Raw genomic sequence first — 56,753 nt, 5'->3', positions numbered from 1 at the left:
AGCAAGTCCGCGAGCAGCAGGAGCTCCAGCGGCAAGCCCAGATGCAGCAGCAACAGCAGCGTGCCCAGGAGAAGGCTCAACGCCAACAGCAAATGCAGCAAGCCCGTGATCAGCAAGAGCATCGGCAACAGGCACAGCTGCAGCAGATGCAACAGCAGCGCGCCCAGGAGCAGGCTCAGCGCCAGCAACAAATGCAGCAACAAGCCCTTGAACAGCAAGAGCGTCGGCAACAGGCACAGATGCAGCAGATGCAACAGCAGCGCGCCCAGGAACAGGCTCAGCGCCAGCAACAAATGCAGCAGCAACAAGCCCGTGAACAACAGCAGCGCCAGCAGCAGGCCCAGATGCAGCAGATGCAACAGCAGCACGCCCAGGAGCAAGCTCAGCGCCAGCAGCAAATGCAGCAACAACAGGCTCGTGAACAACAGCAGCGCCAGCAGCAGGCCCAGATGCAGCAACAACGGGCACAGGAACAGGCCCAACGCCAGCAGCAGGCTCAGCAGCACCAGGCCGAGCAACAGGCTCGCATGCAAGCGACGCGCTCAGAGGGCCGCTCGCGCGGGGATCGCGAGCACCGTTGAAACGCCACTCGCCTTCGTACCAAGCCGCCTGCCATGCAGGCGGCTTGTCAGCGCGCAACCTGCATGACGGTATAAACAAGCTCATAAAAGCTCATTCGTTTTGCTCCACTCATTGCCGCAGCCTTCATGTACAACCCCAGCCATTTCAAGATCGATGATCCGGCCTCCCTGCATGCCCTGATCCAGGCTCACCCGCTGGGTTGTCTGGTCACCCAGTCCGACGCGGGACTGGACGCCAATCACCTGCCGTTCGAGTTGCTGCAGGACGAGGATGGCATGCTGCGACTGATCGCCCATGTGGCGCGCGCCAATCCTGTGTGGCAGCAGATCCGGGACGACAGCCCCGTGCTGGTGATCTTCCGTGCCGAGCAGGCCTATATCTCTCCCAGCTGGTATCCCAGCAAGCACGAGACCCACGAGCAGGTGCCGACCTGGAACTACCGTGTGGTCCACGCGCACGGCCGCATCAGCGTGCGCGACGATGAAAAGTTCGTGCGCGGCGTGGTGGGCCGACTCACCCGCCGCCACGAGGCCAGCAACAATGCCGAGGCCCCATGGAAGATGAGCGACGCTCCGCCCGACTACCTGCAGCGCATGCTCGGCGCCATTGTGGGCCTGGAAATTACTGTCGACCGCCTGGAAGCCAAGTTCAAGCTGAGCCAGAACAAGCAGCAGCGCGACCGGCTTGGTGCAGTCCAGGCCCTGGAGCAGCGGGGACAGCTGGACCTGGCCCGGAGCATGCGCCAGCCCTGATCCCGCAGCCGGTCTTCAAGGCATGACCAGCGTAAAGCTCACATGTCTGTATCGCCTTTAGCTCCGCTATCGATAGCAATGCAGCACAATGCCTGCACAATCCGATAAGCACCATGCCGACCGAAAAACTTACCAGCCCCTCTTTCCCGCCCGCACGCCGTCACCTGCTGCAATGGATGGCGCAAACAGCGCTGTTTGCCGCAGCACCGGCCTGGGCGGCACGCAGCGCCAACTCGGACAGCGCGCTCTGGCCGCAGGACAGCAGGGTTCCCGGCGGCGTCGCACGCCTGTCGCTGGGCCCGGCTTCCGCACGCCCCCTGGTCACGGCAGCGGAGGCCGAGGTTCTGGTGGTGGGCGACATGATCGAATGGACCGCACTCGTGGGCATACCGCTTGCCAGCACACCGGGTGAGCAAAGCGTTGAAGTGAAGACCGACGGCCGTTTGCGCACCATGAGCTATACGGTGCACGACAAACAGTATGTGGAGCAGCGCCTCAAGGTCTCGCCCAAGACGGTGGACCTGTCTGCCGAAGACAATGCCCGCTACGAACGCGAGGCCGCCCACCTGAAGACCGTGATGGCCACCTTCACCGAGCCGCTGCCTTCCGGCAGCCTGCACATGCGCGTGCCGGTGCCGGGCCGTCGCTCCAGCAGCTTCGGCCTGCGCCGTGTCTTCAACGGCCAGTCGCGCAATCCGCACAGCGGCATGGACATTGCCGCCCCCACCGGAACGCCTGTGCGTGCACCGCTGCCCGGCAAGGTGATCGATGTGGGTGACTATTTCTTCAACGGTGGCACGGTCTGGCTGGACCATGGCGGCGGCCTGCTCACCATGTACTGCCACCTGAGCCAGGTGGACTGCAAGCCCGGCGACCAGTTGCAGACGGGCGATGCCTTTTGCAAGGTCGGAGCCACAGGCCGCGTGACCGGTCCCCACCTGCACTGGAGCGTGATGCTGAACCGCGCCATGGTGGACCCGGCGCTGTTCATCTGAACGGATCTCGCAGACTAAAAAGCGGCTCCGCGAGCCGCTTTTTAGTTCTTGCTACCAGATCAGAATCACAAGCTCCCGACCTACCAAGCGCTGCAGACCGGTTTGCTCGAAACTATGGCGCATCCTGATCCTGCTTCAGATAGTTCTCCACCAGTTCGAAAAAACTGTCGTAGAAGCTGCGTTTGGAAATGGTCTCGCTGCCCACCTTGACCAGCGAATCGTTGCTGGAAGAAAACGGCAGAGACAGCGAACCCAGAGCGCTCACGCCCACGCTGGCCGAGGTTGCACTTTTCTTGAGCGAATAGCGATCCTGCAACGCTGTCGCAAAACCCAGACTGACCAGGCCGTCGCTGGTCTGCGGCACGCAGACCACACGGAAATTGATTTCCAGATTGGTCTCCGTATTGGGCTGGAAGTTCTTGCGCCCTTCTATCAGCTCCTGCGTCCTGGCCGTGGCGATATAACCCTGGCTCAACAAGGCACGGCGCGCGGCCTCGCAAGTTTGTGCCGGTGTCGCATCAAAGCCGCGGGAAAACGTGGAACTGGAGTCGAAAGTCTCCTGTACCGGCATATGCTGAGGTGCGGTTGCCGAGCATGCCCCCAGCAAACCTGCCAATATGCCCACAGAACCCAGCCGCCCCCAATTCAGCCCAAACAAAGCAACACCACCTAAGCGCACAGAAACTCCTTGATGCCTGGGCCGTAGTTTCTTCATAGCCCGAACCTTTGAAGCGTAGCAGCTTGGCAAAGACTAATTTGACGAAGCGCTGTCTAGACGTACGGATTTTTTCGCTCTTTACAGGGGCTTCACGCCCGAGCGGCACATCTGATTTCTCCGCCCGTCAGCGTGCAGCATTTGTTGACACTCTGAGGTTGTCGAAGCGCAAAACAACAGCAACGTTGGGTTAAGGTCAGATAAAACCCGCAGGGAACTGATATGGTCAACAGAGACTCTGTTTCTGCTGACACGGTTTGCCGTATTCCTCTATTCGACCTTAAGGAAACCCTATGAAATTTCGCTGGACCTGGTGCCTTCCCCTTGTTGCTTCCATGACGCTTGCCGCCTGCGGTACGACAGGCGGCGGCGGTGCAAGCAAGCCCGGCCCTACAGGCCCCGCAGGCGATGCCACGTCGCTGACTGCCTACCACTGGAAATTGCAAGAGGCCTTCACGCCGGCGGGCAATGAGGACCAGAGCTGGTTCCTGGGCTCCAGCCAGGCACCTATCGAGCTGGACTTCGTGGACCAGCGCGTCGTCGTCAAGAATCTGTGCAACGTCATCTCGTCGGCTTACACCGTTGAAGGCCAGCGCATCAATCTGCAGCGAGGCATGAGCACCCTGCGTGCCTGCAATGACAACCAACTGATGATGCTGGAGCAGAAGGTTGCGCGCATTCTGCCTACGGCCAAGCAGTGGAACGTGCAGCTCGGCGGCGCCACTACTGAACAGCCTCGCCTGACGCTGCAGTTCATTGATGGCACGCGCTGGCAGCTCAACGGCAAGCCCACCGCCCAGACCCAATACGGCAGCGCGCCCGAGCGCATATTTCTCGAGGTCGGTCCCGAGCGTAAGGCCTGCAGTGCAGGCGCAGGCCGCCATCAGTGTCTGCAGGTGCGCGAGATCCGCTACGGCGACAACGGCGTCAAGACCTATACCGGCCAGTGGGAAAACTTCTACAGCGAGATTGAAGGCTACAAGCACGAAGCCGGTGTGAGCAACGTGCTGCGCATCAACCGCTTCAAGCGCCAAAATGTTCCCGCCGATGCTTCAAGCTATGTCTATGTGCTGGACATGGTGGTGTCCTCGGCCATCGCCGACAAGCGCAAGTAAGCCACGTTCAGGCATTGAAAAAGCCGGCCCAGGTGCCGGCTTTTCTATTTTCATGCGTACATTCAACGCCGATGTTTCACGCACCACACTCCATCAATCGAAGCCGGTGTCAGAGGACGATTTTCTTTTGGCAATAACTACTTAGGGAATGTTTTCTGAACGTAGCAGTTCGGAAAACAGGATTGCAGGTTATGCCCAGCGTCTGTGGAGCCGCCTGTGGACAAGCCTCGGAAAAACAGGGCGAGGCCGCACAGGCATTGACTTCGGGCACTGCGATCAAAAAATACGCAGGGATGGTTGGGCCTGCGATGTTTCACGGAGAAAAAAGCCGACACCTTTCGGATGTCGGCAAGAGAGGAAAGTCACTGACCTCACACACACAAATCATTGAACTGGCTTCTGCCTCGGCTCCATGCCCCGGACAAGAGCCGACAGATTCAACGCAGACGGAAACGGCCTTCCACAAACATGGAGGAACGATGGCCGCTTTCGCACTGGTTGTCAGCGTAGGACCAGAAAGCCTGCACCGTGCCCTTGGCTGAGTCTATGACCTGGCTGACCGTGAAGCCGGTCTTCTCGATCCAGTTCAAAAAATGCAGGTGGTCGCTCAGTTGCAGATAGCTGAGGTTCTCGCAGCCCTCGGAAATATGCCCTTGCGAGTCCACCACGCGCCAGCGCATCTGACCGCTGGCGGTGTAGCGGACTTGGGCCTGGCTGTCCGGGAATTCAATGACTGCTTCGCGGCCCAGAAGAGTTCCTGCGTATTGCATCGAAAGCATGGACATGATGTGACTCCTTGAGAGAAAGCTTCGCTATTCATAACGCCAAACCATTTGTGTGAAGCTATGATGAATCGCCGCCGTTTCCTTGCGTGTGGGAAAGTGACTCATGCCTTCGTCGGTAAACATTTTTTGACAAACAAGGCTTCTCTCCTGCATGGCATGAAGGTCAATCCGCAGCCTGCTTGCCGGATATGAACCGCAGCAGAAGTGAATGCTCATAACGGCCACAGGCACTGCAGAGAACAAGGCGATCGCGCATACTCGGCCCTCTGACATTTCAGGTCGCCAAGGCAGGAAGTCGGCCCAGGCCCACTCCCGCCTCCCCAGCCGCACTCACGGATCTCACCTTGTCCACCCCCGTCACCTCTACAGCGCCTCAGGCCCCCTCCATCCCGCCATTGCGCGATCCCGCTTTTGTCAATTTCGTGCTGGCACGCATGCTTGCCATGTTTGCCCAGCAGATGCAGGCCGTGGTGGTGGCCTGGCAGGTATACGACATCACGCGCGAGCCTCTGTCTCTGGCCTATGTCGGGCTGGCGCAGTTCCTGCCCATGGCGGGTCTGCTGATTCCCGCTGGCGATCTCAGCGACCGCATGAGCCGCAAGCGCCTGCTTGGCATCAGCTGGCTGGTGGCCGCGGTCTGCTCGGGCCTGCTCTGGCTGCTGGCCGAGAGCGGTGCTCACAATGTGCACTGGATTTATGCAGTGCTGGTGCTGTTTGGCTGCAGTCGCGCCTTCAGCGGTCCGGCGCTGCAAAGCCTGTTGCCGCAGATCGTTGCCCGCGAGCAGCTGGCCCAGGCACTGGCCACCAACAGCATGCTGATGCGTATCTCGGCGATTGCCGCTCCCGTGCTGGGCGGCCTGCTGTACGCGCTCGGCGGCGGCGTGCTGACCTATGCAGTCTGTGGCGTCGCTCTGCTTCTGGGCGCAGGCCTGCTGAGCCAGGTCCCCGTGCACTTTGCCAGCCCCAGGATCGTCACTGACGTTCAAACCACCATGTGGCAACGCTTTGCCGAAGGCCTGCATTTCATGCGCACCCGCCCCATCATCCTTGGCACCATCTCGCTCGATCTGTTTGCTGTGCTGCTGGGCGGCGTTGTGGCCCTGCTGCCCGTCTATGCGCATGAGGTGCTGCAGGTCGGTCCGCAAGGCCTGGGCCTGCTGCGCTCCTCCATGGCCGCAGGCGAGGTCTGCATGGGCCTGTGGCTGGCCTCGCGCCCCATCAACCGCCGCGTGGGCAAGGTGATGTTTGCCGCCGTAGCAGTGTTCGGACTGGCCAATCTGGTGTTTGCGCTCTCGCACTGGTTTGTACTGTCCATGCTGGCACTGGCCGTGGCCGGTGCGGCCGATATGGTTAGCGTCTATATTCGCGGCGCATTGGTGCAGTTTTCCACGCCCGACCATATGCGCGGCCGCGTGAATGCGGTGAACATGCTGTTCATCGGCTCCTCCAACGAGCTGGGCGAGTTCCGCGCAGGCAGCAGCGCGTCCTGGTTTGGCGCAGTTCCCGCCGCCATTCTGGGCAGCCTGTGCACGCTGGGCGTGGTGGGTGGCTGGATGACACTGTTCAAGCCGCTGCGCGATGTGGACAGGCTCGAAGATGCGGCGCGCGTAAGCGGCCTCGAGCCCCCCGCAAGCACTTGAAAATCAATAGCTGCCAACCATCGGGCAATTGGCGCTGCAACCCGTTTCGACACAAAAAAGCCTCGCAGACCCTGCGAGGCTTTTTGCTGATCGCGGCGGCTGATTTACAGCAGCTCGGCACGCAGTTGTGCGGCGCTCTTGGGCGACAACAGGCCAGGGGCCACGTCAAATACGGTCTTGCAGCCATGTTGGCCAGCCTGGGCCAGGCGATGCACGGCGCGGGCATAGGCCACAAGCACACTGGAGGTGAACTCGGGGTTGCTGTCCAGTTGCAGGCGGTATTCGATGACCTGCTTGTTTTCGGCACTGGTGTTGCCGCTGCGGATCACAAAGCCGCCATGGGGCATGGAAGAGTGATCGCGAGCCAGCTCTTCGGCACTGATGAAGTGGACCGTGGTGTCGTACTGGTCGAAGTAGTGAGGCATTTCCACAATGGTCTTGCGCACGGCTTCGGCGTCGGCGCCATCCTTGAGCACCACATGGCATTCACGCTGGTGCTTCTCGCGGGTGGACAGCTCGGGGCGCACGCCGGAACGCACCTTGTTGACGGCCTCTTCCACAGGAATGGTGTACTGCACGCCGCCGGCCACGCCTTCCACGCTGCGGATGGCGTCGGAATGGCCCTGGCTCAGGCCCTTGCCCCAGAAGGTGTAGGTAGCGCCGTCAGGCAGCAGGGCTTCACCCAGCACGCGGTTGATGGAGAACATGCCGGGGTCCCAGCCGGCCGAGATCAGGGCCGTGCACTGCCCCCCCTGAGCGGCCTTGTCCACATTGGCAAAGTGTTCGGGGATGCGGGCATGGGTGTCAAAGCTGTCGACCAGATTGAAATGGGCCGCCAGCTCGGGCGCCTGCCTGGGCAAATCGTCCTTGGAGCCGCCGCAGAGAATCAGCACATCGACCTGACCTTTGTGCGACAGCAAAACATCCATGGAATGCACAGGCGTACCTGCATTCAGGGGCTGGAGCTGGGAAGGGTCGCGACGGGTGTAAATCCCCTTGAGCTGCATATCGGGGTTCTTGGCGACAGCAGCTTCCACGCCGCGGCCCAGATTGCCGTAACCGACGATAGCAACGCGGATAGGGGATGGGGTCGATGCCATGACGAGCTATTCCTTCAAACAAAACAAAACTTCAATTATTGCCCTGTGATGCACCAACTTGGGGCTGGAACTGCTGCAATCTCAGTCCGATGTGTGTGAACGCCCACGCCATGAATGCCGCAAGCCATCGCCGATCAGCAGGCCCACGGCGGCGAAGATCAGCGCATAGCTCAGTTGCTGCTGCGGCTCCATGCTCTCGCCCAGCAGCCAGGCCACCACGACCAGCAGAGCCGGCTCCACGTAGGACAGCAGACCGAACAGACCCAGCGGCAGCCAGCGACTGGCAATCATGTACAGCGCCAGCGCCACTGCGCTGACGATGCCCAGCAAGGGCAGCAGGCCCCATAACGTCGGATGACCCGCGACCAGCGGCCAACTGTCGGGCGTGCGCAGCGTGAAGGCAATGGCCACCGGAACCAGCAGCGCCATGTCTATCCAGTGACCGGCCAGGGTATCGGTCTGCAGCCAGCGGCGCAGCGAGAAATACACCGTGTAGCCCAGCGCCACCACCCAGGTCTCCCAGGACATGCCGCCGGCCTGCCAGAACTCATGTGCCACGCCCGCAGCCGCCAGGAGCGTAGCCAGGCTCTGGCCCAGAGTCAGACGCTCGGCAAACAGCACACGCCCAGCCACGACCATCACCAGCGGCAGCAGAAAATAGCCCAGCGACACTGGCAACGCACGCCCGTTCATGGGTGCCCACATGAAAATCCATAGCTGCACGCCCAGCAGCGCCGCGCTCAGCACCAGCAGCATTCCAAACCGGGGCTGGGCCAGAGCTCGCGCCAGCAAGTCGCGTACCGCCGCCACCTCCTTGAGAGCGAACAGCAGGGCAGTGGTAAAGGGCAACGTCACCAGCACGCGCCAGCCAAAGATCTGCTCGCCATCGAGCGGGGCAAGAAAAGGCGAGAGGTAATACAGCGAGGCGAACAGCACGGACGCCAGGACCGAAACCACCACCCCCTTGAACATCACAGACACAAGATCAAGCCTCCAAATGGCGGCCAGCATTGATCCGTCAAGCGCTGGCAGCTACTTCAAAAAATGAGCCGACGTCGAGCCCGCACCGATTCTCGGCCACGAAGCGGCCTGTCGGCAGGCAGACCCTGGTCAGCAAAGCTTTGCACTGTGCGCTAGAGTGCGGCTCGCCCTCTTCTGTCTGCCTTCCACATGCCCGATACCGCCCTGCCCGACGGCTCTGCCAATCCGCCTTTGCACATACTCTGGCAGGACGAGCATATGGTCGTGGTCTACAAACCCGCCGGCTGGCTGGTGCATCGCACGGGCCTGGATGCTCACGAGACCCGCTTTGTCATGCAGACGCTGCGCGACCAGCTGGGCCACCATGTCTGGCCCGTGCACCGGCTGGACAAGGGCACTTGCGGCGTGCTGCTCATGGCACTGCACAAGCAAGCGGCCCAGGCTCTGGCTGCCAGCTTTGCAGCCCATGAAACCCGCAAGGAATATCGGGCCCTGGTGCGCGGCTGGCTGCCCGAAACGTTGGAAGTCGATCATCCCCTCAAGCCCGACGATGCACCCGAGGATGCCCCGGTGCAGGACGCGCACACGCACTTGCGCTGTCTGGCGCGCCTGTCCTGGCCCGAAAGCTATGACGGCCGACACCCCGAAACCCGCATCAGCCTGGTCGAAGCCCTGCCGACCACGGGCCGCAGACACCAGATACGCCGCCATCTCAAGCATGTGGCCCACCCCATCATCGGCGACGCCACCCATGGCAAGGGGCCGCTGAATCGCTGGTGGGCCGAGCGCCTGGGTCAACAGCGGCTATGGCTGCATGCCAGGGCACTGGAGATTGCCCACCCCGTGAGCGGGCAGCTCATGCGCTTCGAGGCCGACTGGTCCAGCCTGACTCAGCTGCAGGAAGCGCGGGACTGGCAAAAGCTGCTGGCACTGCCGGGCTGGCAATCCATAGCATAAGAAACAGCTGTCAGCGCTTGTATCTCAAGCGTTGGCAGCTATGATTTTCTGCAACTACGCAGACTTGGGCGTTGCGCGAATCCACTTGCCCTCTTCGTCGAACTGCAGGCCTGGTGCGGCCGCAAACTCGTATTGTGCTTCGGGTTCGGCCTTGAGCTCACCCTGCAGCAACTCCACCAGACGCTCGTTGCCCATCTTGAAGCCACAGGCCTGGGCATGGCCGCCGCCGCCAAAGCTCTCCGCCAGAGGAATGCAGTTGAACTCCGAGCGCGAGCGCAGGCCCACCTTGGTGCCCTTGTGATTGGCATGCCACATCAGGGCAAAGCTGCCGCTCTGGCGCGCCAGCAAATCGCCCACCTGGCTGTGGAACATGCCCGGGCAGTTGACCATCAGGCCCTGCCTGCCGTTGAAGACCAGCACCTGGGCGCCGTCGGCAATATCGGCACAAAGCTTCTGGAATTTCTCGTCCATGGCGCCGCCACGCGCCATGTAGACGGTTTCCTGCTCGGGCGTGAAGGCCGCAATCTCGGCCCAGCGCTCAAAGCTGCGCACGGGCTCCATGTCCAGAGCCGCGAGAAACGCCGCACTTTCGGGGAATTCCCATTTCCAGATATCGCGGTCCTCGATGTAGCGAATCAGACCAGGCACTGGCTTGTCGGCCTGGAAAAACTCCCAGGCCAGACGCGCGCCGGACTTGCTCATATCGAAATGCACCACGCCGCATTGGCATTGGTAGCCGCTGAGTTTCTCGGCCGCACTCTTGTGATGGTCCAGCACCACGAGCTTGGCCACGCGCGACTCGATCTCGGCCATCAACGTGGGCTCGAAGGCAAAGTCCAGCACATAGACGGCGCGACCGGCCAGATCGCCCAGGTCGTCGGCCGTCTGAATCTCGCCGTGATCCAGACCGCGAAACTCGGCCTGGCCTTCATAGAACAGCCAGGCCGCCAGCGCCGCGCCAAAGCCGTCGGGGCAGCGACGGCCATGATAGAGGATGAGGGGCTTGGGATCGTTGCGATCGGGGCGTACCAGCAACTGCTGGAACAGGGAAATTTTGGCGTTCTGTGCGGTCATAACCGGGCATTTTCGCCGTTTGCGCCGAAACGAGGCGACGCACGGGCATTGCGGGTTCACGGCTGACGGCTTCGTCGGGTGCTTCGCCCTGCCAGACACGACCGGCAGGGCTCATCCGGCTACCCACAAGAGGCTTCACGCCTGGTAAGTCACCGCTTGCTTTTTCCTCGGTTAGCACAAGCGCTGAAATCCCTGATTTCGGTATCTACCTAAGCCCCCACTCTTCGCATACGCCTATGATGGGGGTCTTGCTATTGAAATGCTGCGGTCACCGGCAGGCCCGCAACGCTTGCCTGCCACGACAGTTACAGCGCTGGGTGCTCCGCGGCCCCTGTATGCGATCTACACCCGATATCACTCCTCACCTCGGTACGCTGCTCAGTTTTCGCCGCGACCTGCACGCCAATCCTGAGCTCAAATACGAAGAGCACCGCACCGGCGACAAGGTCGCCGCATACCTCACGGCCCTGGGCCTGACCGTGCATCGTGGCCTGGGCCAGACTGGCATCGTCGCCAGCATCTACGGCAAGGGCCGCAGCAAGGACAACCCCGGCCGCAGCATCGGCATCCGCGCCGACATGGATGCCCTGCCCGTCACGGAAATCAACACCTTCGGGCACATCAGCCAGAACAAGGGCCGCATGCATGCCTGCGGCCACGACGGCCACACCACCATGCTGCTGGGCGCTGCCACCACCCTGGCTCAGCAACCCGACTTTGACGGCACGGTGCACCTGATCTTCCAGCCAGCCGAAGAAGGAGGCGCTGGCGCCAAGGCCATGATGGATGACGGCCTGTTCGAGAAATTCCCCTGCGAAGCCGTGTTTGCGCTGCACAACTGGCCATCGCTGCCGGCCGGCCAGATGGCCGTGCGCGTTGGCCCCATCATGGCCTCCACCCTGCGCTTTCAGATCAGGGTCCACGGCAAGGGTGGCCATGCGGCCATGCCCCACACCACGCTGGACCCTATTCCCGTGGCCTGCGCCATCGTCAGCCAGTTGCAGACCCTGGTCTCGCGCAGCACCGATCCGCTGGACTCGGCCGTGCTCACCGTGGGCAAGATCACCAGCGGCACCGTGGAGAACATCATTCCCGATGACGCCATCATCGCCGGCACCGTGCGCACCCTGAAGAAGGAAACGCGCGAGATGTTTGTCGAAGGCCTCAAACGCATCAGCAGCCACGTGGCAGCCGCCCATCTGTGCACGGCCGAGTTCACGCTGCGCCCCGGCGCCTACCCCAACACCACCAACCACGCCCGCGAAGCTAAGTTCATGGCCGCAGTGATGCGTGAAGTGGTCGGTGACGACAACGCCTTTGACGATGTGCTGCCCGCCATGACCTCCGAAGACTTCGGCTTCATGCTGGAGGCCGTCCCCGGAGCCTATGGCTGGATTGGCAATGCCAAGGGCGACCAGCCCGGCGTGAGCCTGCACAATCCGGCCTACGACTTCAACGATGACAACATCGGTCGCGGCTCCAGATTCTGGGATCTGCTGGCACGTCGCTATTTTGAGCAGCCGGCCGCCTGACGACAGCCAAGAACTACGCTATTCATAGCTGATAGCCCTCAACCAGCAACGGTTGTGGGCTTTTTATATCTTGGCAGCGGCATCGGGCTCGCCCAACACCTCGACCAGCCAACGCTGCTGCGGCATGGGCATGCCGAGCAGCATGCCCTGAAGCACGATGTCCGGGTTCCACTGCGTCAACTGCAGCGCCTGCTCGGACAGTTCCACGCCTTCGGCCACCACGCGCAGTTGCAAGCGGCGCGCCACCAGCAACATCGCCTCCACCAGAGCTGCATCTTTTTCGGAGCGATGGCTGCCGCTGACAAAGCTTCTGTCGATCTTGAGCTCCTGAATCGGCAGGTGCTGCAGGCTGTACATACTGGAATAGCCGGTCCCGAAGTCATCGAGAGAAATCTCTATGCCCAGGCCACGCAGTGCCAGCATGCGCCGACGTGCCTGATCCAGATCCCGCAGCAAGGTGCCTTCGGTGATCTCCAGTGTCAGCTGGCGAGCATTGGCACCGGTTTCCCTCAAGACCTTGTCCAGCGTCGCCATGAAGTCGTCATGCGCAAATTGCTGAGCGCTGACGTTGACCGACAGACGCAGTCCACGCTCTGCCATGACCGGCCTGGCCAGCAGCATGCAAGCCTGACGCAGCACCCAGTCGCCCAGACGCACGATGAGCTCGGACTCCTCGGCCACCGGAATGAACTCTCCCGGGCTTACCAGCCCCCATTCGGGATGCTGCCAGCGTACCAGCGCCTCGGCACCCACGCAGCGACCGCGCGCATCGGTCTGGCTCTGCAGATACAGACGCAACTCCCCGTCGGAGATGCCGTGGTACAAATCCCGGGCAATGCGCACGCGCCGATATACATCCTGGGCCATGCGCGGCTCGAACAGCACCACGCTGCCCGGGCCGCCCAGCTTGGCCTCATGCAAGGCCACGCTGGCAAAGCGCAGCACGTCATGGCTGTTGCCGCCTTTGATGGCCGGCTCCAGCACGGCACCGCCAATGCAGCAGCTGACAAACTCGGTTTCGACCCAGCTGTTGAGAGAAAACGGCTTTTGCAAGGCCTTCTTCAAGGTCTGCGCATACAGCAGCAGTTGCTCCTCCACACCTTCGGCATGCTTGTGCAGGCCATCAAAAACAATAGCAAACTCCGCAGCCGCAACACGCGCAATCCAGGCATCGTCAGGCAGCACCTCGACCAGCCTGGCCCCCATGGCCTGCACCAGCTCGTCGCTGTGCTGCATGCCATGCACATCGTTGAAGACGGAAAAGCGATCTACGTCCAGCAGCAGCAAGCCATGGCTGGCATCCTGCCGAACCAGGGCCAGCTCGCGCAGATGCAAGGTCAGCGAATGGCGGTTGGGCAGCCCTGTGAGCGAGTCCAGGTAGACCAGGTCGTGGATACGGCGCTCGGCCAGAACGCGCTCGGAGAGATCGCGCTTGAGCTCCACATAATTGACGACCTCTCCCTGAGGCGTGCGAATCGGCGTCACCAGCACCGACTCCCGCAAGGCCTCACCCTTGCTCGTGCGATTGGTCATCTCGCCACGCCATAGCGTGCCCTTGGCCAGTTGCTTGAGCGCGCGCTGACGGTGACTGCGATCCATGCCCATGGTGGATACCAGCTCGGTAGACTGGCCGATCACCTGCTCGCGCGCATAGCCCGAGCGCAGCAGAAAGGCCTCGTTGACATAGATGACCTTCAGCTCGGGATCGGTGATGACGATACTCTCGGGGTTCTGCTCGACCGCCCGATAGAACTTGCGCAGCTCGTTCTGGCTGACCTCCAGTGCGGCCAGCATCTCCTGGCTTTTCTGCACGCGCCGCCCCAGGCTGGCTCTTGCCTGCAAGCAAATGATGAGCACCAGCATCATCATCCCCAGCAAATGAACCATCGCCAGCATATGCTCGGCTGCCGATAGAGCTGCAAATGGCGTGCCGATATGTGGCGCCAGCCACCATAGAGCGGCAACGACGATGGAGGACAGCCCCAGCATCGTCAGGGCGGCACGCGTGCCCTGCACCCAGAGCGCAACAGCCAGCCAGGCAGGAAATGCCATCACGGCCGGCCCATAAAGCCCTCCCATGTGCCAAACCCAGAGCAAGCTCAACAGCCAGTTGCCCCAGACAAAGCAGGACACGGCCCAGACCCACTGCCTGGCCTTGGCCAGGCCCATGCACAACAGCGACAGCAGCATGACGCCGCCGGACAGCGCCAGATCCATGTCGTCCATCGCCGGCATCAGCAACCAGACCAGACTCATTGCAGCGCCCAGGACCCACATCCAGAGACAGCCCAGCCACACCATGCGGCGCATGGGCAACCGGTATCTGGCCTCAACGAAGTGACGCTGCATGCAAGCCCTTTGGCATTCAGACTGAATGATGAATGCTAGGGGCAGTTGCCAATTAGTTCAATCGTCCGGCGAGCCAGGTCTTGAAGCCCAGACGCGCGGCCTGCCCGGCTTGAGTGCATGCAAGCCCTGGCCGCATCGGGCTTGTCGCCTGCAGCCTAACGCTGCTGCTGCCGCCGCGCGCTTCGGCGTGCCTTGGTCTGCGCATCTTTCCTGGCCTGGCGCTCCGCATCTTTTTGCTGGCCCTCGGCAAGCCAGACCTCGAATTCGGCCGGAGTCTCCAGCGTGATGCGGCCAATGCTCACATCACGGAAGTCGGTCAGCACCAGCTCGGCCGCCTTTTGCAAGTTCACGCGGCCGCCGCTCATCACGGCGCCACGCTTTTTGCCGATCATTGTCAGCAACTCGTCGTCGTGCAACGCCGCAATTTCATCGGCCGAAATGCCCAGCTTGTAGCGCGCCTCCAGCATGGAGGCATAGTGCTTTTGCAGATACAAAAGCAACTCCAGCGCCACCAAGTCTTCGTCGTAGGCATTGCGTCCCACGGCGCCGCTGGCCGCCAGGTTGTAGCCGCTTTTCTCCACGATGATGCGCGGCCACAGCATGCCGGGCGTGTCCCAGAGGTAGAAGTCATCGGCCAGCACGATGCGCTGCTCCAGCTTGGTCACACCGGCCTCATTACCGGTCTTGGCCTGGGTCTTGCCGCTCATGGAGTTGATCAGCGTGGACTTGCCCACATTGGGCACGCCGCAGATCAGCACGCGCATGGGCTTGGCCAGACCGCCGCGCGAGGGCGCCAGCAGCTTGCACTGCTCGATCAGACGCTTGGTGGGAGCAGGTTCCGAGGCGTCCAGCGCAATGGCGCGCGTCTCGCTCTGGGCGTTGTACCAGTCCATCCATGCCTTGGTCTGGACCGGATCGGCCATATCCTGCTTGTTGAGTATCTTCAGGCGCGGCTTGTGGCCCGTCATCTCCTGCAGCAAGGGGTTGGCGCTGGAGCCGGGCAAGCGCGCATCCAGAACCTCGATGACCACATCGATTTCCTTGACGCGCTCCGTGATGGCCTGACGCGTCAGATGCATGTGACCGGGAAACCATTGGATGGCCATAAGCGGAGATCTTTCTTTTTTGCAGGGTGCGAGCACGCAATGGGCGCAAACACCCTTTTATGTCAGTGAATTCAGGCGCGCAAGGATAATCTCCCTCTGCTTTTCTGACCTGCCAGCTCGCTTATGCCCTTGCCCTCCGCCCCCCAAAAGTCCAAAGCCCGCAACGAAATTCTGATCAAGGGCCTGACGATTGCACTGATCGGCATCATCATCTTGCTGGCCCCTGTGTTCAAGCCTGAAAGCGGTATTGCCCAGCTGTTTGCCCAGTCCCATATCGTGGGCTGGTTTGCTCTGGTGCTGGGTCTGGCCTTCATCGCCCAGTTTCTCTGGGTTCGCTTCAAGAAATGAGCGACACAGCCCTGCTGCAGCCGCTGACACAGGCGCGCAGCCAGATTGCGCTATGGCAGCAGCGCGCCGCAGCAGCGGCGGTGACGCTGCGCCAGCCGCCGCCCGAGCCCACGAGTTGTTGCGGGCGCGGCTGCAACGGCTGCGTCTGGGAAGGTTATTACGATGCGCTGGCTTTCTGGCTGGAGGATGCAGCCCAAGCCATGACCGAGGCCTGACCGAGACCCGAAACCCGCTACTCGGGACTCATGCCATTTCGGCTTCCAGCGCAGCCAGGCGGGGCACATGGACTTCTCTTTCCATGACGTCCACCTCGATATCGGCGATCTCGTTATCCAGCGCTTGATAGTCGATACGGAAGCGCCCCGCCCCTGCCTCCAGCCTTTGCGCCTGATGAAATAGCTCGCGCGCTGCTGCACTGGATTCGGCCACCAGACCAGCGTTCTGGCTGGTCATGTGGTCAAGCGCCTGCACCGCCTCGCTGATCTGGGCGATACCCTGGTTCTGCGCCTGGGCAGCCTCGGTGATCGAGGCGATCAGACCGCTGACCGTGCGCACATCGCGCACGATATGCTCCATGCGCTGGCCGGCCTGCAGCGCCAATGTCTGTCCCGACTTCATCTGTTTGGTGGAGTGCTCCATGAGCTGGCGGATCTGCTTGGCCGCTTCGGCACTGCGCTGGGCCAGCTCGCGTACCTCGGCCGCCACCACGGCAAAGCCACGGCCCTGAGTGCCTGCCCGCGCCGCTTCCACGGCGGCATTCAGCGCCAGGATATTGGTCTGAAAGGCAATGCCGTCAATCACCCCCACAATGGCAGCCACCTGCTGGCTGCTTTGCGCCATGTGCTCCATATTGCGAACCACCTCCTGCACCACGCTGCCTCCGCTGGCCGCCGCCTCGGCGGCGCTGCGCGCGCTCTGGTCGGCATGGCGCGCACTGTCGGCCGAATGGGTGACCAGGGTGACCATGTTTTCTATGCTGCTGACCGTGGCCTTGAGTTGCTCTGCAGCATGGGCCGTGCGATCGGAGAGATCGCTGTTGTCCTGCGCCATCTGGCTGGATGCGGCAGCCACGGCCTCCACACCACCCTGCACCTCGCCTACCAGGCCGCGCAACTGCCTAGTCATCAGCGCCAGCGACTGCATGAGCCGACCCAGCTCGTCGCCGCGCTCCGCCGCCGGCGGTGCATAGCTGAGATCGCCCGCCGCAATGGTCTGCGCCAGCTGCACCGCCTCGCTCAAGGGCGTGGTGATGGAGCGAATCGTCGTCAACGACAGCAACGCCCCCACCAGGCCCATGAACAGGCCCACACCCATGGCCATGCGCTTGGCGATGGCGGTTTGCTCGCGCCCATGCTGCTCGGCGTCCAGACGCTGCTGCTGCTGAGCCTCGATAAAGGCATCCTGCGCCTGGACATAGCGCCTGGAGGCGGGAATCAGTTGTTCGTCCACCAGCTTCTGCGCCTCCCAGGCCTTGCCCAGATCACGCGCCTGATAGGCCTGCTCGTAGATATCGAGCACTGCCTTGCGTTCCTGCTCCACCCTGGCCAGGCCGCTTCGATCGACTTCGCTCTGAGCATCGGCCTGCACCTGTTGCTGCAGACCACCGGCCTGTTGCATCAGCCCGCGAGCTTTCTGAGAGAGCTGAGCAATCAGATGCTCTTCCGAAGAGAGCACGCTGGCCAGCGCAGCCTCCACGCTTTGCAGCGTCAGCGCCTGCCAGCGCAGCGCAAGATTGATGCGCTTGTCCGTGGCCTGAACAGCGGCGCTGACCCGCTGCTCCACATTCTGCAGATAGCTGAACAGGCCGCCTGCCACCAGCACATTGCACAGCAACAGCCCCAGGAACAAGGCCCACATCTTGCGAGCCACCGAAAGGTTCTGGAATTTCTTCAACAACATGAGCACACCGCCGATCAAGCGCGGAGCGCAGTGCTCCGCTGATCGTTACGATATGAAACACAGATGACAATGACGTGACAGCCGCAGCACCGAATGCAAAAAAAAAGCGCCTGCAACCCAGAGATTGCAAGCGCTCCCAGCTATCAAATTCCAAGAATTACAGCAGGCTGGCCGGATCCATATAACGCTGGCGCCACTCTTCGAACGTCATGGTGTCGGCAGCCTCGATGGCTTGCTGTGCGGTCACCGACTCCTGGCTCATCCGCTCGTAGCGCGTCTGCTGCTCGGCCGTCCAGGGCATGGCCAGCAAGGCATCGCGCGCCTTGGCGGACTGCATGGTCATGAAGTCGATGAAACGGTTGTCATAGGCGCCGGTGAGTTCCTGCAGCACATGGGCCGAGGGCGTGGACTGCGCGTCCTGCACGCGGGCCAGGGCCTGATCCAGCGCAGCGCTGTAGTCGCTTGTGCCATGAGCAGCATCCAGCGCCTGGGCATAGGGACGACATTGCTCGAGCACTTCCTGTGCCCAGTCGGTCAGCAGCACCTGCTGGCCGTTGCGCACCAGCTTCAGGCCCGGCTCGCGGCCCTGTTCCGCAGCCAGATGCTGGTTGTGCTTGAGGTCGGCAATTTCCTGGGGCGTGTCGTCGGGGCTGTCGCTGTGCAGGCAGTGCAGCAGGAAGACGTCGATCATGCGCATGGTGGCCGGCGCAATGCCCACGGTTTCATAGGGATCGATATCCATGAGCCGCACTTCCACATATTCCACACCGCGCTCGCGCAGCGCGTGCAGCGGGCGCTCGCCGCTCTTGACGGTGCGCTTGGGGCGGATGGTGCCGTAGAACTCGTTCTCAATCTGCAGCAGGCCCGTGCCCAGCTGGTTGTAGTCGCCACCGGGGTTGCGCACGCCCAGTTGCTCGTAGGCCGGATAGGGACGGGTCAGCGCCTCGTGCAGCGAGTCCGCATAGCCGTCGAGTCCGTTGTAGCTGACATTGATGCTGGACTGCGCGTCGCTCTGATACCCCAGGCGCCCCATGCGCAGCGATGTGGCATAAGGCAGGTACAGCGCATGCCTGCCGTCGCCCAGCGGCTGCAGGCGATGCTCGCGCCCTTCCACAAAGCAGGGGCACAGCGCGGGAGAGGCGCCATACAGATACAGCAGCACAAAGGCGTTGCGGCGAAAGTTGCGGATCAGCGCAAAGTACTGGTCGCTGCTCACTCCGGGCAGCGACCAGTTGTAATGAATCCCCGAGATGGTCTGCATGCGGCGGCCATAGCGGTGGCCCAGACCCATGCGGTACACACTCTTGGAACGGCCCGAGTGCGAGCTGCCATAGCGGCCCAGCGGAATCGTCTCGTCGGTGGGTAGGCGGCAGGGCATGCTGGAATTCCACATCAGCTCGCCGCTTTCGCTGAGGTTGCGCAGCACGAACTGATGGACTTCGGTCAGCTCGTCCAGGCATTCCTCGACACCCAGGCGTGCGCCGGTGATGAGTTCCAGCTGGGACTCGCTGTAATCGGTGGTGATGTGCGGGTGCGTGAGAGCCGAGCCCAGTTCCGCCGGGTGCGGCGTCAGGGCCAGCGAGCCCGTGGCCAATGCCCGCAGTCCCTCTTTCTCGATGCCGCGACGAATGCCCAGCAGCCTTTCGGCGGTGGGCATGTTCACGGCGGCCTGCGATGTCTTCATTGTTCTTACCTTCTTAGTGAAGACGCTGACGACAAACTTCGTCTGCCCAATCGCGCCCAGACGGCGAATGATAGAGAAACAAGACGCAACGCGATGGCGGCTGGCCGCTTAACCACGTTTTTCGGCCTGTTGAGCCGCCAAGAGCCAGGGCCTCTGCCAGAAATTTGTCAGGTTAACAGCAACCCAAACATGAGCACATGCTCACTCCAAAATAGAAAAAGCCCTCGCGAGAGGGCTTTTTTCAGCTGTGCTAATCGCAATCGCCTGCCGCTCTTGCCGCTCTCGCAGGGCAGAAAATTCAGCGACTTTGGCCTTGATCAATGTCCATGCGCTTTCATGGCCTTGCCCACTTCCACCTGTCCCTGGACGGCGCCACTGGCCGGCACCTGCTGGCCTTCGCTGGCCGTGACTTCAGCCAGACGCGCGGCCAACTCTTCGGGAACGGTCTCACCCATGCCCAGATAAACGCCTTCGGTCATGGTGATATGAGCGGCCTCGAAACCGCCGGCGCCGGCGCAGACAATGGTGCGCGTGGGCGCGCTCTCGTGCGCCAGCACCAGCATGGCAGGCACCACGGCCTCCGGCTTCAAGGCTTCCAGCACCGGCTCGGGCAGCAGACCCGCCGTCATGCGTGTGGCCGCCGTGGGGGCCAGCGCGTTGACCCGGATATTGTGTTTGGCCCCTTCGATGGCCAGCGTCTGCATCAGACCCACCTGGGCCAGCTTGGCCGCGCCATAGTTGGCCTGGCCGAAATTGCCGTAGAGGCCCGTGGACGAAGTCGTCATCACGATGCGGCCATAGTTCTGCTCCTGCATATAGGGCCAGACCGCCTTGCAGCAATTGGCCGCGCCCATCAGGTGCACATCGACGACCAGGCGGAAGTCCGCCATGTCCATCTTGGCAAAGCTCTTGTCGCGCAGAATGCCTGCGTTATTGACCAGAATGTCCACGCGCCCCCAGGCCGTGATGGCCTGCTTGACCATGGCCTGCACGGCGTCGAAGTCGGTCACGGAGGCCGCGTTGGCAATCGCCTCGCCGCCCGCCGCGCGGATTTCATCCACTACCTGCTGCGCCGCCGTGGCCGAACCGCCCGAGCCGTCCACCGCGCCGCCCAGATCGTTGACCACCACCTTGGCACCGCGCCTGGCCAGGGCCAGCGCATGCAGACGCCCCAGACCGCCGCCCGCTCCCGTCACGATGGCCACACGACCTTGAAAATCCATTGCCATGATGTGCTGCTCCTTGCTTGTGCATTGATGCAGCCACTTTAAGCGCCCATGCTGCAGCGCAGCGTAGCGTTTGCGACTGCCTGCGGGTAAGTCTGGAGAATGCTATCAATCCGGGAGCATTTACCGTAAAAAATCACTTGGTTTCAATATTAAATTTATTCAAATTTCAATATCTGTATTCGCTACAAGCTCTTCTTTCAATAGCAAAAATCAGTCATCCACAAGCGACGGGCTTTTCCCCAATTTTTCTCAACAAGCCTGTGGACAAGCCTGAATAGCTTTTGCAGCAATGGCTCAAGCACTTGATTTATATTGAATTTTTCAAACTGCCTGTTTTTTGATCAGATCCTATCCGACAACCAGCCACTTATCCCGTCCTACGCTGGACATCCTTGTGAACAACTGCACTCGCCCCATGAATAAGTCAGGCAAGTCATTGATTTCAAAAGGTTCATTTTTCAACGCTGAAAAAACAGGCAATCCGCACCGGGCCCACGGCCTTGGCAAACCGGCTAAAACAACGGGTTTTGCAAAGAATCACTACAGCGCCTCATGTCCAACGACTCTGCTTTTGCCCCTCCCTTCTTCATCGCCAAGTGCGAGCCCAGCGGCCAGCAGGTCGACGCCTGGGCCGACCAGTCCCTGCTGGACTCGCTGGAGAGCGGCGGCGTGAACTGGCCCAGCTCCTGCCGCAACGGCACCTGCCGCACCTGCATGGGGCAGCTGGTGTCGGGCAGCGTGCACTACAACATCGAGTGGCCGGGTGTGACTACCGAAGAGCAGGCCGAAGGCTATGTGCTGCCCTGCTGTGCCTATCCCGACAGCGATGTGGTGCTCAAGGATCATGAGTATTTGTAAGCCCCCTGAGCGGCGGGGCGGCTCTTGCCGGATGCCGTGCATTGGAACAGCATCCGGTTCTTGCACTGCATCATGGTTTCAGGGTCGGCTTGCGCGCTCAAAGCCCGCTCTGCAATAGAATGAGCGCTTTCCGCAAGGCCTTGTCCTGCAGAAAGCGGCTCCGCCCAGGCGGCCCCCCGCCTCACACGTTCTTTGGAAGTCCTGCCTGCGCCCATGGCGGCGTCGGCAATGCCTCACTGGTGCGTGTCATGCGCCAGCCGCCGACTGCAGTGCATCGCATCCAGTTCACGTCCAAAAAGGCATTCCATGAACAGCTCCCTCCAACCTGTGCCCATCTCGCCCGTCGAAGAAATCGTGGCGGAAATGCGTGCCGGCCGCATGGTCGTTCTCGTTGACGAAGAAGACCGTGAGAACGAAGGCGATCTGGTTCTGGCATCCGACCATGTCACAGCGGAGGCCATCAACTTCATGGCCCGCTTCGGCCGTGGCCTGATCTGCCTGACGCTGACCCGCGAGCGCTGCGAATTCCTCAAGCTGCCGCCCATGGCCGCGCGCAACGGCACCGTGTACAGCACGGCCTTCACCATTTCCATCGAAGCCGCCGAAGGCGTGACCACCGGCATCTCGGCCGCCGACCGTGCACGCACCATCCAGGTGGCCGTGAACAAGAACAGCCAGCCCAGCGATCTGGTACAGCCCGGCCATATCTTCCCGCTGCAGGCCGTGGACGGCGGCGTGCTCATGCGCGCCGGCCATACCGAGGCTGGTTGCGATCTGGCCGCGCTGGCAGGCTGCACGCCCTCGGCCGTGATCTGCGAGATCATGAAGGACGACGGCACCATGGCCCGCCTGCCCGATCTGCAGCTGTTCTGCGCCGAGCATGGCATCAAGATCGGCACGATTGCCGACCTCATCGAATACCGCAGCCGCAACGAATCCCTGCTGCAGAAAGTGGGCAGCCGCCCCATGCAGACGGCCCATGGCGAATTCATCGCCCATGCCTTCCGCGACGTGCCCAGCGGCTCCGTGCATCTGGCACTGGTCAAGGGCGAATGGCAGCCCGACACCACCGTGCCCGTGCGCGTGCACGAGCCGCTATCGGTGCTCGATGCGCTCGAAACCGGCCGCAACCAGCATTCCTGGTGCCTGGACGAAAGCCTCAAGTACATCAACGGCAATGGCCAGGGCGTGGCCGTGCTGCTCAACTGCAGCGAGTCCGGCGAGCAGTTGCTGACCCAGTTCGAAGGCAAGGCCCGTTCGGCCCAGGCGCCGGAGCGTGGCCGCATGGACCTGCGCACCTATGGCGTGGGCGCGCAAATCCTGCGCGAGTTGGGCGTGAGCAAGATGCACCTCATGGGCCAGCCCCGCCGCATGCCCAGCATGGCAGGCTACGGCCTGGAAATCACGGGTTACATCCCCAAAGAATAAGAGACGGAACACCAGATGCAAAACGCAGAAAAAGGCCAAGGCCAGAACCTCAACGGCGCCGAACTGAAGATCGGCATCGTGCAAGCACGCTTCAACGAAAGCATTACCAACACCCTGTTTGCCTCCTGCCGCGATGAGCTGCTGGCACTGGGTGTGAAGAGCGAGAACATCGACCATGTCACCGTCCCCGGCGCACTCGAAGTGCCCGTGGCGCTGCAGACACTGGCCGACACCGATCAGTACGACGCCCTGGTGGCGCTGGGCTGCATCATCCGTGGGGAGACATACCACTTCGAGCTGGTAGCCAACGAATCGGGCGCAGGCGTGACACGCCTGTCCCTGGACTACCGCCTGCCGATCGCCAACGCGATCATCACCACTGAAAACATGGAGCAAGCCATTGCCCGCCAGGTAGACAAGGGCCGCGACGCCGCCCAGGTCGCCGTGGAAATGGCCAATCTGCTCAACTCCTACGACGATCATGAGTGAAGAACAATCCAGCGAGTCCGGCTCGCGCCGCCCTCCCCAGAAGCGCACCGGCCTGACCAGCACCGGCGCACGCAAGGCGGGCTCCAAATCCAATCGCAGCCGCGCACGCGAGTTCGCACTGCAAGGCCTGTATCAGCACATCGTGGGCCGCAATGCGGTGCTCGACATCGACCGCTTCACGCGCGATCTGGCCGGCTTTCACAAGGCCGACGTGGTGCACTACGATGCACTGCTGCGCGGCTGCGTGGAAAACGAAGCTGCACTGGACGCACTGATCACGCCCAAGCTCGATCGCGGCCTGACCGAGATCTCGCCCATCGAACATGCCTGCATGTGGATTGGTGTGTACGAGTTCCAGAACTGCCCCGACGTGCCCTGGCGCGTGGTGCTCAACGAGTGCATCGAGCTAGCCAAGGAATTCGGCGGCACCGACGGTCACAAGTATGTCAACGCCGTGCTCAACGGACTGGCTCCCGAGCTGCGCGCCACCGAAGTGGCGCATGACCGCGCCAACAAGTCCGCCAGCTGAACCGCTTGAGCTGCAGCGCCGTGCCTGCGCGGCCCTGCTGGCGCCACATGCATAGTCAATGCAAATACTGCAACAGGGCCGCAGGTGCTATCGTGCACCGGCTGGCTGGTTGCAGTTTTTTTATGGGCGCAAGGCTGATGCACCGGCTGCACCCTCCGGCACCAGACTGCACCCAAACGCTGATTGATTGAAAGAATAACGTCGTCCATGTCCGTCATCGAGCTTTCCCGCCGCGCCCAACGCATCGAGCCTTTCTACGTCATGGAAATGGCCAAGCACGCGCAGGAAGTGGCCCGCCAGTCCAGCGCCAGCGGCACGCCCATGATCTATCTGAACATCGGCGAGCCGGACTTCAGCGCCCCGCCTCTGGTTCAGGAAGGGGCCGAGCGCGCCATCCGATCCGGCCGCACGCAATATACCCAGGCACCGGGCCTACCCGAGCTGCGCGAGCGCATCAGCGCCTGGTACGCCCGCCGCTTCGGCGTGGACGTGCCGGCGCGCCGCATCATCATCACGGCCGGCGCCTCGGCCGCGCTGCAGCTGGCCTGCCTGGCACTAATCGACGAGGGCGACGAGGTGCTGATGCCCGACCCCAGCTACCCCTGCAACCGCCACTTTGTCTCGGCGGCCGAGGGCAAGCCGGTGCTCATCCCCTCCTCGGCGGCGGAGCGCTTTCAGCTCAGCGCCGCCAAGGTCGAAGCAGCCTGGGGCGAGCGCACGCGCGGCGTGATGCTGGCCTCGCCGTCCAACCCCACGGGCACTTCGATTGCTCCCGATGAGCTGCGCCGCATCCACGACGTCGTGCGCGCCAAAGGCGGGTTGACCATCGTCGACGAAATCTACCTGGGCCTGTCCTACGACGAAGCCTTTGGCCAATCGGCCCTGAAGCTGGGCGATGACATCATCTCCATCAACAGCTTCAGCAAATATTTCAATATGACGGGCTGGCGCCTGGGCTGGATGGTCGTGCCCGAGTCGCTGGTCGCGCCCATCGAGATGCTGGCCCAGCATCTGTTCATCTGTGCCAGCACCGTATCGCAGTATGCGGCCCTCGCCTGCTTCGAGCCCGAGAGCATTGCCGAATACGAACGCCGCCGCGCCGAGTTCAAGGCCCGCCGCGACTACTTCATCCCGGCTCTCGAAGCGATAGGCCTGCCCGTGCCCGTCAAGCCCGACGGCGCTTTCTACGCCTGGGCCGACTGCCGCGCTGCCGCCGAGAAGCTCGGCGTCAAGGGCAGCTGGGATTTTGCCTATGCGCTGATGAACCAGGCTCACCTGGCCATCACCCCCGGCCGCGACTTCGGTCAGGCCGAGACGGCGAACTATGTGCGCTTTTCCACCGCCAACTCCATGGAGCAGCTGCAGGAAGCCATTGCTCGCATGAAAAAGCTCTTCTGCTGAATCCGTGATGATGCAGAGCCAACCAGCGCCTTTGCCTGACGGGGCCGATGCCTTGCAAGCCGCCGCAGCCGGGGTGTTCACATTCCCGATACGCGTTTACTGGGAAGACACCGATGCCGGCGGCGCCGTGTTCTATGCCAACTACCTCAAGTTCTTCGAACGTGCCCGTACCGAGTGGTTGCGCTCGCTGGGCATCGCCCAGCAAAAGCTGCGGGAACAAACCGGCGGCATCTTTGTCGTAACGTCTGCGCAGCTTGAATATCTGCACCCGGCGCGACTCGATGACCAACTCTTTGTTACCGCTAGCTTGAAAAGTGCCGGCCGCGCTTCGCTCACAATCGAGCAGCAGGCGCTGCTGGTCCATTCCGACAGTCACGCCCAAGAGCCCACGCCGCTGTGCACGGGCTCCATCCGAATTGGGTGGGTGGATGGCAAGACCATGCGCCCCGCGAGAATTCCGAACCATATCCTGGAGCAACTTTCATGAACTCCCAAGACATGTCCATCCTCAGCCTCATCATGCAGGCCAGTTGGGTGGTACAACTGGTCATGCTGATCCTGGTGATCGCATCCATAGCGAGCTGGGCCACCATTTTTCGCAAGGCCCAGACCTTGAAGCGAGTGCGCTCGCTCAACGACAACTTCGAGCAGGACTTCTGGTCGGGCACCAGCCTCAACGACCTCTATGCCTCTGCCGCACAGAACGCCAAGACCGGCGGCCCCATGGAGCGCATCTTTGCCAGCGGCATGCGTGAGTACCAGAAGCTGCGCGAGCGCCGCATCGGCGATGTCGCCACGCTGATGGACGGCACGCGCCGTGCCATGCGCGCAAGCTTTCAGCGCGAACTCGACGAAATCGAATCCGGCCTGTCCTTCCTGGGCACCGTGGCCTCGGTCTCGCCCTATGTCGGCCTGTTCGGTACCGTGTGGGGCGTGATGCACGCCTTCACCGGCTTTGCCAATATGGAGCAGATCACGCTGGCCACCGTGGCTCCCGGCATTGCCGAGGCCCTGGTCGCCACCGCCATGGGCCTGTTTGCAGCCATCCCCGCCGTGACGGCCTACAACCGCTACGCCCACCACATCGACCGTATCGCCAGCCAGGAAGAGACCTTCATCGAGGAGTTCTCCAATATCCTGCAGCGCAATGTCGGTGCCACTGCCAGCGGCTCCGCCTCCGGCCATTGAGATGAAACGGTTCCCGAGTCGCTTCAGGCCTCTGGCCTTGACAGGACACAAGGCCCGCGGGCCTTTGCACTGCGCCTCTGGATTGAGCCTCGCGCAAACAGGACGGCTGCGCGCCAAGCAGCCTATTTGTAAGGAGTGTGATCCATGCCAGCCATGAGTTCACGCGGTCGCAATCGCCGCACCGTCAACGAAATCAATATGGTGCCCTTCATCGACGTGATGCTGGTGCTGCTCATCATCTTCATGGTGACGGCGCCCATGCTCACGCCGGGCTCCATCAACGTCCCCAGCGCGGGCAAGTCCTCACGCCCGCCGACCAAGAACATTGCCTATGTGCTGCTCGACAAGGATGGCAGCATCCAGTTCAAGAACGGCAGCAACACCCAGGCCATCAAGCTCGACGACCTCAAGGGTCTGGCCCAGTCCTGGCAGCAAGGCCAGGGCGAGGACAGCGCCATCCAGATCATCGCCGACAAGGGTCTGCCTTTTGACGACGTCATGAAGGCGCACACCACGCTGTCCAAGGCCGGCGTCAAGCGCATTGCCTTCGGCGTCGTTTCCTCTTCCAGCAATTGATCCCCTACAGGAAGCTCTGCCGCCAGCCGCGACTTTGATGCCTTGAAGCCGCAGCCCGCGCAGACCACCAATTCACCATGCCTAACCAGCAAGATCGCGATCAGTTTGCCCCGCCCCGCCCCAAAGGCCGGGCGCGCTCATGGTCGCTCGCCCTGGCCGCGCACGGGTTGCTGATCGCGGCCCTGCTGTGGACGGTGCGCCCCCCCAAAGAAGCCGACGAGGCCATGGTCGAAGCCGAGGTCTGGAGCAGTTCCGCCCCGGCTTCCGCAGCCGCCGTGACACCGCCGCCTCCCGCTCCGGAGCCCACGCCGGAGCCGGCTCCGGCTCCCGAGCCACCACCTCCTCCGCCGGAACCCGTGGTGGCACCGCTGCCTCCTCCTGCGCCTGCCCCCAAGGCTCAGGCCCATGACGACGATCATGAGGCCGAGATTGCCCTGGCCAAAAAGAAAAAGCAGGAGCAGCTGAAGAAGGAAAAGGCCGAGCAGGAAGCCCGCGAACAGCGCGAAAAAGAGCGCAAGGAAAAAGCCGAAAAGGACAAGGCCGAGAAGGAAAAGGCCGAAAAGGCGCAGCTGGAAAAACAAAAGGCCGAGAAGGCTGAAAAAGCGGAGAAGGAACGCAAGGAAAAGCTCGAGCACGAGAAAAAGGAAAAGGCCGAAAAGGCGGCCAAGGACAAGGCCGAGAAGGAAAAAGCGGAAAAGGCTGAGAAAGAGAAAGCCGAGAAAGCTGCCAAGGACAAGGCTGCCAGGGAAAAAGCCGAGAAGGACAAGGCCGACAAGGAAAAAGCCGCCAAGGAAGCCAAGGAGAAGGCGGCCAGGGACGCCAGGGATGCCAAGGCAGCCGATGACCGTCGCAAGGCCGAGCTGGCACGCCTGCAAGGGCTGGCCGGCGGGTCCGGCGGCAGCGATCAGGCCGGCAGCGGCGGCAGCCGCACGGGCGGCGCGGGCAGCAGTGCCAGCGGCGGACCATCGGCCGGCTATGCCGCCAAGGTGGCCGCGCGCGTCAAGCCCAACATCGTCTACCCCGATGCGGTCAGCGGCAATCCGCGTGCCGAGGTCCGCGTGCGCACGGCACCGGACGGCACCATCACCAGTGCCACGATCTCCAAGTCCAGCGGCAACGCGGCCTGGGATGAAGCCGTGGTGCGCGCCCTGCACAAGACCGACAAGCTGCCGCGCGATATCGACGGCAAGGTGCCGTCGGACTTGGTCATAGGCTTCAGACCCCAGGACTGACGCGGGACTGCTCCCCGCGCTGTCCCCCAAGCCCCGCAGGCACGGCCTGCGGGGCTTTTCTCTATCTGTGGCCAATCCGCAACGCACCGAGCTGCATGGCTTGCGCCGCCGCTCGCCAGTCCATAGCATGCCTTTCTTTGCCGCACTCCATGCAGGATTGCGCGCTTCACCCACTCACGCAAAGGAAAGAGCCATGTCCCAGACGACAAATCCCTTTGCAGTCGTGCCCGCCTAAAGCCTTCTAGCGCTTCCCGCCACGCTGCAGACCTCGCCCGGCCCATGGAACGACATGGAGCCAGGCCTTGTGCTGCGCGTGAATTCCCGGATGCCCTCGGCCGAGCATGTCGCGACTGCCCCATCGCTGATTTCATGCATTCGACCAAGGGCCATTCATGGGCAATTCTTTTTCGGACACCTATATCAAGGTGTTCGCCAACCGCAGCGTCTGGATCGAGGACGCTGCCATCCAGCAACTTCACACCACCGCCGCCAACCTGGACGGCATCCGCGCTGCCGTGGGTCTTCCCGACCTGCATCCGGGCCGGGGCTATCCCGTGGGCGCGGCATTTTTCTCGACAGAACGCTTCTACCCGGCCCTGGTCGGCGGCGACATAGGCTGCGGCATGTCCCTGTACGCAACCGACCTGGCCGTGCACAAGACCTCGGCCGCCAAGCTTGAAAAAGCCGTGGGCAATATCGACGGCCCTCTGCCTCTGGAGCTGCTGGAGACCATGGACATGGAGCAGCTGCAGGAGATTGCGCAGACCAGCGGCCTCGCCGATCCGGCCTATCTGCTGCAGAGTCTGGGCACCATAGGCGGCGGCAACCACTTTGCCGAACTGCAGCAGGTCGAGACCCTCTACGAGGAAGGCGCGCTCGACAAAAAGCGCGTGCACCTCATGGTGCACAGCGGCTCGCGGGGCCTGGGCGGCGCCATACTGCGCGAGCATGTGCAGCGCTTCAGCCACGACGGCCTGGCCGCCGGCACCGACGCCGCAAGGCAATACCTGCTGCAGCACGATGCCGCAATCGACTATGCGCAGCTCAACCGCAGCAGCATCGCCCAGCGCCTGCTGCGCGCGATCCGCAGCCAGGGCGAGGCCGTGCTCGACATCACGCACAACCATGTGCTTGCCCACCGCTGGCAGGGCCAGGACGGCTTTCTGCATCGCAAGGGCGCCACACCGGCAGACCGGGGTCTGGTCGTCATTCCGGGCTCGCGCGGCGACTACAGCTATCTGGTGCGGCCCGTCACCGGGCGGCACGAGGCCCTGGATTCGCTGGCCCACGGCGCCGGCCGCAAATGGGCGCGCACGGACTGCGCAGGCCGGCTGCGGCCCCGCTTCACGCTGGACGAGCTGCTGCGCACGCGCTTCGGCAGCGCCGTGGTCTGCGCCGACCGCGAGCTGGTCTACGAGGAGGCCCCCCAGGCCTACAAGGATGTGGACTCCGTGGTCGCCAGCCTGCAGCAAGCCGGCCTGGTGGAGCTGGTCGCGCGTCTCAAGCCCCTGCTGACCTACAAGAAGGGAGCCATGCAATGCTGCTGATGCAACTGAGCTCGGCCCACGGCCCCGCCGAGTGCGAATACGCGCTGCAGCTGACGCTGCGCAAGCTGCTGCAGGCCTGCGCGGCCGAGGATTTGGCCGTCAAGGTGCTGGAGGAGTCCCGCACCCCGGCTGGCTGCAGGTCGGTGCTGCTGCGCTGCGAGCGCGAGACGCCCGCGCTGCGCGAATGGCTGGGCACCATCCAGTGGATCTTCGCCAGCCCCTTCCGGCCCCGGCATCCGCGCAAGAACTGGTTCGTCGCCGTGCAGCGCTGCGAGCCGCCGCGCCAGCTGGCCATGGACGGCGAGATACAGTTCCAGTCCTGCAAGGCTTCGGGCAAGGGCGGCCAGCATGTCAACACCACGGACTCGGCCGTCCACGCCCTGCATGTGCCCAGCGGGATTGCCGTCAAGGTCATGAGCGAACGCAGCCAGCATGCCAACAAGCGGCTGGCGCGCGAGCTGCTGGCCATCAAGCTGGCGCAGCACAATGCGCTCAGCGAGGGGCAGGCGCAGCGCCTGCGCAACCAGCAGCACTGGGGAGTGGAGCGCGGCCAGGCCGTCAAGGTCTTCCGCCTGTAAGCGCCCCGAGACGACATTGCCGCCCGCCTCCCGAACGCAGAGGCGGCGGCAATGTCGCTGCGGCCCCGGCCACTTAGAAGCACAGGTAGACACCCAGGGCCAGCAGACTGAGCATCAGCAGCTTCCGGAAAAGCTCGGGCGAGAGTTTCTCGCGCAGCAACTCGCCCCAGTGCATGCCGGCCAGAGCCGGAATCAGCATCAGGGCCGAAGTCAGCAGTCCCAGTCCCATCTCCTGCGCCTGAGCACCCAGGCCTTGCCCCTTCCAGAACAAACCGGCCCCCAGGGCCAGCGTGGAAGTGGTAAAGCACAGGCCCATGGCCTGCATGAGTGCGGGACGGGCCAGGCCCAGCGACTGCAAAAAGGCCACGGCTGGCACGACAAAGACACCGGTAACCGCCGTGATGGCGCCCGTCAACAGGCCGCATGCCGCGCCCAGCCAGGCCTGGTGCTGCACCGGCGTCTGCCAGCGCAGGCCCGACAGCCCCCACAGGGCGTACATCACCAGCGCCAGGCCCAGAGCCGGCCTGGCTGCTGACAGGCTGCCGACTCCGCCCCAGAGGGCCACACCTCCCAGCGTGCCCAGCACAATGCCCAGCTGCATCCAGCCCAGACGCTGCAACAAGGCCCGCAAACCCGCCACAGGCCGCATCTGCACCAGATTCGTCACCAGCGAAGGCAAAAGCAGCAAGGCCGCCGCCTGCGCAGGCGGCATGAACACCGCCAGCAAGGCCATGGAAACCGTGGGCAGACCCAGACCCACCACGCCTTTGACACAACCCGCCAGGCCAAACACGGCAATGGCTGCCGCAGCCATCCAGCCTTCGTTCCACATCATCAGTCCTTCGTATTATCCGAATCTTTAAACACCGGCAAGATCTATCTTTCTCTTGCTTAGCGCTGATAATCCTTCGACACAAGACTCTTTACCAACGGGATTATTCAAATCCAGACTTCGTATAAACCTTAGGCTTGAATCCCATGCGCTTTGACCTGACCGACCTCCAGCTGTTTGTGCACATCCTCGACAGCGGCACGCTGACGGCAGCGGCACAGCGCAGCCATCTCACGCTGGCCTCGGCCAGCGAGCGCGTGCGCGGCATGGAGGCGCTTCTGGGCACGGCGCTGCTCATTCGCCAGGCACGCGGCGTGCAGCCCACGGCTGCGGGTCACACCCTGGGCCAGCATGCGCGCCAGGTGCTCAGCCAGATGCAACTCCTGCGCGGGGCCATGGGCGAGTTCGGCGCCGGCCTGGCCGGGCAGATACGTTTGCGCGGCAATACCTCGGCCGTGCGCGAGCATCTGCCGCTGGCCGTCAGCGGCTTTCTGCGCCAGCACCCGCAGATTGCACTGGAGCTGCAGGAATGCCCGAGCAGCGAAGTGCTGGCCGGACTGCGCCAGGGCCTGTGCGATATCGGCGTGGCGGCCTGGGATGCCGAAGACGCGGCGGCGCTGGCAGGCCTGCACTGCCAGCCCTGGAGACAGGACCCGCTGGCCGCCGCCTTGCCGCTGGGCCATGCGCTGACCGGACGCTCGCAACTGAAACTGGCCGAGCTGCTGCACGAGAACTGGGTCGGCCTGCCACGCGAATCCGCCCTGCAGCAGCTGCTGCAGAAACAGGCCTTGCAGATCAATGACCGGCTTCTGCGCATCCAGGTCCAGCTGCAGCATTTCGAGGGTCTGTGCCAGCTCGTTGGCCAGGGCGTCGGCATTGCCGTGCTGCCGCTGGCTGCCGTGCAGCGTCACGGCGCCGCCACCGGCGTGGCGGCCGTGCCGCTGTCCGACGCCTGGGCGCAGCGCCAGCTGCTGCTGTGCACGCCGGCTGGGTCGGCATCGCTGTCCTTGCCTGCGCGGCAGCTGCACGCGCAGCTGCTACAGACTGCGTAGCCTTAGCAAGCCACGGTGAAAAGCGCTATGCGGGACAATAGCGCCATCATGACCCTCAAAGCCCCCGAACTGCTGCTGCCTGCCGGCTCGCTCGACAAGATGCGCGCCGCCTACGACTTTGGTGCCGACGCCGTCTACGCCGGCCAGCCGCGCTACAGCTTGCGCGCGCGCAACAACGAATTCCGCCTGGAGCAGATCGGCCAGGGCATTGCCGAGGCGCATGCACGCGGCAAGAAGTTCTTCCTGACCAGCAATCTGATTGCGCACAACGACAAGGTCCGCACCTATATCCGCGACATCGAACCCATCATCGCCATGAAGCCCGACGCCATGATCATGGCCGACCCCGGGCTCATCATGATGGTCAAGGAAAAGTGGCCCGAGCAGGAAATCCATCTGTCCGTGCAGGCCAACACCACCAACCACGCCACCGTGAAGTTCTGGCAGAAGATGGGCGTCTCGCGCATCATCCTGTCACGCGAGCTGAGCCTGGACGAGATCGAGAAGATCCGCCAGGAATGCCCTGACATGGAGCTGGAAGTGTTTGTGCACGGCGCGCTGTGCATTGCCTACTCGGGCCGCTGCCTGCTGTCGGGCTACTTCAACCGCCGCGACCCCAACCAGGGCACCTGCACCAACGCCTGCCGCTGGGACTACAAGACGCATGACGCGGCCGTGGACCCCAACACCGGCGAGGCGCTGGGCCAGACCATGGAAAACGGCTTCAACTTCGAAGAAGCCAAGAACGATCTGGACAACCAGTTCACCAGCACCTGCGGTGACCAGCAACGCCACCCCAAGGCCGATGCCATCTATCTGCTCGAGGAAAAAGGCCGCCCCGGCGAGATGATGCCCATCATGGAAGATGAGCATGGCACCTACATCATGAACTCCAAGGACCTGCGCGCCGTGGAGCATGTGGAGCGCCTGACCAAGATCGGCGTGGACTCGCTCAAGATCGAAGGCCGCACCAAGAGCCTGTACTACGTGGCCCGCACGGCCCAGACCTACCGCCGCGCCATCGACGACGCCGTGGCCGGCCGTCCGTTCAACCCGCATCTGATCACCGAACTCGAAGGCCTGGCCAACCGCGGCTATACCGGCGGCCTGCTGGAGCGCCGCCCTGCCAACGACTACCAGAACTACGAAACCGGCCACAGCGTGCTGCAGCGCAGCCACTTCGTGGGCGCGGTGCGCGGCTATTCCGACGGCATGGCCGAGATTGAAACCATGAACCGTTTCGCCGTGGGCGACACCATCGAAGTGATTCATCCCCAGGGCAACCGCCAAGTCAAGCTGGAGAAGATGTTCAACCTCGAAGGCCAGCCCGTGGAAGTCGCACAAGGCAACCCCGTGCGCGTGCGCATTCCGCTGGAAGGCCCTGTGGAAGGTGCGCTGATTTCGCGTCTGCTGTAAGCTCGACCGGATTTGCTTTTCCAACGCCCCATACGCTGGGGCGTTGCTCTTTTCTCTATAGCTGCTTTCGCTTGTCCTCTCTTGGATTCAAATTGAATTCATGTTGAGAACCAACGACAACAAGCGCAAGCAGCTCCTCAATTTGAAGAACACACATGGAACTGAAGATTGACGAAGGCCTGAAGGCCTATATCGACCCTCTGACCCCGGACGAGCACGAATCGCTGGAGCGCAGCATCCTTTCCGAAGGCTGCCGCGACTCCCTGGTGGTCTGGGGCGATCTGCTCATCGACGGCCACAACCGCTACGGCATCTGCCGCAAGCACGGCCTGCCCTACAACACCGTCCAGGCCACGCAGTTCAAGAACATGGACGACGTGCATCTGTGGATGATCGACCAGCATCTGGGCCGCCGCTCGGTCTCGGACTTCCAGCGCGGCGTGCTGGCGCTGCGCAAGCGCGAGATCATTGCCGAGCGACGCGCTGCCGCTGCCGCTGCCGTGAACGCCGCCAAGGCCGCCCAGCCGGCCAGCGAGGAAGCCCCCTGGGAAGGCGAGACCGACCCCGTGGTGGCCCAGGCTCTGGCCAGCGTGGCCAAGGTGCCCGACGAAGCGCTGGACACGCGTGAAGCCCTGGCACGCGCCGCCCGACTGTCGGCCGGTCAGGTCAAGATGATCGAGACCATCCAGGAAAAGGCTGCGCCCGAAGTCGTGGCCGCGGTCAAGGCCGGCGAACTCTCGCTCAATGCCGCTGCCGTGGTCGCCACCCTGCCCGAGGAAGAGCAGCAAGCCGTGGCCGCCGAAGGTGCCGACGCCCTCAAGCAGGCCGCCAAGCGCGTGCGCGATGCCAAGAAAAAGCCCAAGGCCGCCAAGCCCGAAGCCGAAGAATCGGCAGAAGCCGTGCCAGCCGCCAGCCCCGAAGAGCTGCAGACCCGCGTCACCGAGCTGGAAGCCGAGAACGAGCGCCTGCGCCTGCAGGTCAAGACCTTGCAGGACCTGCTGGCCGAACAGGGTTAAGCCGCTCTCTTGCCCGGCTCCCGTACGCAGCCTCCCCGAACGGCCAGATTGCCGGGCAGGGAGGCTGTTTTTTTGTGTCTCAACATAACCACATACAGCCAAATGACAGCAATTCTCATTAATATCTGCGCCTGCCAATAAACGCCACATAGTCCCCTCCGGCCCCGACTGAAGACAAGAGATGCCGCCAGCGCAAGGCTGGGGCAGCGCGCTGTTCATGCCAGCCAGGTGCTGTGTGCACTCCCCTACAACACCCATGGCTAACCTCCATCTTTCCGACTCCCCCGCTTTTCGCCTGAGCAGCGCCGCCGCTGCCGTTGCCGCAGCCCTTGGCATGCTCGCCAGCCCCGTTCATGCACAGACGGCCAACGCCGCCACTGCCGAAGCCGCCCTGGACTCGGTCACCGTCACCGGCAACTGGCTGGATGGCGATATGTCCAGCGCCGAGAAGGTGCTGGAGCATCCAGGCGCCCGCACCATCGTCGAGCGCGAGCGCATCCAGGAAAGCGGCGCGGCCACCTTGCGCGAAGCGCTGCGCCTGGTGCCCGGTGTGCAGGTTCAGGACAGCAACGGCACGGGCGGCAGCGATATCTCTCTGAACCTGAGCGTGCGCGGTCTGACCGCACGCCTGTCGCCACGCTCCTATGTGCTGCAGGACGGCGTGCCCGTCTCCTACGCTCCCTACGGTCAGCCCCAGCTGTCGCTGGCGCCCGTGGCGCTGGGCAATCTGGACTCCATCGACGTGGTGCGCGGCGCAGGCTCGGTGCGCTACGGCCCGCAGAACGTGGGCGGCATCATCAACTTCACGACGCGCGCCATTCCCAAGACTTTTGCGGCCGAAGCCTCCATCGGCACCGAGATCTACAGCCACGGCGGCAACGTGAAGACCACGCCCAGCTTTTTTGTGGGCGGCACCAACGAATCGGGCCTGGGCCTGGCCGTGCTGTATTCGGGCACGCACGGCAAGGGCTGGCGCAGCAGCAACGACAAGACCGACATCGACGATCTGCTGGTCAAGGGCAGCTACAAGCTCAGCAACAACAGCAGCATCTCCGCTTCGCTGCACCACTTCGAGGGCAAGGGCCAGATGCCCGGCGGCCTGACCACGGCCCAGTACGCCGCCGACCCGTTCCAGAGCACGCGCAACTATGACCAGTTCACGGGCCGCCGCACCGACGGCTCGCTCAAGTACAGCTACAAGGACGGTCGCAACAACTTCGAAGTGCTCAGCTACTACGTGGACTCCTTCCGCGGCAGCTATATCGAACGCGACGCCACCGGCGCCAATGCCGGCAAGCGCAGCCTCACGGCCGCACCGCGCGACTACAGCTACTACGGCGTGGAGCCGCGCTACTCGCGCATTTTCGAGACCGGCTCCGTGGTGCAGGAAGTCAGCGTTGGCTATCGCTACCTGAAGGAAAAGAGCTCAGAAACGGCGCTGGCCACTTCGGGCTTCTATGTGCCCGGCCAGGTCGATGCCATGGCCCTGCCGCTGAACACCACCCAGACCAGCCAGGGCGGCACCACGGCCAATGCCTTCTATATCGACAACCGCATCGATGTGGGCAACTGGACCATCACGCCCGGCGTGCGCTACGAGCGCATCCGCTCCTTCAACAATGTGGTGGACTACAAGGGCGCGACCGCAGCGGCCATCTACCCGACGGCTGCCGCCAACGAATGGCTGCCCACGCTGTCGGTGCTCTACCGCGTCGACAGCCACTGGGCGGTGTTCGCCAATGCCGGCAAGTCCTTCGGGCCCCAGCAGTACGCACAGTTGGCCCAGTCGTCCAACAACCAGCTCTATCCCGAATCGGCCAAGACCTATGAGCTGGGCACGCACTACAAGAGTGACACCTGGAATGGCGAGCTGACGCTGTTCAACATCGACTTCAACAAGGAGCTGTTCCTGGACCGCCCGGGTGACGGCACCGGCAACGGCATCTGGACCGATCTGGGTGCCACGCGCCACCGTGGTCTGGAATCGGCGCTGCGCTATGACTTCGGCAAGAACTACCCGGCACTCAAGGGCCTGTCGCTGGGCATGAGCTATACCTTCACCCAGGCCACCAGCCAGGCCGGCCCCTTCGCAGGCCGCGACCTGCCGCTTTATTCGCGCCACACGGCCGGCCTGTCGGCACGTTATGCGATGGAGCGCTGGACCTTCAATGCCGATCTGAACGCCCAGTCCAAGCAACGCTCGCCCGGCACGCCCGGCACCAGCGCCAAGCCCAATCCCTACATCACGCAGGAAGATGCCAACGGCAATCTGGGCGATATCCCCGGCTTTGCCATCCTGGGCCTGCGCACCAGCTATCAGGCCGGCAAGGAGCTGAACAATCTGCGCCTGACCGTGGGCATGAAAAACGTGTTTGACCGCCGCTACTTCACCCGCTCCACCGACAACAACGGCGGCGGCAAATACGTGGGCATGCCACGCACCCTGTACGTCCAGGCCACCCTGCCGTTCTAAGCGGCGGCCCCGCGAGTCCACCTCAGGACCGGTCACGCGGGGCATCACAACACACGCGCAATGACTTCGCTCCGTTCTCTGTGGCTGCGGCTGCATCGCTGGTTTGCCCTGGGCCTGGGCTGGATTCTGATTCTGGCCGGGCTCACCGGCACCCTGCTCATCATCGGCCAGCCACTGGACCGCATGGCGCACCCCGAGCTGTTCCAGGCCCGCACGACGCATGCGCAGCAGGCCGCAGCACTGACGCCGATACTGACAAGAGCCCATGAGGAGTTCGGCAGCAAGGCCACTCTGCGCTTCCGGCTGCCTCAGGAGACCCAGGACAGCCTGTGGCTGCGCGTTCAGGCGGCCAACTGGCGCGGCACCATTTACCTGGACCCCGCCACCGGAGCGGAGCAGGGCCGCCGTGGCGAGACCGAGGGCTTTGTCAACACGCTGTTCAAGCTGCACAGCACCTTGCTGCTCGACGCCAATGGCAAGGCCATACTGGCCTGGACCACCCTGGCCTACGTGCTTCTGCTGCTGACGGGCGTCATTCTCTGGTGGCCCAAGCGCTGGCCGGGCAACTGGCGCATAGAACTCAACAAAAGCCTGGTGCGCGCCCTGTTCGACATGCACCGCATCGGCGGCGTGATCATGGGCCTGCTGATCGCGGTGTCGGTCGTCACCGGTGCCTATATGGCATGGCGACCGCTGGGTGACTGGCTCAATGTGCTCAGCAGCAGCACGGCAGTCAAGCCACCCAAGCTGCCCGCACTGGCTGAGGAAGGCCCCCTGCCCGCCGATGTGGACGCCATGCTGGCCTCGGCCCGCGCGGCCATGCCCGATGCCCAGGCCAGCTTCGTGCAGCTGCCGCCCAATGCCAAGCAGGCCGTACGCATCCGCTTTCGCGCCCCGGGCGAGCCGCACCCCAACGGCATCAGCTCGGTATGGCTGGACCCGCGCAACGGTGCCGTGCTGGACGTCAGGCGCTGGAATGAACTCGACCCCGGCGCTGCGGCGGTGGCCGTGGCCTATCCGCTGCACACGGGCGAGCTGGGTGGCGTGCTGATGGAAATCCTGGCCGGCCTCAACGGCCTGGTGCTGAGCGGCTTGGGCATCAGCGGAATCTGGCTCTGGTGGCACCGCCGCAAGGCCAGAAAGCTTGCCGCCCAGAGAAAGCCCTGAGAGCGCGGGCCGGCGCCCTGCAACCTGCGCCCGGCCCTTGCCCCATGTTCCAGGTTCGAAGCCCCTGTTAAGGGCCGGGTCTGCTTGCATCACAGCCTCTGCGGCCTCAGCATCTGTACTTCCACCGATGAGCAGACAAGGAGCTGAAGATGGCTATGAATCCCGTTGGCTGGTTCGAGATCTACGTGCAGGACATGTCGCGCGCCAGGAGCTTCTACGAAGCCGTGCTGGGCTGTCAGCTGCAAGCGCTGGCCATGCCGGAAGGCGGCGAGCACCCCGATATGGAGATGTGGGCCTTCCCAGGGCAGCCGGATAACGCTGGAGCCACCGGAGCGCTGGTCCGCATGCCGGAATGCCCCTCTGGCGGCGGCGGCACGCTGGTCTATTTCGTCTGTGAAGACTGCGCCGAGCAGGCCGCCCGCGTTGCACGCAACGGCGGCAGCCTGCACCGCGACAAAGTCTCCATAGGCCCCTATGGATTTATTGCCCTGGCCATCGATACCGAAGGCAATATGTTTGGCCTGCACTCGATGAAATAGGGCTCGCGCCAGCCCACGAAAAAGGCCTGCCTCCGAGGAGGACAGGCCTTTTTGCCTGGCAAGCGGGCGCAATCAGGCCAGCAACTGCCTCAGCACATAGGGCAGGATGCCGCCATGGCGGTAGTAGTCCACCTCGATGGGGGTATCGATGCGCAGCTTCACGGTCACGGTTTTCTTGCTGCCATCGGGCCTGGTGATCACCAGCTGGGCATCGCTTTGCGGCGCGAGGTCGGCGGCCGGGATCACATCGATGAACTCCTCGCCCGTCAGACCCAAGGTTTGCCAGCTGTCATTGCCCTTGAACTGCAGCGGCAACACGCCCATGCCCACCAGATTGGAGCGGTGAATGCGCTCGAAGCTGCGCGCCACCACGGCCTTGATGCCCAGCAGTTGCGTGCCCTTGGCCGCCCAGTCGCGGCTGGAGCCCGTGCCGTACTCCTCGCCGGCCAGCACCACCGTGGCACGGCCCGCGGCCTGGTATTTCATGGCCGCGTCGTAAATGGCCATCTTCTCGGCCCGGCCATGGTCGTCGCGGAACAGGGTGACACCGCCCTCCTCGCGCGAGCCGTCGCCTGCGGCGGGGATCATCAGGTTCTTGATACGCACATTGGCAAAAGTGCCGCGCATCATCACCTCGTGGTTGCCCCGGCGCGAGCCATAGCTGTTGAAGTCGGCCTTTTGCACGCCATGCTCGAGCAACCACTTGCCTGCGGGCGAAGACTCCTTGATGGAGCCTGCGGGCGAAATATGGTCGGTGGTGATGGAATCACCGAACAAGGCCATGATGCGAGCACCGTGCACCGCGCTGGAGTTGGAGCCTTTCTGACCTGCAGCGCTGCCCCCGTCTTCGGGTGGTGCTTTCAAATCCAGAGCAAAGTCGGCAAAGAACGGCGGCTCGGCGATATAGGTGCTCTCGGGCCAGGTATAGGTGGCGCCCGTCACACCCCGAATCTTTTCCCAGAGCTTGCCCGGCTCGCTGGCCACCTGCTCGTAATTGCTGCGGAAGGCCTTGCCATTCATGGCGAACTTGAGCAGCTCCTGAATCTCCTCGCTGCTGGGCCAGATGTCGCCCAGATACACATCCTTGCCGCCCTTGCCCTTGCCCACGGGCTCGGTCATCAGGTCTTTGCGCACCGTGCCGGCAATCGCGTAAGCCACCACCAGCGGAGGGCTGGCCAGGAAGTTGGCCTTGATATTGGGGTGAATGCGGGCCTCGAAATTGCGGTTGCCCGAGAGCACGGCCGAGCAGACCAGATTGTTCTGCGTGATGACGGCATTGATCTCGGGGGTGAGATCACCGGCATTGCCGATGCAGGTGGTGCAGCCGTAGCCAGCCAGCGCAAAGCCCAGTTTTTCCAGGTAGGGCAGCAAGCCCGCCTCGGTCAGATAGCGGGTGACCAGGCGAGAGCCCGGGGCCAGCGAGGTCTTGATATGCGGCTTGACCTTGAGGCCTGCCTGCACCGCCTTCTTGGCCAGCAGGCCCGCCGCCAGCATGACGCTGGGGTTGGAGGTATTGGTGCAGCTGGTGATGGCTGCAATCAGCACATCGCCGCTGCCGATATCGAAGCTCTTTTCCGGCGCTGCAACCGCATGACTGGCATCAACAGCAATCGCACTGGCCTCGACCTTGCCGGTCTCGGGCGTGTTGCTCACCATCTCGGCCTTGTTGCGCTCCGCACCAGCCGACAGGGGTTTGCTCTCGGGCTGCAAGGCCTCGGGACCATCGGGGCTCACCACGTGGCGACGCGCCAGCTGATCGGCAGGGAGATTGAAGCCATTCTGGGCCACGGGAGCGCTGAACAGCTCGTCGAACTGCCCGGCCACATGGCCGATCTCGATGCGGTCCTGCGGGCGCTTGGGCCCGGCCAGACTCGGTGCCACCTTGCCCAGATCCAGCTTGACCACATGCGAGTAGTCGATTTCGCCGGCCTTGGGCACGCCAAACAGCTGCTGGGCCTTGAAGTAGGCTTCGAAGGCCTGAATCTCGCTCTTGGTACGTCCCGTTCCCTTGAAGTACTCGATGGTCTTTTCATCGACTGGGAAGAAACCCATGGTCGCCCCATACTCAGGAGCCATATTGCCGATGGTGGCGCGATCCGGCAGCGACAGGCTGCGCGTTCCTTCGCCAAAGAACTCGACGAACTTCCCGACCACTTTTTCCTTGCGCAGCAGCTCCGTGACGGTGAGCACCAGATCGGTGGCCGTCACGCCTTCGCGCAACTGGCCGGTCAGCTCGAAGCCCACCACATCGGGCGTGAGGAAGTACACGGGCTGGCCCAGCATGGCAGCCTCGGCCTCGATGCCGCCCACACCCCAGGCCACCACGCCTATGCCGTTGATCATGGTGGTATGGCTGTCGGTGCCGACCAGGGTGTCGGGGTAGTACACCGCATCACCCTTGCCGCTCCTCGCCTTGTGCACGCCGCGCGCCAGGTATTCCAGATTGACTTGGTGCACGATGCCGAAGCCCGGCGGCACGACACCGAAGGTGTCGAAGGCCTGCATGCCCCATTTCATGAACTGGTAGCGCTCCTGGTTGCGCTGGAACTCCAGCTTCATGTTCAGGTCCAGCGCCTTCTTGGTGCCGAAGTAGTCCACCATGATGGAGTGGTCCACCACCAGGTCCACGGGTACCAGCGGCTCGATGGACTTGGGCTTCTTGCCCAGCTTGGCAGCGGTGCTGCGCATGGCGGCCAGGTCGGCCAGCAAGGGCACGCCGGTGAAGTCCTGCAGCACCACGCGCGCGACGACAAACGGAATCTCGTCGACCCGCTCGGCCTTGGGTTGCCAGCGCGCCAGCTGCGCCACATGCTCCTCGGTGATCTTGTTGCCGTCACAGTTGCGCAGCACCGATTCGAGCACGATACGAATCGAGACCGGCAGGCGCTTGATCTCCGGGAACTGCTTGGCCAGGGCCGGCAAGGAATAGAACTTGCCCTTCTTGCCCTCGGCCAGTTCAAAGGACTTCAGGGTTTTGGCAAAAGCATGCGACATCGTGAGACTCTCCATGGACAGAACACAGGGAAAACGCTTTTGCATTCCATTGTGCACACAATGCCCATGAAAAGGGTGGGACAGGGCGCCGGCAACGCAAACCGGCTCACATGGGCGCAAGAAAAGAAAGCCCGCGCGGGGCGGGCTGGAGTCGCGCCGAAGCAATCTCAGGCGCCGGCGTCCGGCAGAAACTCCTCTCCTTCGCTCAAGGGCGCAAAGCGGTAGCTGGCCGGCGTGCGGCTGAGCTTGACCGGAGCGCCCAGCCCCTGGTATTGGCCCATCGTCACCACCATCTCGCGGTGTACGGTATGCGGATGCTCAAGCGCCTGAGCTACATCGAGCACCGGCGCGGCAGGCACGCCGATGGCCATCAGCTCGTCGGCAAGCTTCAGGCCATCTAAGGGCGCAAACGCCTGCTCCAGCAAGGGCTTGAGCTCGGCTCTATGGACGGAGCGCTGGCCTGCGCTGGCAAAGCGCTCGTCCTGCGCCAGTCTCTCCTGCCCGACATGCTGGCACAGCAACCGGAACTGCCTGTCGTTGCCCACGGCCAGAAAAATGGGAGCACCGCCTGTGCTGAGAACGTCATAGGGATAGATATTGGGATGTGCATTGCCCGAGCGCTGCGGCAGCTTGCGCCCCATGAACCAGTTGGCCGCATGGGGATGGAGCAGCGACAGCCCGGAGTCGTAGAGCGAGGCATCCACCAGTTGCCCCTGTCCGCTGCGCCCCCGCTCGTGCAGGGCCAGCAGCACGCCTATGGTGGCATTCAACCCCGTCACCATGTCCACCACCGGCAGTCCCACGCGCAGCGGGTCGCCGTCGGCTTCGCCATTGATGCTCATGATGCCGGCCATGGCCTGGATGGCGGCGTCGTAGCCGGGCAGGCTTCCCAAAGGGCCGTCGGCGCCGAAGCCCGTGACGCGGCACCAGATCAGATGCGGCAGCTCTTCGCGCATCTGCTCATAGCCTATGCCCCATTTCTCCATGGTGCCGACCTTGAAGTTCTCCACCACCACATCGGCCTCGGCCATCAAGGCGCGCACGCGCTGCTGGCCTTCGGGCGCGGACAGGTCGAGAAACTGGAGGCGCTTGTTGCGGTTCAAGCCGAAGTAATAGGAGGCCACGCCGTCGCGAAACGGAGGCCCCCAGGTGCGGGTGTCATCGCCCTGCGGCGGCTCCACCTTGAGCACATCGGCGCCATGGTCGCCCAGTATCTGGCCGCAGAACGGCCCGCCGAGAATGCGTGACAGATCAAGCACCTTGACGCCCTGCAGGGCTCCGGCACCAATCGTGGCTGGATTGTGCATGTTTCACTTTCCGACAGAATGCGGGCCCATGGCCTGCGTGTTGATCAAAGATTGCTCGTGGGCTTGCACCGCCAGTCGCGGCAGCCCATGTCTCAGGCCAGAGGCTTTCGGCCCACGCTGCGCACCAGCGCGCTCAGGCGCTGATGGATGGCATGGAAGCTCTGGTCCGCCTCTAGCTGCGAGGCAACAGGCTGGCGCAGGTGCTTGCCCTCCAGTTCCAGCTTGGCGCGGATTTCCGGATTCACCAGCGCCTGCCCTATGGCACTGCGCAGCGCGGCCACGCGGTCGGCGGGTGTGCCCTTTTTCACGAAGTAGCCAGCGCTGACCGTGTATTCGAAGTCAGGGCTGAGGCGGCTTTGCGATATCAGCGGCACATGGGTTAGCTCCTTGGGTAAGACCTTGGAAAAGCTGGTCAGAATCTTCAGTCGCCCCTGCTTGGCCATGCCTTCGAAGCTTGCCTGATAAGGCAGGATGGCGAAGTCCACCTGCCCTCCTGCCAGGTCCTGCAGGGCCGGCGCGCCGCCCTTGTAGGGCACATGCAAAAACGGCAGCCTCAGTCTGGCTGCGAGAGCATCGCCCATGAGGTTGTACATGGAGTCCACTCCCACCGTGCCATAGGTCAGCGGGCCGTTCTTGCTGGCGCGTGCATATTCGATGAACTCGTCATAGCTGTTGACCGGCAGCCCGCTCTTGACCATGAGCACTATGGGCGACTCCGTCGTGGGAGCGGCCAGCGTGAAGTCCCCCGGCTTGTAGCGCGCTGCCGTATTGAGCATGGGCGCCAGGAAGATCTCGTTGGCCGAACCATGGAAGAACATATAGCCGTCTGCAGGCGCGTTGAGCACCTTGGCTGCGGCAATCAGGCCCGTGCCGCCGCCCAGGTTCTCCACCACCACCTGCTGCCTGATGCTGCGGCCTATGGATTCGGCAAAGATGCGCGCCGCCGCATCGCTGGCCCCACCTGCGGGAAAAGGCACCATAAGGACCAGAGGCTTGGCCGGAAAGCTTTCTGCAGCCCGGACCCAGCTCGAACCTGCCGCCAGGGCAACCGTCTGCCATAGCGTGTGCCGCATAAAGCCGCGGCGGTTCCATGTGTTCATCTCTTCTCTCCCGTTCAAGGTGCGACCGCTCAGGCCAGATAGCTTTGCACCAAGTGCGTCCAGAAGGCCGCACCTATGGGCAGGGCCTTGTCGTTGAAGTCGTACAGCGGGTTGTGCACCATGCAGCCTCCGTCCTCCCCCACGCCATTGCCCAGCCGGATATAGGCGCCGGGGCGCTTTTGCAGCATGTAGGCAAAGTCTTCGCTACCCATGGTCGGCGTGCGCTCGCCCACCTTGTCCTCGCCCAGCAGGCGTATGGCCACCTGCCGCGCGTATTCGGTCTGGGCTGCGCAATTCACGAGCACCGGGTACTTGTGCACGTAGTCGATGTCGCAGCTGAGCTGATAGCTCTCGGCCTGGGCCTGCACAAAGGCCTTGATGCGCTTTTCCACCCAGCTGCGCACGTCCGGGTGCAGGGCTCGCACGCCGATCTTGAGCACGGCGCTTTCAGGCACGATGTTGAAGACCTCGCCGGCCTGGATGGAGCCCACCGTGATCACGGCCGCCTGCTGGGCATCGATCTCGCGCGTGATGATGGACTGCAGACCCAGCACGATGCTGGCCGCGCACTGCATGCTGTCTATGCCGTGATGCGGCATGGCGCCATGGGCGCTGCGCCCGCGCAGCGTAACGGTCACGCGGTCGAACGAGGCCATGGCCGGTCCCTGGCTGATGGCCATCCGGCCCACGGGCAGGCCCGGTGCGTTGTGAAGCGCATAGATCTCGTCGCAGGGAAACAGCTCGAACAGGCCCTCGTCCACCATGCGCATGGCGCCGCCTTCGTTCTCCTCGGCCGGCTGGAAGATCAGGTTCAGCGTACCGTTGAAATCGAGCTTCTCGGCAACGTACTTTGCCGCGCACAGCAGGATGGCGGTATGTCCGTCATGACCGCAGGCGTGCATTTTCCCGGGCAGGCGGCTGGCGTAGTCCAGGCCTGTTCTTTCATGGATAGGCAAGGCATCCATGTCCGCGCGTATGCCCAGCGACTTGCTTCCCGAGCCCTTTTTGAGCACGCCGACCACACCGGTGACACCCAGGCCGCGGTGCACGGCATAGCCCCAGCGAGCCAGGGATTCGGCCACCATGTCGCTGGTGCGCGTCTCTTCGAAGGCCAGTTCGGGATGCGCATGAATGCTGCGGCGGATCTCCACGAACTCGGCAGCAACGGACTGCAGTTGGGCGAGCAGAAGGGAAGTTGAAGAAGTCATGGCTATGGATAGTTGAAATACCCCGGCTCATGTCTTGCATGGGCTCTCGGGCAATGGCAGGCAGTGCGCAACAGTGTCCTCCTCACGGCCGAGGCGAGGAGTTTCGAAAAGTTCTAACACGTCCACCCTTCGATGGCATGCCTGCGCTTGCGCCCAAGCGACAGCGCCATCAGTCAAGCTTCACGCCGGCCTTTTGCACCACCTCGCTCCATTTGTCGAGCTCGCTCTTCACGAAGCCGGCCAGATAGGCGGGCTGGGTATCCGCGCCGCGCTCCAGGCCCTGGGCCGCAAAGGCTTTCTTCACATTCTCGGAATCCAGCGCCTTGGCATAGGCCTGATTGAGCAACTCCACCCGCTCCACCGGCATGCTCTTGGGGCCGACCACGCCGAAGAACACGCTCACGTCGTAGCCGGCCAGACCCTGCTCGGCGATCGTGGGGATCTGGGGCATGGCGCTGGAGCGTTTGGCCGTGGCCACGCCAAGGGCCTTGACCTTGCCGGCCTTGATATAGGGCATGGCCGTGAGGATGTCGGTGAAACTCATGTCCACCTGACCGGCCAGCAGGTCGTTAAGCGCCGGCCCGGTGCCCCTGTAGGGCACATGCTGCAGCTGGGTGCCGGCCAGGCCGTTGAACAGCACACCCGCCAGATGGGATGAAGCGCCATTGCCCGAAGACGCGAAATTGAGCTTGCCGGGCTTGCTCTTGTCCAGCGCGATCAGCTCCTTGACGTTGCCGACGCCCAAATCCGGCCGAACCACCAGCACATTGGGCAGATAGCCCACGTAGATGATGGGCGTGAAGCTGGTGCGCGGGTCGTAGCTGATGGACTTGTACAGCGGTTTGTTGATGGCCAGCGGACCCGAAGTACCGAACATCAGCGTATAGCCGTCAGGCTTGGCACGTGCCACGAAGTCCGCTCCGATATTGCCGCCGGCGCCGGCCTTGTTCTCCACGATCACGCTCTGGCCCAGCTCCTTGGTCAGCTCGGTAGCCAGAATGCGCGCCATGGCGTCGGTAGGGCCGCCAGGCGGAAACGGCACGATGAACGTGATGGGGCGTGTCGGGTATTTTTCCTGGGCAAGTGCGGGCAGTGCTGCCGACAGGGCGGCGGATGCCATCAGGCCCAGCGCTGCGCGTCTGGCTTTATGCATGTCTGTCTCCTTGGAAGGGGGTTGCCGATGAACTGGGAAAATCACTGCGGGGTGCCGCTGGCAACGGCCTTGAAGCGCTCCATGCGCGTCTTCTCGCGTGCGTAGGCGCTCCTCGCGTACTGCTCGAACTCTTGCGGACTGCGGTAGTTCAGCGGCTGATTGAGTTGTTCGAGGATCTTGCGCCCCTGCGCCGACTCCAGCCCCGCCTTGAAGGCGTCATGAATGATGCGCAGCCGCGCCGGTGCCAGGCCGGCAGGGGCGGCAATGCCATAGGGCGACTCGATCACCGTGTCCACGCCCAGCTCTCTCAAAGTGGGCACCTGAGGGAACTGCGGAACACGGCTGGACGTGAACATCGCCAGGTAGCGCAATCGGCCCGACTGGATATGCTGGGAGGCTACGCCGGAGAGCACGCCCGCATCGATGTGGCCGCCCAGCAGGTCGCTGGCCTGCTCCGAGTCTCCCTTGTAGGGCACGCGATTGAGCTGCAGGCCCGTGGACTGCACCAGCTCGCTGAGTACGATGCTGGGCGTTTGCACCGGACCAGCCGCACCGACGGAGATCTGGCCGGGACGCCTGCTCGCATCTTCGGCAAACTCCTTCCAGCTCTTCCACGGTGCTTCCCGACGCACAGCCAGCCCGAAGGTGTAGTCGGTCATGCCGATCACGTAGCTCAACTTCAGGGGGTCGAAGCTCACCCGGTTCAGATACGGTTCGCGATAGACACTGGCAGGCAGCACCGCCAGGGTGTAGCCATCCGGCTGAGCCCGCGCCAGCTCCACCGCACCAAACGTGCCGTTGGCGCCTGGCTTGTTCTCTATGACCACCAGTTGTCCCAACAGCTGCGAGGCTTGCTGTGCCACCACCCGCAAATGCGCGTCCGTCGGTCCGCCAGCGCCATAGGGCACCACCAGGCGTATCGGCCGAGCCGGATAGGAGTCGCCCTGAGCCTGTGCGGCAGAATGGGCTGCCGCCAGCAGCACTGCTCCCGAGGCTGCAGCCAGCAGCCTTCGGCGCTCTCTTGCGTGATTGCGCATATTTGTCTCCTTGCAGAAATAATCCGAGAGCCAATAACGCCTTTTCACGAAGCGTTTCAGCGGTTTCTTCTACTTATTTCAAGGCCGCCGGCAATCACTCCAGCCACTGCGCCGGCACGGCAGCCACATCGTCCAGCGGATCGCGTGGCAGCACACGGTGCAGCAGCACCAGTTGCGACAGGCGCAGGCGCTCGTTTGATCCGGTCTGTGCTGCTTCCCAGGCCATGGCGATGGCCGTGGTGCAGTTGTAGAGCGCTGTGGCGGCCTGGCGGGCCAGCACTTCGCCGCCGTCCCGAGCGGCCCTGTCAGCCAGGATGCTGGCGCGGGCCAATGCATCTTCCAGCGCCTGGCGGTAACCGGGCACCAGGCGGGCATGATCGAGCAAGCCATGCAGATACTGCTGCAGCACAGGTAACGAGCCTTCGCGCTTGATGGCGCGGATCACGTCCAGCGCCACGATGTTGCTCGTGCCTTCCCAGATCGAGCCCAGGTGGGCATCGCGCACCAGGCGCGGATCGCTCCACTCCTCGATATAGCCGCAGCCGCCGCGCACTTCCATCGCATCGCCGGTGACCTTGCGTGCATCGCGGCAGGCGCGGAACTTGATCAGCGGCGTCAGAATGCGCAACAGCGCATAGGCATCCGGCTGGCCCGCATCGGAGCGCATCAGCGTCTGCGCGGTCTGGAACACCATGGTACGCGCCTGCTCGGCGGGAACGCGCAGCTTGTCCAGCTGGCGCTGCATCAGCGGCATCTGCTCCAGGCGCTTGCCAAAGGCAATGCGTTCATGGGCGATGAATTCGGCCTCGGCCACAGCGCGGCGCATCATGCCGGCGGAGCGCACACCGTTGGACAAACGCGAGTTGTTGACCATGTCGGCCATCTGCACAAAGCCTCGGCCCTGCTCGCCCACGAGATAGGCCACGGCGCCGTCCATGCGGATCTCGCCGCTGGCCATGGACTTGGTGCCCAGCTTGTCTTTGAGGCGGATGATGCGGTAGCGATTGGTGCTGCCATCGTCCAGGGAACGCGGCAGCAGAAACAGCGAGATGCCCTTCATGCCCGGCGCCCCGCCCTCCACACGAGCCAGCACCATGGCGAACTCGGCATCGGGGTTGGAACAGAACCACTTGTCGCCGGTGAGAAGCCAGGAGCCGTCGGCCTGAGGGGCGGCCATAGTCAGCGTGCCCGCGATGTCCGAGCCTGCGGCCTGCTCGGTCATGAACATCGCGCCCTGGGCCTGCTTCTCCCAATCCAGCGAGAGCAGCTGAGGCAAATACTTGCCCACCAGCTCGGGGGTACCGTACTTCTTGAGCGTGCGCGTCAGCGAATCGGTCATGGACAACGGGCAGCACAGGCCGAACTCGGACTGCACGAACAGAAAGGTCAGTGCGTACTTGACGATGGGCGGCATCTTGCCGCTCCAGCCCAGCATGTCTTCCCGGTGCGAAATGGCTTGCAGACCGAACTCACCGTAGGCGATGCGCTCAAGCTCTTCATAGGCTGGATGCTTGATGATGCGCTGGCTGTCCTGGCCCGCGCGGCTGCGATGCTCAAGCGTGGGCGGATTCCTGTCGGCAACGCCGGCCAGCTCGTCGATGCGCCCACCGGCCAGCTCACCCATGCGCTGCAGATAGGGCTGCAGATGGGCCAGCAGATCGGCTGGCAGATAAAGCGCCAGCAGCGACTGCAACTCAGGATCAGTGGCGTAGAAATTGGCACCGTGGCGATCAGGCACGGGATGGGCTGCAGCGCGGACAGCCTGGGCCATGACATGCACCTGGCTCTTATCGTTAGCGGACATGAACGTCTCCTGCTGAATTCGAATATCCCTGAGGAGCTGAGCCCCCTCTCATCGGAAAGAGGACGACAACCTCGCTACAGGGCTTACCTTGCTTGCCGTCTCTGGGTTAGGCCATGACGAACTCAGGCGATATGTACCGCACACAAATCCGGCAATTGAGGCAAGGACTGCCACGAATTTCAGCACCCTCATATATTCACGTCAAATATTATTAAAATCTTTCTCAATACTTTTTAAATATCAATAAATCATGGAACTGAGGTTGCTGCACTACTTCGTCACCCTCGCCGAAGAACTTCATTTCAGCCGTGCGGCGCAGCGGCTGTCGATCTCCCAGCCCCCGCTGTCCGTTGCCATCAAGCAGCTGGAGCAGGAACTGCAGGCCCAGTTGTTCGAGCGCAGCAGCAAGGGCGTACGGCTGACTGCGGCCGGTGAACATCTGCTGGACAAGGCGCGCCAGCTATTGGCTCTGAGTCAGCAGGCCGCACAGGAAACGCGCGACGTGGCCCAGGGCACGCGCGGCCATCTGCGCCTGGGCTTCGTCGGATCGAGCCTGTACCGCGGCTTGCCACAGGCGCTGGAGCGGTTCCAGCATGACCACCCCCTGGTGCGCGTGGACATGCTTGAGGCCAACAGCGCAGAGCAAATCCTGGACCTGCAGCAAATGCGTCTGGACATGGCCCTGGTCCACTCCATACAACCTCCCGAAGGCATTGCCAGCCGGCTGCTGATGGAAGAGCCTTTCGTGGTCTGCCTGCCCGACCGCCACCCGCTGCACGCCAGCGCCGCCATCGATCTGGCCGAACTCAAAAACGACCGTCTGATCCTGTTCTCCAGTCTGGTCTCGCCCACCTATCACCAGCGCATCTACGAGATGTGCCTGGCCCATGGCTTTGCACCCGAAGTACGCCACGAGGTACGGCACTGGCTGTCGGTGATCTCGCTGGTTTCGCTGGGTCAGGGCGTGGCCCTGGTGCCCCAGGCGCTGACGCGCGTGGGCATGCCGCGCCTGGTGTTTCGTCCGCTCAAAGGCTCACACCCATCTTCGGAGATGCTGGCCATGTGGCGTCGTACGCCGGCCAATCCGCTGGTGCAGGCATTGCTGGCCTGCCTGCAGCAGGCCGTGACGGAACTATGAGGCCAAGTCAGGACTCATCATCGCTGACCGGCAGGCCTGCCCGGATCTGCTTCAACGCTTCACCGCCGAATTCTTCGAGATAGCATTGGCTGCTCACAAGGAACGCTTATTTGCATGGAAATAAGGGGCCGGGACAATTTACACAACTCCGGGCAATTCATCCTGCGACCTGGCTAGTGAATGGGAAGCCGGTCACGCGCTTGGCTCGGGGGGGAGCGTAGGTACGGACCTTGGAAGTGCTCAGGCCCAGGCGCACCAGCGACTCGGCAATGGTCACGGCCGCAGCTACTCCATCGACCACTGGTACACCGGTCAGTTCACGAATCCTGGCATCCAGTTCGGCCATGCCTCCACAGCCGAGGCAAATGACTTCAGCATGGTCTTCGCTGACGGCAAGGCTGGCTTGACGAACAATCGCTTCAACCGCGCGCTCGGGTTGAGTCTCCAACTCCAGCACAGCCATGCCGCTGGCGCGAACCGATGCACAGCGCTCGTCCAGGCCGGCAAGCTTGAGTCGATCCTCGATCAATGGCACAGCCCGATCCAGCGTCGTGACCACCGAGTATTTGTGGCCCAGGAACATGGCCGCAGTGGCCGCCGCCTCGGTGATATCCACCACGGGAACGTCCAGCAACTCCTGCAGGCCCTCGCGGCCATGTTCACCGTAGCCGGCTTGAATGACTGCATCAAAGGGTTGTCCATAGCTCATCACGGCATCCATCACACCTACCGCGGCAAGATAGCTCTCAAAATTCCCCTCGACCGATTCGGCACCAAAGCGCGGGGTCAGCGCGACTATCTCTGTTCCAGGCGCAGCAACCTTCCGAGCTTGCATGCCAATGGCATGGGTCATCGACTCGGTGGTGTTCACGTTCACGATCAAAATGCGCATGATTTTCAACTTTCCTTCTCAGTGTTTGGCGGAGGCTACGGAAATGGCTTCGCCATCCTGGTCTTCGTAGGTGAGACCTTTCGGTGCAACCATCCAATAGAACAAGGCACCCAGTCCGGCTGCGATGAACCAGGAGAACTGGGACAGCGATTGCAGCGTCGGCAGGAATGCAAAGAGCAGCGAGATCAGGGATGAAGGAATCAGGGCCTGAATTGCCTTGGGGTTGATGCCATTGCGGTAGTGATAAGGGCCTGCAGGGTCGTGTGTATAGAGAGCCGGAACGTTCACGCGCTGTTTGCGGATCAGCCAGTAGTCAGCCATCACGATGCCGAACAGCGGTCCCAGAAATGAACCCAGCCCTCCCAGGAAGTAGACGATGACCAGCGGAGAGTTGTAGAGATTCCAGGGCAGGATCACGAAACCGAGAACCGCACTGACAAGCGCTGCCCGGCGGAAGTTCAGATGCCGGGGCATGAGGTTTGCCAACGCCAGGGCAGGAGCCACGAAATTGGCCATCAGGTTCACGGCGATGGTCAAAATCAGCAACGAAAGACTGGCCAACATCAACAGCGGCTTATTGGGAATGTTCTGGACGATGTCGGTCGGGCTTTGAATCAGCGTGCCATCGATGGCAAGCTGGCCGCCTGTCAGGATGACCACGATCAAGCCGAAGATCAGCATATTGATCGGAATACCCCAGAAATTGCCTTTCACCACGGCGCTGCTTGAGGTGGCTGCGCGTGTGAAATCACAGAAGTTCAGCACGAAGGTGCCGTAGATCGCCACCCATAGCGAAGCAGCGCCCAGGATCTGCAGCCACATGGCTCCGCCACTGCTTGCAAATGGGGCAGACCAATGCAGAGTCCATTTGGCGCTGTAGAAGATCCATCCTGCCAGGGAAATGAAAGTCAACAGAATTACAGGTCCGGCAAAGGCTTCGTACTTTCGGATGCTCTCCATGCCCCAGCAGGCAATGAGAACCTGCACAACCCACAGGATGGAAAAGCTGATCCAGCCCAGCAATGGCAGGCCCAGCACGACTTGCTCTTTCAGCGACTGCAAGCCGGGAAACAGCGTGATCAGCATCACGTCGAGGACCATGGATGCCAGGTAGGTTTGAATGCCGAACCACGCAATGGCGACTCCGCCGCGGATCAATGCTGGAATCTGCGCACCGCGTGTACCAAAGCTGATGCGGCTCATCACCGGAAAGGGAATCCCTGTACGGGTCCCCATAAAGCCCGAGAGGGACAGCAGCACGAACAGAAATGCCGCACCCAGCAGAAGCGCCATCAGAATCTGGTGTCCTCCCAGCCCAAGCGTGAAAAGACCGATGGCAAACGCGTAGTTGCCGAGGCTGTGTACATCGTTGGCCCAAAGAGTGAACAGGCTGTAGCTCCCCCAGGTACGCCCCTCTTTCGAGGTAGGTGCCAGATCGTGGTTGTACAGCGCCGGAGAAACTCCGGCCGGCAAGCCTTTATCTCGCTTTGGGCTGGTGGTGTTGGCCCCCGAGGTTAATGACTCGCCATGGGTGTCCAGTACTAGGTTGTTCATATGCCGCCTTCCATCAGGGTGCTCCGTGGAGCCCCTTTGCCATGACCTCATTTCGGCTGAGCAGGTCATGCTTGTCTACCGTTATTAGCGGCTACGGGCGACGCAGGCCTGCAGCCATGTTTTCGCTGCTGAAGAGCTGTGATGCTTATGAAGCGAATCGAATCTGCCTCATGTCCACTGCTTCAGCAAGCTTGTCCAGAAATGCTTTGAACACATCACTGACATGCATGCAATGTATACAAGACATGAATTCAAGATGCTAGTAGGAACCCTGGTTCTATCGGCCAGAGACATTGGTTCGATGGAGTCCTCAGATGGGAGGACGAACGGTCACTTGCAGGCGCAGCAAGCCCTGGCGTGCATTTCTTCCCTGGGCGAGGTGCTGAAACCTACACTTTGATCATGGCTGTTTTGCGTAGATACCCATCTATGAACCTCTCCATGATCCGCGCTGAGCAAAGCCAGGTTGCTGTGCGTATCAAGAGGCCATAGAAAATACTCTCGAAGTCACACACCGGAATGAGTACCAGTAGTCACTGCTCAGTTGTTGCAAAGCCGGCATTCAGCCCGCATCCATCGCAGCAATATCGCCCGCCAGTGAGCAATCGGCGCCGATGCTCCCATGGCTTCGAGATCAGTTGCGATGCCGGGCAGGACAGTGAGCGCTGCATTCACCAAGGACGGCTGCAGTCGAGATAGATGGATAGTCCATTCGGCGGGCAATGCGGAGACCAGCGCTTTGTTGCGATCGGTGGCGTTGGCAATTCTTGCTGGAAGACCATTCCACGATGCGATGGCTATCCATGTGGTTTCATGGCCCTGATTGAAACCGTTCCGGCGTCTATCCGCAACGCGAGCCATTCCAGGTCCTGGTCGAGGAACTGGCATAGCGCCGGAGCCATGATCACCATGGGCCGAGGCGGCTCCTTGATGAATGCTGCCGGGCATGATCAGCGAACGCGTAAGTCATCACCGGCACAGATGGCGAGCTCAATCGCCCCCTGGTAGGGACAAGCGCTTCAAGCCTCAATATTGGCTCGCCGCAAAGTGTTGGGAGCTCGAGATCGGCAAAGCGGCCGAGCGGCTCAACCAGGCCGGATCTCGCCAAGGACTCCCATCGACTTTGAAACGCCTATTTGGCTGAAGACGAATCTTCAGGAGCCAGAATGGAGCGGAGTCGGTTGCGTGCTCCGCGACGACCAATCAAGCTTTCATCAAGGCGCGATGCCAATGCATCGATGTGAGCAATCATTAACTGTTCAGCCCGCAGATTGTCTCCAGCCGCCAGCGCCTCAACAATGGCGGCGTGATCGTCATTGAAGACTCGGGCCTCGGTCTTCGACTGGTATAGATCTGAAATCAGAGTTGTTCGTGCCGAGAGATCGACCATCATAGAAGTCAGGAACCGATTGCCCAGACACTCTGCCAAGCAAATATGAAAGTCGGCCAGCAGCCAGCTGCGGGCTTCTGCGTCCCCACAGGCAATGGCTTTGCGCTCTTCGGCGATGTGCTTACGCAGGCGTTTCAGTGTTGCCTGCAAGGGTTGACCAGCATCACGCAGCATGCCCGGCTCAACGACGCGCCTCGCTGCATAGGTTTCCTGAGCCTCCTCAAACGAAGGCTCTGCAACATACCAGCCAACCCTGGAGCGGACCTCCACAAATCCCCGGGTCTGAAGGTGCATCAAGGCCTCGCGGACCAGGGTGCGGCTGACCTGAAACAAGTCCGCAATGTCTTGTTCACCCAGTTTCTCTCCCGGACGAAGCTTGGCTGTCAGGATCGACTCTATGAGACGCTCGGCGATCTTGGTTTTGGTGATGACTGGAGTACTCATTAAATTGATTTTATGCGACCGAGCTGTTACGAAGTTGAGGATAGGAAGCGTCAATAAATTCGACCATGCCCGCAATGGCAGGTGATAAATCTTGCGCTCCAGAGAGCATGTTGCGGAGCTGGCTGAAGGAAGAGCGTAAGTTAAATATGCCTGGCGGGCTATTCGTCTTTCTTCTCCTGCGATTGCCTCAAGAAACGTCCGATATACCTTAAGGGAGAATACCTAGCTTTTCTACAATCAACCTTGTATACAAGTGTTGAGTTCAAGATTTATGATGAAGCAATGGAAACCTCACTCACCTGGTCCATTGCAGAAAGTCTGACCAAAGCAATTGTTGAACATCGACTGATGCCCGGCACCAAGTTGCCGGAACAGAAGCTGGCCAATCATTTTGGTGTTTCCCGCACTCTGGTTCGCCAGGCTTTGTTTCAGGCATCACAGAACCGGCTGATCACGCTCGAGCCCACGCGCGGAGCCTTTGTGGCCACGCCCTCGGTGGATGAGGCGCGCCAGGTCTTTGCTATGCGTCGCATGCTCGAAGCCGAAATGGTGCGCAATTTCGCCGCGCAGCAGACACCCTCCCGCTTGTTGGAGCTCAAAGCGCATGTGGCGGCCGAAAGGAAGGCCATGGAAGCCAATGACGTGGGCCAGTGCACCGAGCTGCTGGGCGACTTCCATGTGCGCATGGCCGAGCTCATGGGCAACGAGGTGCTGGCTCAACTGCTGGGCGAGCTGATTTCCCGCTGCGCATTGATCACCCTGATGTACCAGTCTGCATCGGCGGCCGAACATTCGCACGAAGAACATGCCGACATCGTGACCGCACTGGTTGCGGGCGATGCCGAACATGCGGTGCAGCTGATGCAGCTGCACCTCGATCACATGGAAGAAGGTCTGTCCTTTAACCGTACTTTGCCAACGCACGATTTGTCGATGGCACTTTCATCCGTATCCCTATGACTTACGATTCCACCGCCTCCTACCCACGCGACCTGATTGGCTACGGCCGCAACACGCCCCATCCCGAATGGCCCGGCAAAGCCCGCGTGGCCGTTCAGTTCGTGCTGAACTACGAAGAAGGCGGTGAGAACCATATCCTGCATGGCGACCCCGGCAGCGAGCAGTTTCTGTCGGAAATGTTCAATCCCGCCAGCTACCCGGCCCGTCACATGAGCATGGACGGCATCTATGAATACGGCTCGCGCGCCGGCGTCTGGCGCATCCTCAAGGAGTTCGAAAAGCGCGGTCTGCCGCTGACCGTGTTCGGCGTGGCCACCGCCCTGAAAAAGCATCGCGAGCTGGCCCAGGCCTTTGACGAGCTGGGCCACGAAGTGGCCTGCCACGGCCTGAAGTGGATTCACTACCAGAACGTGCCCGAGGAGATCGAGCGCGCCCACATGCAGCAATGCGTGGACATTTTTAAAGAGATCTACGGCGCGGGCGGCGACCACGGCCTGGGCTGGTACACCGGCCGCGACAGCCCCAACAGCCACCGCATCGTGGCCGATGCCGGTCGCTTTACCTACGACAGCGATTACTACGGCGACGACCTGCCTTTCTGGATGAAG

At 62.4% G+C, this 56,753-nt stretch carries 51 protein-coding genes (1 of these 51 running past the window's edge); 29 read left to right on the top strand and 22 right to left on the bottom strand.

Annotated elements, in window-relative coordinates:
• The 3 genes from EIC84_RS13230 to EIC84_RS13220 form a co-directional block, all read left to right on the top strand.
• Window positions 1-581: the end of a DUF3300 domain-containing protein gene (locus tag EIC84_RS13230; protein ID WP_003063871.1), read on the top strand. 1,543 nt of this gene lie to the left of the window's left edge; only the last 581 of its 2,124 coding nucleotides appear in the window; its start codon lies beyond the left edge, outside the window; the stop codon is at window positions 579-581.
• A gap of 126 nt (window positions 582-707) precedes the next feature.
• Window positions 708-1,334 carry an FMN-binding negative transcriptional regulator gene (locus tag EIC84_RS13225; protein ID WP_003063873.1) on the top strand — a complete coding sequence of 209 codons (627 nt, stop codon included), beginning with the start codon at window positions 708-710 and terminating at the stop codon, window positions 1,332-1,334.
• 113 nt (window positions 1,335-1,447) lie between these two features.
• Window positions 1,448-2,329, top strand: coding sequence for a M23 family metallopeptidase (locus EIC84_RS13220; protein WP_034361746.1), 882 nt, complete (start codon window positions 1,448-1,450; stop codon window positions 2,327-2,329).
• A 112-nt stretch (window positions 2,330-2,441) separates the two neighbouring features.
• Here EIC84_RS13220 and EIC84_RS13215 read toward each other — a convergent pair whose 3' ends face one another.
• Entirely contained in the window at window positions 2,442-2,900 is a 459-nt protein-coding gene (locus EIC84_RS13215) for a DUF2242 domain-containing protein (RefSeq protein WP_003063876.1), read from the bottom strand.
• A gap of 437 nt (window positions 2,901-3,337) precedes the next feature.
• Here EIC84_RS13215 and EIC84_RS13210 point away from each other — a divergent pair, with 437 nt between their 5' ends.
• Complete coding sequence (locus EIC84_RS13210; protein ID WP_003063879.1) at window positions 3,338-4,159, top strand: META and DUF4377 domain-containing protein; 822 nt, start codon at window positions 3,338-3,340, stop codon at window positions 4,157-4,159.
• 437 nt (window positions 4,160-4,596) lie between these two features.
• On the opposite strand, the gene EIC84_RS13205 is transcribed toward EIC84_RS13210, so the two are convergent.
• Entirely contained in the window at window positions 4,597-4,944 is a 348-nt protein-coding gene (locus EIC84_RS13205; protein WP_003053278.1) for a hypothetical protein, read from the bottom strand.
• Between the two features lie 434 nt (window positions 4,945-5,378).
• On the opposite strand from EIC84_RS13205, the gene EIC84_RS13200 reads away from it, so the two are divergent.
• Window positions 5,379-6,584 carry an MFS transporter gene (locus tag EIC84_RS13200; protein ID WP_370456503.1) on the top strand — a complete coding sequence of 402 codons (1,206 nt, stop codon included), beginning with the start codon at window positions 5,379-5,381 and terminating at the stop codon, window positions 6,582-6,584.
• A 104-nt stretch (window positions 6,585-6,688) separates the two neighbouring features.
• Here EIC84_RS13200 and EIC84_RS13195 read toward each other — a convergent pair whose 3' ends face one another.
• Together EIC84_RS13195 and rarD are read right to left on the bottom strand one after the other, a co-directional pair.
• Window positions 6,689-7,684 (bottom strand): diaminopimelate dehydrogenase, encoded by a 996-nt coding sequence (locus EIC84_RS13195; RefSeq protein ID WP_003063884.1) that lies wholly within the window; start codon window positions 7,682-7,684, stop codon window positions 6,689-6,691.
• An 81-nt stretch (window positions 7,685-7,765) separates the two neighbouring features.
• Window positions 7,766-8,656, bottom strand: coding sequence for an EamA family transporter RarD (rarD, locus tag EIC84_RS13190; protein WP_003063886.1), 891 nt, complete (start codon window positions 8,654-8,656; stop codon window positions 7,766-7,768).
• A gap of 198 nt (window positions 8,657-8,854) precedes the next feature.
• Here rarD and EIC84_RS13185 point away from each other — a divergent pair, with 198 nt between their 5' ends.
• Entirely contained in the window at window positions 8,855-9,622 is a 768-nt protein-coding gene (locus EIC84_RS13185) for a pseudouridine synthase (protein ID WP_003063888.1), read from the top strand.
• A gap of 54 nt (window positions 9,623-9,676) precedes the next feature.
• Here the strand turns inward: EIC84_RS13185 and EIC84_RS13180 are convergent, their stop codons facing one another.
• Complete coding sequence (locus EIC84_RS13180; protein WP_003063891.1) at window positions 9,677-10,696, bottom strand: DHH family phosphoesterase; 1,020 nt, start codon at window positions 10,694-10,696, stop codon at window positions 9,677-9,679.
• A gap of 335 nt (window positions 10,697-11,031) precedes the next feature.
• Here EIC84_RS13180 and EIC84_RS13175 point away from each other — a divergent pair, with 335 nt between their 5' ends.
• Entirely contained in the window at window positions 11,032-12,228 is a 1,197-nt protein-coding gene (locus EIC84_RS13175) for a M20 aminoacylase family protein (protein WP_003063893.1), read from the top strand.
• 63 nt (window positions 12,229-12,291) lie between these two features.
• Here EIC84_RS13175 and EIC84_RS13170 read toward each other — a convergent pair whose 3' ends face one another.
• Complete coding sequence (locus EIC84_RS13170; protein ID WP_034361751.1) at window positions 12,292-14,577, bottom strand: bifunctional diguanylate cyclase/phosphodiesterase; 2,286 nt, start codon at window positions 14,575-14,577, stop codon at window positions 12,292-12,294.
• A 155-nt stretch (window positions 14,578-14,732) separates the two neighbouring features.
• A complete protein-coding gene (gene ylqF, locus EIC84_RS13165; protein WP_003063896.1) occupies window positions 14,733-15,683 on the bottom strand; it encodes a ribosome biogenesis GTPase YlqF in 951 nt (316 codons plus the stop codon).
• 123 nt (window positions 15,684-15,806) lie between these two features.
• On the opposite strand from ylqF, the gene EIC84_RS13160 reads away from it, so the two are divergent.
• Entirely contained in the window at window positions 15,807-16,031 is a 225-nt protein-coding gene (locus tag EIC84_RS13160; RefSeq protein WP_003063898.1) for a hypothetical protein, read from the top strand.
• A complete protein-coding gene (locus EIC84_RS13155) occupies window positions 16,028-16,246 on the top strand; it encodes an oxidoreductase-like domain-containing protein (RefSeq protein ID WP_003063900.1) in 219 nt (72 codons plus the stop codon). Before EIC84_RS13160 ends, EIC84_RS13155 begins: the two co-directional genes overlap by 4 nt.
• A 28-nt stretch (window positions 16,247-16,274) precedes the next feature.
• Here EIC84_RS13155 and EIC84_RS13150 read toward each other — a convergent pair whose 3' ends face one another.
• The 3 genes from EIC84_RS13150 to EIC84_RS13140 form a co-directional block, all read right to left on the bottom strand.
• Entirely contained in the window at window positions 16,275-17,930 is a 1,656-nt protein-coding gene (locus tag EIC84_RS13150) for a methyl-accepting chemotaxis protein (RefSeq protein WP_034361768.1), read from the bottom strand.
• Between the two features lie 157 nt (window positions 17,931-18,087).
• Window positions 18,088-19,614 (bottom strand): glutamate--cysteine ligase, encoded by a 1,527-nt coding sequence (gshA, locus tag EIC84_RS13145; protein WP_003063904.1) that lies wholly within the window; start codon window positions 19,612-19,614, stop codon window positions 18,088-18,090.
• 317 nt (window positions 19,615-19,931) lie between these two features.
• Window positions 19,932-20,843: an SDR family NAD(P)-dependent oxidoreductase gene (locus EIC84_RS13140; protein WP_003063906.1), complete on the bottom strand. Its 912-nt coding sequence runs from the start codon at window positions 20,841-20,843 to the stop codon at window positions 19,932-19,934.
• A 552-nt stretch (window positions 20,844-21,395) separates the two neighbouring features.
• Between EIC84_RS13140 and EIC84_RS13135 the strand changes: the two genes are divergently transcribed.
• From EIC84_RS13135 to prfH, 11 genes are all read left to right on the top strand, one after another.
• Entirely contained in the window at window positions 21,396-21,701 is a 306-nt protein-coding gene (locus EIC84_RS13135) for a 2Fe-2S iron-sulfur cluster-binding protein (protein WP_003063909.1), read from the top strand.
• A gap of 306 nt (window positions 21,702-22,007) precedes the next feature.
• On the top strand, window positions 22,008-23,129 hold the full coding sequence (gene ribBA, locus EIC84_RS13130) for a bifunctional 3,4-dihydroxy-2-butanone-4-phosphate synthase/GTP cyclohydrolase II (protein ID WP_003063911.1): 1,122 nt from the start codon (window positions 22,008-22,010) through the stop codon (window positions 23,127-23,129).
• A gap of 15 nt (window positions 23,130-23,144) precedes the next feature.
• Entirely contained in the window at window positions 23,145-23,618 is a 474-nt protein-coding gene (gene ribH / locus EIC84_RS13125) for a 6,7-dimethyl-8-ribityllumazine synthase (RefSeq protein WP_003063913.1), read from the top strand.
• Window positions 23,611-24,147 carry a transcription antitermination factor NusB gene (gene nusB, locus EIC84_RS13120; RefSeq protein WP_003063915.1) on the top strand — a complete coding sequence of 179 codons (537 nt, stop codon included), beginning with the start codon at window positions 23,611-23,613 and terminating at the stop codon, window positions 24,145-24,147. Before ribH ends, nusB begins: the two co-directional genes overlap by 8 nt.
• Window positions 24,148-24,354: 207 nt before the next feature.
• Window positions 24,355-25,548 (top strand): pyridoxal phosphate-dependent aminotransferase, encoded by a 1,194-nt coding sequence (locus tag EIC84_RS13115; protein ID WP_003063917.1) that lies wholly within the window; start codon window positions 24,355-24,357, stop codon window positions 25,546-25,548.
• Between the two features lie 7 nt (window positions 25,549-25,555).
• The gene (gene ybgC / locus EIC84_RS13110; protein WP_003063918.1) at window positions 25,556-26,035 is read left to right on the top strand and encodes a tol-pal system-associated acyl-CoA thioesterase; all 480 of its coding nucleotides are present in this window, start codon (window positions 25,556-25,558) and stop codon (window positions 26,033-26,035) included.
• Window positions 26,032-26,736, top strand: coding sequence for a protein TolQ (gene tolQ, locus EIC84_RS13105; protein WP_003063920.1), 705 nt, complete (start codon window positions 26,032-26,034; stop codon window positions 26,734-26,736). Before ybgC ends, tolQ begins: the two co-directional genes overlap by 4 nt.
• A gap of 144 nt (window positions 26,737-26,880) precedes the next feature.
• On the top strand, window positions 26,881-27,312 hold the full coding sequence (locus EIC84_RS13100; protein ID WP_003063922.1) for a biopolymer transporter ExbD: 432 nt from the start codon (window positions 26,881-26,883) through the stop codon (window positions 27,310-27,312).
• Between the two features lie 77 nt (window positions 27,313-27,389).
• Window positions 27,390-28,544: a cell envelope integrity protein TolA gene (gene tolA, locus EIC84_RS13095; RefSeq protein ID WP_003063925.1), complete on the top strand. Its 1,155-nt coding sequence runs from the start codon at window positions 27,390-27,392 to the stop codon at window positions 28,542-28,544.
• Between the two features lie 392 nt (window positions 28,545-28,936).
• On the top strand, window positions 28,937-30,091 hold the full coding sequence (locus tag EIC84_RS13090; protein WP_003063926.1) for an RNA ligase RtcB family protein: 1,155 nt from the start codon (window positions 28,937-28,939) through the stop codon (window positions 30,089-30,091).
• Window positions 30,082-30,669 carry a peptide chain release factor H gene (prfH, locus tag EIC84_RS13085; RefSeq protein WP_003063929.1) on the top strand — a complete coding sequence of 196 codons (588 nt, stop codon included), beginning with the start codon at window positions 30,082-30,084 and terminating at the stop codon, window positions 30,667-30,669. The genes EIC84_RS13090 and prfH overlap by 10 nt, the downstream gene beginning before the upstream one ends.
• 73 nt (window positions 30,670-30,742) lie before the next feature.
• Here prfH and EIC84_RS13080 read toward each other — a convergent pair whose 3' ends face one another.
• Window positions 30,743-31,501: a sulfite exporter TauE/SafE family protein gene (locus tag EIC84_RS13080; protein ID WP_003063931.1), complete on the bottom strand. Its 759-nt coding sequence runs from the start codon at window positions 31,499-31,501 to the stop codon at window positions 30,743-30,745.
• 146 nt (window positions 31,502-31,647) lie between these two features.
• Between EIC84_RS13080 and EIC84_RS13075 the strand changes: the two genes are divergently transcribed.
• The 6 genes from EIC84_RS13075 to EIC84_RS13050 all read left to right on the top strand — a co-directional run bounded on the left by EIC84_RS13075 (window position 31,648) and on the right by EIC84_RS13050 (window position 39,164).
• Window positions 31,648-32,553, top strand: coding sequence for a LysR substrate-binding domain-containing protein (locus tag EIC84_RS13075; protein ID WP_003063933.1), 906 nt, complete (start codon window positions 31,648-31,650; stop codon window positions 32,551-32,553).
• 27 nt (window positions 32,554-32,580) lie between these two features.
• Window positions 32,581-33,969, top strand: a complete 1,389-nt coding sequence (yegQ, locus tag EIC84_RS13070) for a tRNA 5-hydroxyuridine modification protein YegQ (protein ID WP_003063936.1) — start codon at window positions 32,581-32,583, stop codon at window positions 33,967-33,969.
• A 155-nt stretch (window positions 33,970-34,124) separates the two neighbouring features.
• Window positions 34,125-34,985 carry a hypothetical protein gene (locus EIC84_RS13065; protein ID WP_003063939.1) on the top strand — a complete coding sequence of 287 codons (861 nt, stop codon included), beginning with the start codon at window positions 34,125-34,127 and terminating at the stop codon, window positions 34,983-34,985.
• Window positions 34,986-35,241: 256 nt separating this feature from the next.
• Entirely contained in the window at window positions 35,242-37,458 is a 2,217-nt protein-coding gene (locus EIC84_RS13060; RefSeq protein ID WP_050788943.1) for a TonB-dependent siderophore receptor, read from the top strand.
• Between the two features lie 60 nt (window positions 37,459-37,518).
• Window positions 37,519-38,625, top strand: coding sequence for a PepSY domain-containing protein (locus tag EIC84_RS13055; protein WP_003063944.1), 1,107 nt, complete (start codon window positions 37,519-37,521; stop codon window positions 38,623-38,625).
• Window positions 38,626-38,774: 149 nt separating this feature from the next.
• On the top strand, window positions 38,775-39,164 hold the full coding sequence (locus EIC84_RS13050; RefSeq protein WP_012839226.1) for a VOC family protein: 390 nt from the start codon (window positions 38,775-38,777) through the stop codon (window positions 39,162-39,164).
• Between the two features lie 72 nt (window positions 39,165-39,236).
• On the opposite strand, the gene EIC84_RS13045 is transcribed toward EIC84_RS13050, so the two are convergent.
• The 7 genes from EIC84_RS13045 to EIC84_RS13015 form a co-directional block, all read right to left on the bottom strand.
• Window positions 39,237-42,158 (bottom strand): aconitate hydratase, encoded by a 2,922-nt coding sequence (locus EIC84_RS13045; protein WP_003063949.1) that lies wholly within the window; start codon window positions 42,156-42,158, stop codon window positions 39,237-39,239.
• A gap of 167 nt (window positions 42,159-42,325) precedes the next feature.
• Entirely contained in the window at window positions 42,326-43,465 is a 1,140-nt protein-coding gene (locus tag EIC84_RS13040) for a CaiB/BaiF CoA-transferase family protein (protein ID WP_003063951.1), read from the bottom strand.
• Window positions 43,466-43,557: 92 nt separating this feature from the next.
• A complete protein-coding gene (locus EIC84_RS13035) occupies window positions 43,558-44,565 on the bottom strand; it encodes a tripartite tricarboxylate transporter substrate binding protein (RefSeq protein ID WP_003063954.1) in 1,008 nt (335 codons plus the stop codon).
• Window positions 44,566-44,594: 29 nt separating this feature from the next.
• Window positions 44,595-45,773, bottom strand: coding sequence for a M20 aminoacylase family protein (locus EIC84_RS13030; RefSeq protein ID WP_003063957.1), 1,179 nt, complete (start codon window positions 45,771-45,773; stop codon window positions 44,595-44,597).
• A 169-nt stretch (window positions 45,774-45,942) separates the two neighbouring features.
• Entirely contained in the window at window positions 45,943-46,926 is a 984-nt protein-coding gene (locus EIC84_RS13025) for a tripartite tricarboxylate transporter substrate binding protein (protein ID WP_003063960.1), read from the bottom strand.
• 41 nt (window positions 46,927-46,967) lie between these two features.
• On the bottom strand, window positions 46,968-47,963 hold the full coding sequence (locus EIC84_RS13020; protein WP_003063965.1) for a tripartite tricarboxylate transporter substrate binding protein: 996 nt from the start codon (window positions 47,961-47,963) through the stop codon (window positions 46,968-46,970).
• A 94-nt stretch (window positions 47,964-48,057) separates the two neighbouring features.
• On the bottom strand, window positions 48,058-49,767 hold the full coding sequence (locus EIC84_RS13015) for an acyl-CoA dehydrogenase family protein (RefSeq protein ID WP_003063968.1): 1,710 nt from the start codon (window positions 49,765-49,767) through the stop codon (window positions 48,058-48,060).
• A gap of 250 nt (window positions 49,768-50,017) precedes the next feature.
• On the opposite strand from EIC84_RS13015, the gene EIC84_RS13010 reads away from it, so the two are divergent.
• Window positions 50,018-50,905, top strand: coding sequence for a LysR family transcriptional regulator (locus EIC84_RS13010; protein WP_003063970.1), 888 nt, complete (start codon window positions 50,018-50,020; stop codon window positions 50,903-50,905).
• 157 nt (window positions 50,906-51,062) lie between these two features.
• On the opposite strand, the gene EIC84_RS13005 is transcribed toward EIC84_RS13010, so the two are convergent.
• The 4 genes from EIC84_RS13005 to EIC84_RS12995 form a co-directional block, all read right to left on the bottom strand.
• On the bottom strand, window positions 51,063-51,797 hold the full coding sequence (locus EIC84_RS13005) for an aspartate/glutamate racemase family protein (RefSeq protein ID WP_003063973.1): 735 nt from the start codon (window positions 51,795-51,797) through the stop codon (window positions 51,063-51,065).
• An 18-nt stretch (window positions 51,798-51,815) separates the two neighbouring features.
• Entirely contained in the window at window positions 51,816-53,351 is a 1,536-nt protein-coding gene (locus EIC84_RS13000; protein ID WP_034361755.1) for an NCS1 family nucleobase:cation symporter-1, read from the bottom strand.
• 540 nt (window positions 53,352-53,891) lie between these two features.
• Window positions 53,892-54,212 (bottom strand): hypothetical protein, encoded by a 321-nt coding sequence (locus EIC84_RS25985; protein ID WP_160162804.1) that lies wholly within the window; start codon window positions 54,210-54,212, stop codon window positions 53,892-53,894.
• 271 nt (window positions 54,213-54,483) lie between these two features.
• Window positions 54,484-55,185, bottom strand: coding sequence for a GntR family transcriptional regulator (locus EIC84_RS12995; protein ID WP_003063980.1), 702 nt, complete (start codon window positions 55,183-55,185; stop codon window positions 54,484-54,486).
• A gap of 282 nt (window positions 55,186-55,467) precedes the next feature.
• Between EIC84_RS12995 and EIC84_RS12990 the strand changes: the two genes are divergently transcribed.
• Both EIC84_RS12990 and EIC84_RS12985 read left to right on the top strand, forming a co-directional pair.
• On the top strand, window positions 55,468-56,145 hold the full coding sequence (locus EIC84_RS12990) for a GntR family transcriptional regulator (protein WP_134737317.1): 678 nt from the start codon (window positions 55,468-55,470) through the stop codon (window positions 56,143-56,145).
• Window positions 56,142-56,753: polysaccharide deacetylase family protein (locus EIC84_RS12985; RefSeq protein ID WP_167599001.1), on the top strand; the 612-nt coding region annotated here is incomplete at its 3' end. The genes EIC84_RS12990 and EIC84_RS12985, both read left to right, overlap by 4 nt.

This window comes from Comamonas sp. A23 (assembly GCF_004522605.1).
GTDB lineage: Bacteria > Pseudomonadota > Gammaproteobacteria > Burkholderiales > Burkholderiaceae_C > Comamonas > Comamonas thiooxydans.
Note: the sequence above shows the minus strand (reverse complement) of the source record. Positions and strands in the feature narration are given on the sequence as shown.

What these genes read in the sequence shown, in the direction of transcription:
- EIC84_RS13225 (WP_003063873.1), top strand. Translation starts at nt 708, where the DNA reads ATGTACAACCCCAGCCATTTCAAGATCGATGATCCGGCCTCCCTGCAT.
- EIC84_RS13220 (WP_034361746.1), top strand. Translation starts at nt 1,448, where the DNA reads ATGCCGACCGAAAAACTTACCAGCCCCTCTTTCCCGCCCGCACGCCGT.
- EIC84_RS13215 (WP_003063876.1), bottom strand. Translation starts at nt 2,900, where the DNA reads ATGCCGGTACAGGAGACTTTCGACTCCAGTTCCACGTTTTCCCGCGGC.
- EIC84_RS13210 (WP_003063879.1), top strand. Translation starts at nt 3,338, where the DNA reads ATGAAATTTCGCTGGACCTGGTGCCTTCCCCTTGTTGCTTCCATGACG.
- EIC84_RS13205 (WP_003053278.1), bottom strand. Translation starts at nt 4,944, where the DNA reads ATGTCCATGCTTTCGATGCAATACGCAGGAACTCTTCTGGGCCGCGAA.
- EIC84_RS13200 (WP_370456503.1), top strand. Translation starts at nt 5,379, where the DNA reads ATGCTTGCCATGTTTGCCCAGCAGATGCAGGCCGTGGTGGTGGCCTGG.
- EIC84_RS13195 (WP_003063884.1), bottom strand. Translation starts at nt 7,684, where the DNA reads ATGGCATCGACCCCATCCCCTATCCGCGTTGCTATCGTCGGTTACGGC.
- rarD (WP_003063886.1), bottom strand. Translation starts at nt 8,656, where the DNA reads ATGTTCAAGGGGGTGGTGGTTTCGGTCCTGGCGTCCGTGCTGTTCGCC.
- EIC84_RS13185 (WP_003063888.1), top strand. Translation starts at nt 8,855, where the DNA reads ATGCCCGATACCGCCCTGCCCGACGGCTCTGCCAATCCGCCTTTGCAC.
- EIC84_RS13180 (WP_003063891.1), bottom strand. Translation starts at nt 10,696, where the DNA reads ATGACCGCACAGAACGCCAAAATTTCCCTGTTCCAGCAGTTGCTGGTA.
- EIC84_RS13175 (WP_003063893.1), top strand. Translation starts at nt 11,032, where the DNA reads ATGCGATCTACACCCGATATCACTCCTCACCTCGGTACGCTGCTCAGT.
- EIC84_RS13170 (WP_034361751.1), bottom strand. Translation starts at nt 14,577, where the DNA reads ATGCAGCGTCACTTCGTTGAGGCCAGATACCGGTTGCCCATGCGCCGC.
- ylqF (WP_003063896.1), bottom strand. Translation starts at nt 15,683, where the DNA reads ATGGCCATCCAATGGTTTCCCGGTCACATGCATCTGACGCGTCAGGCC.
- EIC84_RS13160 (WP_003063898.1), top strand. Translation starts at nt 15,807, where the DNA reads ATGCCCTTGCCCTCCGCCCCCCAAAAGTCCAAAGCCCGCAACGAAATT.
- EIC84_RS13155 (WP_003063900.1), top strand. Translation starts at nt 16,028, where the DNA reads ATGAGCGACACAGCCCTGCTGCAGCCGCTGACACAGGCGCGCAGCCAG.
- EIC84_RS13150 (WP_034361768.1), bottom strand. Translation starts at nt 17,930, where the DNA reads ATGTTGTTGAAGAAATTCCAGAACCTTTCGGTGGCTCGCAAGATGTGG.
- gshA (WP_003063904.1), bottom strand. Translation starts at nt 19,614, where the DNA reads ATGAAGACATCGCAGGCCGCCGTGAACATGCCCACCGCCGAAAGGCTG.
- EIC84_RS13140 (WP_003063906.1), bottom strand. Translation starts at nt 20,843, where the DNA reads ATGGCAATGGATTTTCAAGGTCGTGTGGCCATCGTGACGGGAGCGGGC.
- EIC84_RS13135 (WP_003063909.1), top strand. Translation starts at nt 21,396, where the DNA reads ATGTCCAACGACTCTGCTTTTGCCCCTCCCTTCTTCATCGCCAAGTGC.
- ribBA (WP_003063911.1), top strand. Translation starts at nt 22,008, where the DNA reads ATGAACAGCTCCCTCCAACCTGTGCCCATCTCGCCCGTCGAAGAAATC.
- ribH (WP_003063913.1), top strand. Translation starts at nt 23,145, where the DNA reads ATGCAAAACGCAGAAAAAGGCCAAGGCCAGAACCTCAACGGCGCCGAA.
- nusB (WP_003063915.1), top strand. Translation starts at nt 23,611, where the DNA reads ATGAGTGAAGAACAATCCAGCGAGTCCGGCTCGCGCCGCCCTCCCCAG.
- EIC84_RS13115 (WP_003063917.1), top strand. Translation starts at nt 24,355, where the DNA reads ATGTCCGTCATCGAGCTTTCCCGCCGCGCCCAACGCATCGAGCCTTTC.
- ybgC (WP_003063918.1), top strand. Translation starts at nt 25,556, where the DNA reads ATGATGCAGAGCCAACCAGCGCCTTTGCCTGACGGGGCCGATGCCTTG.
- tolQ (WP_003063920.1), top strand. Translation starts at nt 26,032, where the DNA reads ATGAACTCCCAAGACATGTCCATCCTCAGCCTCATCATGCAGGCCAGT.
- EIC84_RS13100 (WP_003063922.1), top strand. Translation starts at nt 26,881, where the DNA reads ATGCCAGCCATGAGTTCACGCGGTCGCAATCGCCGCACCGTCAACGAA.
- tolA (WP_003063925.1), top strand. Translation starts at nt 27,390, where the DNA reads ATGCCTAACCAGCAAGATCGCGATCAGTTTGCCCCGCCCCGCCCCAAA.
- EIC84_RS13090 (WP_003063926.1), top strand. Translation starts at nt 28,937, where the DNA reads ATGGGCAATTCTTTTTCGGACACCTATATCAAGGTGTTCGCCAACCGC.
- prfH (WP_003063929.1), top strand. Translation starts at nt 30,082, where the DNA reads ATGCTGCTGATGCAACTGAGCTCGGCCCACGGCCCCGCCGAGTGCGAA.
- EIC84_RS13080 (WP_003063931.1), bottom strand. Translation starts at nt 31,501, where the DNA reads ATGTGGAACGAAGGCTGGATGGCTGCGGCAGCCATTGCCGTGTTTGGC.
- EIC84_RS13075 (WP_003063933.1), top strand. Translation starts at nt 31,648, where the DNA reads ATGCGCTTTGACCTGACCGACCTCCAGCTGTTTGTGCACATCCTCGAC.
- yegQ (WP_003063936.1), top strand. Translation starts at nt 32,581, where the DNA reads ATGCGGGACAATAGCGCCATCATGACCCTCAAAGCCCCCGAACTGCTG.
- EIC84_RS13065 (WP_003063939.1), top strand. Translation starts at nt 34,125, where the DNA reads ATGGAACTGAAGATTGACGAAGGCCTGAAGGCCTATATCGACCCTCTG.
- EIC84_RS13060 (WP_050788943.1), top strand. Translation starts at nt 35,242, where the DNA reads ATGGCTAACCTCCATCTTTCCGACTCCCCCGCTTTTCGCCTGAGCAGC.
- EIC84_RS13055 (WP_003063944.1), top strand. Translation starts at nt 37,519, where the DNA reads ATGACTTCGCTCCGTTCTCTGTGGCTGCGGCTGCATCGCTGGTTTGCC.
- EIC84_RS13050 (WP_012839226.1), top strand. Translation starts at nt 38,775, where the DNA reads ATGGCTATGAATCCCGTTGGCTGGTTCGAGATCTACGTGCAGGACATG.
- EIC84_RS13045 (WP_003063949.1), bottom strand. Translation starts at nt 42,158, where the DNA reads ATGTCGCATGCTTTTGCCAAAACCCTGAAGTCCTTTGAACTGGCCGAG.
- EIC84_RS13040 (WP_003063951.1), bottom strand. Translation starts at nt 43,465, where the DNA reads ATGCACAATCCAGCCACGATTGGTGCCGGAGCCCTGCAGGGCGTCAAG.
- EIC84_RS13035 (WP_003063954.1), bottom strand. Translation starts at nt 44,565, where the DNA reads ATGAACACATGGAACCGCCGCGGCTTTATGCGGCACACGCTATGGCAG.
- EIC84_RS13030 (WP_003063957.1), bottom strand. Translation starts at nt 45,773, where the DNA reads ATGACTTCTTCAACTTCCCTTCTGCTCGCCCAACTGCAGTCCGTTGCT.
- EIC84_RS13025 (WP_003063960.1), bottom strand. Translation starts at nt 46,926, where the DNA reads ATGCATAAAGCCAGACGCGCAGCGCTGGGCCTGATGGCATCCGCCGCC.
- EIC84_RS13020 (WP_003063965.1), bottom strand. Translation starts at nt 47,963, where the DNA reads ATGCGCAATCACGCAAGAGAGCGCCGAAGGCTGCTGGCTGCAGCCTCG.
- EIC84_RS13015 (WP_003063968.1), bottom strand. Translation starts at nt 49,767, where the DNA reads ATGTCCGCTAACGATAAGAGCCAGGTGCATGTCATGGCCCAGGCTGTC.
- EIC84_RS13010 (WP_003063970.1), top strand. Translation starts at nt 50,018, where the DNA reads ATGGAACTGAGGTTGCTGCACTACTTCGTCACCCTCGCCGAAGAACTT.
- EIC84_RS13005 (WP_003063973.1), bottom strand. Translation starts at nt 51,797, where the DNA reads ATGCGCATTTTGATCGTGAACGTGAACACCACCGAGTCGATGACCCAT.
- EIC84_RS13000 (WP_034361755.1), bottom strand. Translation starts at nt 53,351, where the DNA reads ATGAACAACCTAGTACTGGACACCCATGGCGAGTCATTAACCTCGGGG.
- EIC84_RS25985 (WP_160162804.1), bottom strand. Translation starts at nt 54,212, where the DNA reads ATGGCTCGCGTTGCGGATAGACGCCGGAACGGTTTCAATCAGGGCCAT.
- EIC84_RS12995 (WP_003063980.1), bottom strand. Translation starts at nt 55,185, where the DNA reads ATGAGTACTCCAGTCATCACCAAAACCAAGATCGCCGAGCGTCTCATA.
- EIC84_RS12990 (WP_134737317.1), top strand. Translation starts at nt 55,468, where the DNA reads ATGGAAACCTCACTCACCTGGTCCATTGCAGAAAGTCTGACCAAAGCA.